The 57,671-nt window shown below is 46.2% G+C and carries 28 protein-coding genes and 4 tRNA genes (1 of these 32 running past the window's edge); 14 read left to right on the forward strand and 18 right to left on the reverse strand.

Annotated elements, in window-relative coordinates; translation table 11 throughout:
- Together yihG and PQR79_RS18240 are read right to left on the reverse strand one after the other, a co-directional pair.
- A partial coding sequence (gene yihG / locus PQR79_RS18235) for a 1-acylglycerol-3-phosphate O-acyltransferase, YihG family (RefSeq protein WP_274408601.1) occupies window positions 1-622 on the reverse strand: 622 nt, incomplete at its 3' end.
- Between the two features lie 79 nt (window positions 623-701).
- The gene (locus PQR79_RS18240) at window positions 702-2,225 is read right to left on the reverse strand and encodes a YifB family Mg chelatase-like AAA ATPase (RefSeq protein ID WP_238104476.1); all 1,524 of its coding nucleotides are present in this window, start codon (window positions 2,223-2,225) and stop codon (window positions 702-704) included.
- Between the two features lie 453 nt (window positions 2,226-2,678).
- Between PQR79_RS18240 and paeA the strand changes: the two genes are divergently transcribed.
- On the forward strand, window positions 2,679-3,986 hold the full coding sequence (gene paeA, locus PQR79_RS18245) for a polyamine export protein PaeA (protein ID WP_238104473.1): 1,308 nt from the start codon (window positions 2,679-2,681) through the stop codon (window positions 3,984-3,986).
- A gap of 48 nt (window positions 3,987-4,034) precedes the next feature.
- Here the strand turns inward: paeA and ilvY are convergent, their stop codons facing one another.
- On the reverse strand, window positions 4,035-4,907 hold the full coding sequence (gene ilvY, locus PQR79_RS18250; protein ID WP_238104471.1) for an HTH-type transcriptional activator IlvY: 873 nt from the start codon (window positions 4,905-4,907) through the stop codon (window positions 4,035-4,037).
- A 188-nt stretch (window positions 4,908-5,095) separates the two neighbouring features.
- On the opposite strand from ilvY, the gene ilvC reads away from it, so the two are divergent.
- The 6 genes from ilvC to PQR79_RS18280 all read left to right on the forward strand — a co-directional run bounded on the left by ilvC (window position 5,096) and on the right by PQR79_RS18280 (window position 13,990).
- On the forward strand, window positions 5,096-6,577 hold the full coding sequence (gene ilvC, locus PQR79_RS18255; protein WP_238104469.1) for a ketol-acid reductoisomerase: 1,482 nt from the start codon (window positions 5,096-5,098) through the stop codon (window positions 6,575-6,577).
- Between the two features lie 557 nt (window positions 6,578-7,134).
- Window positions 7,135-8,820, forward strand: a complete 1,686-nt coding sequence (gene ilvG, locus PQR79_RS18260) for an acetolactate synthase 2 catalytic subunit (RefSeq protein ID WP_238104467.1) — start codon at window positions 7,135-7,137, stop codon at window positions 8,818-8,820.
- A complete protein-coding gene (gene ilvM / locus PQR79_RS18265) occupies window positions 8,817-9,074 on the forward strand; it encodes an acetolactate synthase 2 small subunit (RefSeq protein ID WP_188922183.1) in 258 nt (85 codons plus the stop codon). Before ilvG ends, ilvM begins: the two co-directional genes overlap by 4 nt.
- A gap of 78 nt (window positions 9,075-9,152) precedes the next feature.
- The gene (gene ilvD, locus PQR79_RS18270; protein ID WP_238104465.1) at window positions 9,153-11,012 is read left to right on the forward strand and encodes a dihydroxy-acid dehydratase; all 1,860 of its coding nucleotides are present in this window, start codon (window positions 9,153-9,155) and stop codon (window positions 11,010-11,012) included.
- 1 nt (window position 11,013) lies between these two features.
- Complete coding sequence (gene ilvA, locus PQR79_RS18275) at window positions 11,014-12,582, forward strand: threonine ammonia-lyase, biosynthetic (protein ID WP_238104463.1); 1,569 nt, start codon at window positions 11,014-11,016, stop codon at window positions 12,580-12,582.
- 271 nt (window positions 12,583-12,853) lie between these two features.
- On the forward strand, window positions 12,854-13,990 hold the full coding sequence (locus PQR79_RS18280; RefSeq protein ID WP_238104462.1) for a pyridoxal-phosphate-dependent aminotransferase family protein: 1,137 nt from the start codon (window positions 12,854-12,856) through the stop codon (window positions 13,988-13,990).
- A 91-nt stretch (window positions 13,991-14,081) separates the two neighbouring features.
- Here PQR79_RS18280 and ubiK read toward each other — a convergent pair whose 3' ends face one another.
- The gene (gene ubiK / locus PQR79_RS18285; RefSeq protein WP_160052183.1) at window positions 14,082-14,330 is read right to left on the reverse strand and encodes a ubiquinone biosynthesis accessory factor UbiK; all 249 of its coding nucleotides are present in this window, start codon (window positions 14,328-14,330) and stop codon (window positions 14,082-14,084) included.
- Window positions 14,331-14,471: 141 nt separating this feature from the next.
- Between ubiK and rep the strand changes: the two genes are divergently transcribed.
- A complete protein-coding gene (rep, locus tag PQR79_RS18290) occupies window positions 14,472-16,484 on the forward strand; it encodes a DNA helicase Rep (protein WP_238104460.1) in 2,013 nt (670 codons plus the stop codon).
- A gap of 19 nt (window positions 16,485-16,503) precedes the next feature.
- Here rep and PQR79_RS18295 read toward each other — a convergent pair whose 3' ends face one another.
- Window positions 16,504-19,128: a sensor domain-containing diguanylate cyclase gene (locus PQR79_RS18295; RefSeq protein WP_238104458.1), complete on the reverse strand. Its 2,625-nt coding sequence runs from the start codon at window positions 19,126-19,128 to the stop codon at window positions 16,504-16,506.
- A gap of 241 nt (window positions 19,129-19,369) precedes the next feature.
- Here PQR79_RS18295 and PQR79_RS18300 point away from each other — a divergent pair.
- The 4 genes from PQR79_RS18300 (at window position 19,370) to PQR79_RS18315 (ending at window position 19,811) form a co-directional block, all read left to right on the forward strand.
- Window positions 19,370-19,446, forward strand: a tRNA-Arg gene (locus tag PQR79_RS18300).
- Between the two features lie 50 nt (window positions 19,447-19,496).
- Window positions 19,497-19,572: transfer RNA gene (locus PQR79_RS18305), tRNA-His, on the forward strand.
- A 26-nt stretch (window positions 19,573-19,598) separates the two neighbouring features.
- A tRNA-Pro gene (locus PQR79_RS18310) sits at window positions 19,599-19,675 on the forward strand.
- A gap of 59 nt (window positions 19,676-19,734) precedes the next feature.
- A tRNA-Pro gene (locus PQR79_RS18315) sits at window positions 19,735-19,811 on the forward strand.
- 219 nt (window positions 19,812-20,030) lie between these two features.
- On the opposite strand, the gene PQR79_RS18320 is transcribed toward PQR79_RS18315, so the two are convergent.
- The 12 genes from PQR79_RS18320 to hemC all read right to left on the reverse strand — a co-directional run bounded on the left by PQR79_RS18320 (window position 20,031) and on the right by hemC (window position 54,313).
- The gene (locus tag PQR79_RS18320) at window positions 20,031-21,953 is read right to left on the reverse strand and encodes a bifunctional diguanylate cyclase/phosphodiesterase (RefSeq protein ID WP_238104456.1); all 1,923 of its coding nucleotides are present in this window, start codon (window positions 21,951-21,953) and stop codon (window positions 20,031-20,033) included.
- Between the two features lie 7 nt (window positions 21,954-21,960).
- A complete protein-coding gene (locus PQR79_RS18325) occupies window positions 21,961-22,611 on the reverse strand; it encodes a transglutaminase-like cysteine peptidase (protein WP_372942882.1) in 651 nt (216 codons plus the stop codon).
- 85 nt (window positions 22,612-22,696) lie between these two features.
- Window positions 22,697-23,302 carry an OmpA family protein gene (locus tag PQR79_RS18330; protein WP_238104455.1) on the reverse strand — a complete coding sequence of 202 codons (606 nt, stop codon included), beginning with the start codon at window positions 23,300-23,302 and terminating at the stop codon, window positions 22,697-22,699.
- Window positions 23,302-24,711, reverse strand: a complete 1,410-nt coding sequence (locus PQR79_RS18335; protein ID WP_238104453.1) for a TolC family outer membrane protein — start codon at window positions 24,709-24,711, stop codon at window positions 23,302-23,304. The genes PQR79_RS18330 and PQR79_RS18335 overlap by 1 nt, the downstream gene beginning before the upstream one ends.
- Before the next feature lie 21 nt (window positions 24,712-24,732).
- The gene (locus PQR79_RS18340; RefSeq protein ID WP_238104451.1) at window positions 24,733-26,115 is read right to left on the reverse strand and encodes an HlyD family type I secretion periplasmic adaptor subunit; all 1,383 of its coding nucleotides are present in this window, start codon (window positions 26,113-26,115) and stop codon (window positions 24,733-24,735) included.
- The gene (locus tag PQR79_RS18345) at window positions 26,112-28,289 is read right to left on the reverse strand and encodes a type I secretion system permease/ATPase (protein WP_238104449.1); all 2,178 of its coding nucleotides are present in this window, start codon (window positions 28,287-28,289) and stop codon (window positions 26,112-26,114) included. The genes PQR79_RS18340 and PQR79_RS18345 overlap by 4 nt, the downstream gene beginning before the upstream one ends.
- A gap of 98 nt (window positions 28,290-28,387) precedes the next feature.
- Window positions 28,388-37,987, reverse strand: a complete 9,600-nt coding sequence (locus PQR79_RS18350; RefSeq protein ID WP_274408602.1) for a cadherin domain-containing protein — start codon at window positions 37,985-37,987, stop codon at window positions 28,388-28,390.
- Window positions 37,988-38,067: 80 nt separating this feature from the next.
- Window positions 38,068-49,800, reverse strand: coding sequence for a cadherin-like domain-containing protein (locus tag PQR79_RS18355; protein WP_274408603.1), 11,733 nt, complete (start codon window positions 49,798-49,800; stop codon window positions 38,068-38,070).
- A 346-nt stretch (window positions 49,801-50,146) separates the two neighbouring features.
- Entirely contained in the window at window positions 50,147-51,316 is a 1,170-nt protein-coding gene (locus PQR79_RS18360) for a heme biosynthesis HemY N-terminal domain-containing protein (protein WP_238103085.1), read from the reverse strand.
- The gene (locus tag PQR79_RS18365; protein WP_238103084.1) at window positions 51,313-52,554 is read right to left on the reverse strand and encodes a uroporphyrinogen-III C-methyltransferase; all 1,242 of its coding nucleotides are present in this window, start codon (window positions 52,552-52,554) and stop codon (window positions 51,313-51,315) included. The genes PQR79_RS18360 and PQR79_RS18365 overlap by 4 nt, the downstream gene beginning before the upstream one ends.
- Before the next feature lie 75 nt (window positions 52,555-52,629).
- Entirely contained in the window at window positions 52,630-53,358 is a 729-nt protein-coding gene (locus tag PQR79_RS18370) for a uroporphyrinogen-III synthase (protein ID WP_238103083.1), read from the reverse strand.
- Between the two features lie 25 nt (window positions 53,359-53,383).
- A complete protein-coding gene (hemC, locus tag PQR79_RS18375) occupies window positions 53,384-54,313 on the reverse strand; it encodes a hydroxymethylbilane synthase (RefSeq protein WP_238103082.1) in 930 nt (309 codons plus the stop codon).
- Window positions 54,314-54,593: 280 nt separating this feature from the next.
- On the opposite strand from hemC, the gene PQR79_RS18380 reads away from it, so the two are divergent.
- Complete coding sequence (locus tag PQR79_RS18380) at window positions 54,594-57,065, forward strand: class I adenylate cyclase (RefSeq protein ID WP_238103081.1); 2,472 nt, start codon at window positions 54,594-54,596, stop codon at window positions 57,063-57,065.
- Window positions 57,066-57,090: 25 nt separating this feature from the next.
- On the opposite strand, the gene cyaY is transcribed toward PQR79_RS18380, so the two are convergent.
- Window positions 57,091-57,426, reverse strand: a complete 336-nt coding sequence (cyaY, locus tag PQR79_RS18385) for an iron donor protein CyaY (RefSeq protein WP_238103080.1) — start codon at window positions 57,424-57,426, stop codon at window positions 57,091-57,093.
- Window positions 57,427-57,505: 79 nt separating this feature from the next.
- Here cyaY and lptM point away from each other — a divergent pair, with 79 nt between their 5' ends.
- Window positions 57,506-57,671, forward strand: the 5' portion of a protein-coding gene (gene lptM, locus PQR79_RS18390; RefSeq protein ID WP_372941559.1) for an LPS translocon maturation chaperone LptM. The gene runs 17 nt beyond the window's last position; only the first 166 of its 183 coding nucleotides appear in the window; the start codon lies at window positions 57,506-57,508; its stop codon lies off the right edge, out of view.

Below are 57,671 nucleotides of genomic sequence, written 5' to 3' on the forward strand. Positions count from 1 at the left end.
AAGCCATGCCACCCGCTTTTGGTTTTAATAGGTGTTTAAATGTCGATTGTTGTTTGTCGTGCTTGGCCTGGGTAAAACGCGTGCCTTCAACAAAGTTCATGATACTCACTGGCTTAGTTTTAAACTTTTCACAAGCTTTACGAGTGATTTCAATATCTTTTCCTTTTAATTTTGGATTTTTACGCAATTCAGCGGAGCTATAACGGCGCATAAAAGGAAAGTCTAGCGCCCACCAAGCTAATCCAAGTACAGGCACAAAAATCAATTCTTGTTTGAGGAAGAACTTTAAAAATGGGATTTTACGATTGAAAACGCGCTGCAGGATTAAAATATCGACCCATGATTGGTGGTTAGCAATGACCATGTACCATTCTTGTTCAGAAAACTGCTGATCGCCTGTTATGTGAATACGCATTGGGTGAAAAATGCTTTCAACCACTGTATTTACGCTAATCCAGCCAGTGGCGCAGTTATCTAAAATATGGCTACAGCCTTTTTGAAAAAGACCAATGGGTATCAGCTTGACAATACTAAAGACGAGGATTGGAATTGTCCAAAAGACAGTATTCAATACATAAAAGATGAAAGCTAAACAGCCTTTGATTTTCGAAAACAGCGACATTTTTCTCTCCTATTAAACGGAGAGCTATGTTACTCGTAGTCGAGGTATTGCTCAATAAATACAACAGTTAAAATCGACTTTATTGTTGATTAAGTTTGGCGAGTAAGCGATCCATCGCCCGATAACCAAGCGCTTGGGCAATATGTTCACGCTCGGTCGTGGTTGATTGTTGTAGATCTGCAATGGTGCGTGCGACCCGTTGAATGCGGTGAAAACTGCGTACTGATAGCCCTAAACTCACCACACTTTGCTCTAAAAACACTAAGTCTTGCTGACTAATATTACTGTCTTGTTTTAACTGTTTCGGAGTTAATTCGCTGTTGAGTACGCCCGCGCGAGCCAATTGACACTCTCGCGCAAGTTTAACGCGCTTGGCGATATCGACACTGGTTTCTCCGGGTTGATGTTTTTGGGTTAGGGTACCTGAGGGCAATTTGGGTACATCAACCGTTAAATCAAATCTGTCTAAAAACGGCCCTGACAAACGTGAGAGGTAGCGCTGAATTTGGTCTGGGGTCGAACGAGCACGTTCGGTATCACCACAAGGACTTGGGTTCATGGCCGCAATGAGTTGAAATCGGCTTGAAAAAGTCAATTTTGCCGCTGCACGCGAGATTTCAACTCGGCCGGTTTCAAGGGGCTCGCGTAAACAGTCGAGTACTTTACGGGGAAACTCAGCGATTTCATCTAAAAATAATATCCCCCGATGAGCCAATGAAATCTCTCCCGGTTTAGGGTGGCTACCACCACCAATTAATGCGATAGATGAGCAAGTATGATGTGGAGAACGAAAGGGACGATTTAAAAAATCTTGTGGCTTAATATGCAAGCCTGCTACCGAATGAATGGCTGCAACTTCAATGGCTTCATCGTACGATAACGCAGGTAACAGCGGGATAATTCGATTGGCAAGCATACTTTTTCCTGTTCCTGGTGGTCCAAGAAACAGCATGTTGTGCGAGCCGGCCGCGGCAATTTCTAATCCTTGCTTTGCTTGATATTGGCCAATGACATCACTCATGCATAATAAGTTGTCAGCAACTGGCGATTCGTCTATCCATTCTGGTTGGGTGTCGAGTAATGGCAGTTGTGCTTGACCATGTAAAAATGCGGCCAGATTTTGTAAATGTGCCACAAAGTAGCTGTGGTGATACCCCACGAGCTCCGCTTCGTGACGATTATCGATAGGCATAAAAAAATGGTGTTGATCATTACGCGCCGCAATAATGGCAGGTAACAAACCTGTGCAAGGTCTGACTTGCCCAGACAAGGCTAACTCACCGACAAATTCACATTGGTGTAAGGCTTTGGTTGGCACCTGATTGGATGCGGCTAAAATACCGATGGCGATGGGCAGATCGTAACGGCCGCCCTGTTTGGGCAAATCTGCTGGCGCGAGGTTGACAGTAATGCGTCGCTGGGGAAATTCAAAACCTGCATTGATTAATGCTGACCTAACACGTTCTTTGGCTTCTTTGACCGAAGCCTCTGGTAGGCCCACTAAATTAAATGCGGGTAAACCATTACTTAAATGCACTTCAACAGTCACTTTAGGGGCTTCAACACCACAACTCGCTCGAGTAAACACACAGGCAATTGCCATTAACAAAATCCTTTTGTTTGAATAATATACAAATGAAGGGGTGCATACAGTCTAGCAGCGCTGGCTGTTTTTGCTGATTTTATGGTGAGTCTGTTGGTATAAGAAGACAAAATATAATCAATTATGTTAACTAAACCTTGGTTATCTTGTTGGCTTTTGAGTAGAATACGCGCGCGTTTAAATACAGCCATAACGTGATGATACAACGCCAGCATTGCGGCTCACTTTTCCAATAAAACAGCTATTTTACTGTAGAAAATAGCAAGCGATGATTGCCTTATTTTGATTGATAGCCTCGATGTCACCCTCCTGGCATTTTCGTCATGAAATCATCCCCAAATGGCCCAAACCGAATTTTTGTCCCTTTGTTATTCAACAAAGTTAACTGCTTTATGAGCGAAAATCGCTACCCCATTATGACTTAGTGCTCAGTGCCTAAGCTAAAGAGAATGTATGACTATTACAGATAGTTTTTTAATTATATTGTGCCTCATTGGCATTAGCTGTTTTTTTTCGATGTCAGAAATTGCCTTGGCGGCATCACGTAAAATCCGCTTGCAAACCATGGCTGATGAAGGTGATTTACGTGCCACTAAGGTGTTAAAGCTACAAGCTCATCCGGGCAGTTTTTTCACTGTCGTGCAGATTGGCTTAAACGCGGTTGCCATTATGGGCGGTATTGTCGGTGAGTCGGCATTTCGCCCTTACTTTGAGGAAATCCTATTACCGCTGCTAGGGAATGAATGGGGCTTACAACTGAGCTTTGTTTTTTCATTCGTCACGGTGACGTCATTATTTATTTTGTTTGCTGATTTAATGCCAAAACGCATTGCGATGGTGATCCCAGAACAGGTGGCGGTCACCTTTGTGATGCCCATTGCGTTTTGTATTACCATTTTAAAACCATTTGTATGGATTTTTAATGGTTTGGCTAATGCTATTTTTAAATTATTGCAGGTGCCAACGGCACGAAATGATCAAGTAACGCACGATGACATTTACGCCATGATGACCGCCGGAACGGAAGCGGGTGTGATGGACAAAGGTGAGCAACAAATGATGGAAAACGTGTTTGAAATGCAGTCGGTGTCTGTGACATCGGCCATGACAGCACGTGAAAGCCTCGTGTATTTTTTACTGCAAGACACCGAAGAAGACATTAAACAAAAGATTGCCAATAATCCCCATAACAAGTTTTTGGTGTGTGATGGTCAGTTAGATATGATCAAAGGTTTTGTGGATGCAAAAGAGTTGCTTATCCGAGTCATTAATGGCGAAAAAATTACGCTCAAGGGCAGTACATTAGTTCACAACTGTTTGATTATTCCTGACACTTTAACCTTGTCAGAGTCGATGGAATATTTTAAAAATAATCGTGCCGACTTTGCCGTGGTAATGAACGAATACGCATTAGTGGTGGGGATTGTAACCACCAATGATTTGCAAAGTGCGGTAATGGGCGCCTGGTCATTACATGAAAGCGAAGAACAAATAGTGGCCCGTGATGGCAACTCTTGGTTAGTTGACGGGGTGACACCCATTACCGATGTAATGCGGGCATTTCATATTGAGGAATTTCCCCATAATCAAAATTACGAAACGATTGCCGGATTTATGATGTATATGCTGCGTAAGATCCCCAAGCGTACCGATTTTGTAAACTATGCAGGCTTTAAGTTTGAAGTCGTCGACATAGATGCCTATAAAGTCGACCAATTACTGGTAACGCGGATTGATGTCGAATCACCGCCATTGCCTTAACGAGTTGCGTGATTGACTGTAAGGCGCTGTGCGCCTTTGTTAACGTCACTAAATAATCTCAAGAAACGCGCTAATGATGGGGTCGTTAGCGCGTTTTTCTTTGCAACAACAGCCCAACTCAAAGGCTGGAATGTCAACCGGTGAAATCAAGGTTTGGATCCGCTCGCGTACCGGACTATTATGGATCACCGCATCTGGGCTTATCCCTACACCACAACCTAATGCCACCATCGACACAATCGCTTCCTGACCAGATACTTGTGCGTAAATATTGGGCTTTATACCCATTTGTTTAAACCATTGGTCGATTCGTTTTCGGCCTGGGCCGTGGTCCGGCACAATATAGGGCAATTTCTCCCAATCAATGTGGCTTTGATTTACCCATTGTTGCACTTGGCATTGCATCAATGGGGCGATGACAGAAATAGGCACTTTGTCTATGGGCGTAAAGTGCAAGGTACTTGGAAATACCTCAGGTAAGGCAATAATGGCGATATCGGTTCGATTTTTTTGGATTTGGCTCACGGCGTTAGCTGGGTCGCCGGTAGTGAGATGAATATCGACATGCGGGTGGTCGCGTCTAAAGCGCTCAAGCAAAGACGGTAAATGGCTGTATGCCGCGGTGACCGAACAATACAAATTCAGATTACCACGTAAATATTGCTGGCTAGGGTCAATACGGCTGCGCAGTTGGCTCCAGTCTGCCAAGGTCTGTTCGGCAAAGCGTTTAAACTCTAATCCTGCATGAGTAATGGTCACGCTGCGGTTATCGCGTTCAAATAATTTACTGCCGACTTCATCTTCTAAGCGCTGTAACGCTCGGCTTAGTGTTGATGGGCTGACATGAGATTGCTCAGCTGTTTTGGCAAAATGCAGGCTATCACATAAGTGCAAATACAATTTTAGAGAGCGAATATCCATAAATAGCGTTTCCATAAAGAGGATTAAATTCATCAGAATAGTGACGTTGCATATTATGCAACGTCACATGCCGAATATATCATTTTAAGCAATGCTGTGGATAGGTTATAGTCAACTCAATCGCAAAGTTTGAGTTTGCATCAAACATAAATTGCGTCCCAAATTTTACATTTTAAAGGTGGTATCAGATGGCTAACTATTTTAACTCTCTGAATTTACGTCAACAATTAGCTCAATTAGCACAATGCCGCTTCATGGACCGTACTGAATTCAGTGACGGCTGCGAATATATCAAAGATTGGAACATTGTTATTTTAGGTTGTGGTGCACAAGGCCTTAACCAAGGTTTGAACATGCGTGATTCTGGCCTAAACATTTCTTTTGCACTTCGTCCAGAAGCCATTACAGAAAAGCGTGCATCTTGGCAAAAAGCGACCGATAACGGCTTTAAAGTGGGTACATTTGAAGAGCTTGTACCCGCGGCGGATTTAGTGCTTAACCTTACGCCAGACAAGCAACATACCCATGTTGTTAATGCCGTTATGCCATTAATGAAGCAAGGTTCTACTCTAGCGTATTCGCACGGTTTCAACATTGTTGAAGAAGGCATGCAAGTGCGTTCAGACATTACTGTCATTATGGTAGCGCCTAAGTGCCCAGCCACAGAAGTACGTGAAGAATATAAGCGTGGTTTTGGTGTACCAACACTGATTGCCGTTCACCCTGAAAATGATCCAAACGGTGATGGCTTAGCGATTGCTAAAGCGTATGCAAGTGCAACCGGTGGTGACCGTGCAGGTGTATTGATGTCATCTTTTGTTGCTGAAGTTAAGTCTGACTTAATGGGCGAGCAAACAATCCTATGTGGTATGTTGCAAACCGGTGCCATTTTAGGGTATGAGAAAATGGTTGCTGACGGTGTTGAGCCTGGTTATGCCGGCAAACTTATTCAGCAAGGTTGGGAAACGGTTACCGAAGCACTTAAGCACGGCGGCATCACTAACATGATGGACCGTTTATCAAACCCTGCAAAAATTAAAGCGTTTGATATGGCTGAAGAGTTAAAAGACATCCTTAAGCCGCTATTTGAAAAGCACATGGATGACATCATCAGCGGTGAGTTCTCTCGCACCATGATGGAAGACTGGGCTAATGATGACGCTAACTTATTGCGTTGGAGAGCAGAAACCAACGAAACCGCGTTTGAAAATGCACCAACAACGTCTGAGCATATTGATGAGCAAACGTATTTCGACAAAGGCATTTTCCTCGTGGCGATGATCAAAGCCGGTGTTGAATTAGCATTTGATACTATGGTTGCAGCAGGTATTGTTGAAGAGTCGGCTTATTATGAGTCACTACATGAAACCCCGTTAATTGCTAACACGATTGCTCGTAAGCGTTTATATGAAATGAACGTGGTGATTTCAGACACCGCTGAATACGGTTGTTACCTATTCAACCACGCTGCGGTACCCATGCTACGTGACTACGTGAATGCTATGTCTTCAGAGTACTTAGGTGCTGGTCTTGCTGACACTTCAAATGGTGTTGATAACCAACGTTTAATTGAAGTCAATGAGCAAATTCGTCATACAGATGTTGAGTTTATCGGTGCTGAATTACGCGGTTACATGACAGACATGAAGCGTATTGTTGAAGCGGGCTAAGCGTTAAAAAACTGATGTAGTACCTGTTCAGAGATTGGTTGTAAAAAATGTGTAGTCGGACAGGCATCAATAGAAGCAACCCAATAACCATTATTGGGTAGTGGAAAAACAAATTGTTAGATTGAGTTTAATAATATTTTTAGCGAACTCATTGGTTAAGTTTTTGTTGTTGTTTGCATTGTCTCGGCAGGGAAGCTGAATTTTTTTTACAAAGACGATTTTTTAGTTGTGTTTGATAAATCTTTTATGGTACTTGTTAGTCATACCGTAACGTTTATTGAACATAAGCGAACGAAATAATGTTAAAAACTTAGGATACAGTCTAAAACATGTTAAACCGCGCAGCCATGCTCATTCTCGTGATTATTACCGTAGTGATTATTAAGTCACAGCGGGGGTGGCGTTTGACAACTAGACTGACCTAAGAGTCACAAAGATTGCAAAACCCCCGCTCCGAAAGGACCGGGGGTTTTTAGTTTCTAGGCTTAAGTAAAAAATCAGCACCCAGATATCACATCAGTAGAGCAAGCAAACATTGACGAAGTAGAGATAAAAATATGGAAGCAGGACAAAAAATGCGCGGCGCGGATGCAGTCATCAAAGTGCTAGCAGCGCACGGTGTTACCACAGTGTTTGGTTATCCTGGCGGAGCCATTATGCCCATTTACGATGCGCTTTATGGTAGCCCTGTTGAGCATCTACTCAGCCGCCACGAGCAAGGTGCGGCATTTGCTGCTGTAGGTTATGCTCGAGCCAGTGGTAAAACCGGTGTTTGTTTTGCAACATCAGGGCCTGGGGCAACCAATTTAGTCACCTCGTTAGCCGATGCCTTGCTTGATTCTGTTCCCTTAGTTGCCATCACTGGCCAGGTGTCTACAGCGGTGATTGGCACTGATGCCTTTCAAGAAATTGATGTACTTGGTATGTCACTGTCCTGTACTAAACACAGTTTTATGGTTACCGACATCAATGAGTTAATCCCAACATTGTATCGCGCTTTTGAAGTTGCCGCAGAAGGAAGACCAGGTCCTGTATTGGTTGATATCCCCAAAGATATTCAAATCGCTGAGCTTGAGTACAAAACCCCATTGCAAAGTGTCGCAGATGAACCTCACGCAACACAAACCGAGCTAGACGCTGCCATCGAGTTGCTTACTCAGGCGGCAAAGCCGATGTTATATGTTGGCGGTGGTGTCGGTATGGCGGGCGCGGTATCTCATTTACGTGAGTTTATTGATGTCACAGGTATTCCGTCAGTTGCCACGTTAAAGGGCTTAGGCAGTATTTCCCATGGCACTAAAGGCTATTTAGGCATGTTGGGTATGCACGGCGGTAAAGGGGCTAATCTCGCTGTGCAAGAGTGTGATTTATTAATCGTCGTCGGAGCACGTTTTGATGACCGAGTCACTGGGCGGTTAGCCAGCTTTGCCAGTAACGCCAAAGTGTTACATCTAGATATCGATGCTGCTGAGTTAGGTAAGTTACGCCAAGCCGAAGTGGCTATCGCCGCGGATTTACGCCAAGTTTTACCGGCATTAACGGCTGCGGTAAAAGGGAAAGTCGCCATTAATCAATGGCAGGCAGAAGTTGACGCATTAGCGCGTCAACACCAATGGAATTATCAACATCCAGGTGAGCTGATATACGCGCCAGCCATGTTACGTCGTTTAGCCAACAAATTACCAGAAGACAGTGTTGTTGCATGCGATGTGGGGCAGCACCAAATGTGGGTGGCCCAGCATATGTGGTTTCGTCGCCCTGAAGATCATTTGTCTAGTGCTGGCCTTGGCACTATGGGGTTTGGTTTACCCGCAGCCATTGGTGCTCAAGTGGCTCGCCCAGATGCCACAGTGGTCACAGTCTCTGGCGATGGGTCATTTATGATGAATGTCCAAGAGTTGACGACCATTAAACGCCGTAAACTGCCAGTTAAAATTTTACTCATAGACAATCAAAAGCTCGGCATGGTCAAGCAATGGCAGCAACTGTTTTTTGAAGAGCGCTACAGCGAGACTGATTTGTCTGATAACCCTAACTTTGTATTAATGGCGTCGGCTTTTGATATTCCAGGCCGCACTATTAATCATGCTGATCAAGTAGAGCAAGCATTAGATGAAATGCTTAACAGCAGCGGCCCTTACATGCTGCACGTCGCGATTGATGACGCCTTTAATGTATGGCCGTTAGTCCCACCCGGAGCCAGTAACAGCGACATGATGGATCAAATGGAGAAGCAAACATGATGCATAATCTTGAAATAACCGTTCAACAACGTCCAGAAGTGCTAGAGCGTGTATTGCGTGTTACTCGCCACCGTGGATTTAAAGTCACCCAAATGCAGATGCGCATCAATGACGATGCTAGTATGGCTGTAGAGTTATGGGTTGAGGCTGAACGTGCAATCGAACTGTTAAGCAACCAGCTCACTAAATTAATTGATGTCACCCAATGTAAAGTGATGCCAGCGGTGTCTCTTGGGCAAGCAGCAAACAGTTAAGCCTATATTATTACCAATTAAATGCGTGACTTGTGATAACACAGGTAACCCGCACCACATTACACAAGGATATTTGCAATGCCAAAATTACGTTCAGCAACCAGTACCGAAGGCCGCAACATGGCAGGTGCCCGCGCACTATGGCGTGCGACGGGGGTAAAAGAAACCGATTTTGGTAAGCCAATTATTGCGATTGCCAACTCATTTACTCAATTTGTACCAGGGCATGTGCATTTAAAAGACATGGGTGCACTTGTTGCTAGCGCGATTGAAGAAGTCGGCGGTATTGCCAAAGAATTTAACACCATTGCAGTAGACGACGGCATTGCCATGGGGCATGGCGGTATGTTGTATAGCTTGCCATCGCGTGAGCTGATTGCAGACAGTGTCGAATACATGGTCAATGCGCATTGTGCTGATGCATTAGTGTGTATTTCAAATTGCGACAAAATCACCCCTGGCATGTTAATGGCCGCACTGCGATTAAATATTCCGGTCATTTTTGTGTCTGGCGGACCAATGGAAGCTGGTAAAACCAAGCTGTCTGACAAGTTAATTAAACTTGATTTAGTGGATGCTATGGTGGCGGGCGCTGATACTAATGTTAGCGATGAAGACAGCAAACAAATTGAACGAAGCGCTTGTCCAACGTGTGGCTCTTGTTCTGGTATGTTTACTGCTAACTCGATGAACTGTTTAACAGAAGCCTTAGGATTGTCATTACCCGGTAATGGGTCAATGTTGGCGACTCACGCCGATCGCCGCGAATTGTTTTTAGAAGCTGGTCGTCGCGTCATGAAGTTGGCTGAGCGCTATTATAAGTACGATGACGAAAATGTATTACCGCGTAATATTGCATCATTTAAAGCATTTGAAAATGCCACCGCTTTAGATATCGCCATGGGCGGCTCGTCTAACACGGTATTACATTTATTAGCCGCAGCCCAAGAAGCTGAATTAGCCTTTGATATGACTGATATTGATCGTATGTCGCGTCTTGTTCCGCACCTATGTAAGGTTGCACCATCAACCCCTAAATACCATATGGAAGATGTACACCGTGCTGGTGGTGTGATGGGTATTTTGGGTGAGTTAGACAGAGCAGGCTTATTGCATAACGACGTACCACACGTGGCAGCAGATAACGGCGGCGACTTGAAATCTGTGTTAGCTAAGTACGATCTAAAGCAAACCAACGACCCAGAAGTGATTCGTTTTTATAGTGCAGGCCCAGCAGGGATTCCGACCACTAAAGCTTTTAGTCAAGATTGCCGTTGGGACAGTGTTGATGATGACCGTGAAAATGGCTGTATCCGCGCACGTGAATTTGCGTTTAGTCAAGAAGGCGGCTTGGCAGTACTTGCGGGTAATGTGGCAACGGATGGTTGTATTGTTAAAACCGCTGGTGTTGACGAGTCAAACTTAATGTTTGTCGGGAGCGCTCGGGTTTATGAAAGCCAGGATGATGCCGTAGCCGGTATTCTTGGTGGTGAAGTTGTTGCGGGTGACGTGGTGGTGATTCGTTACGAAGGTCCTAAAGGCGGCCCAGGTATGCAAGAAATGTTATACCCGACCACATACCTTAAATCACGTGGCTTAGGCACTCAGTGTGCGCTGATCACTGATGGCCGTTTCTCTGGTGGTACATCGGGTTTATCAATTGGCCATATTTCACCAGAAGCCGCATCCGGTGGTGCCATAGCATTGATTGAAAATGGTGACCAAATTGCCATTGATATTCCAAAGCGAAGCATTCAATTGAATGTGAGTGACGATGAATTAACTCGTCGCCGTGACGCAATGAACGCTAAAGGCCCATTGGGTTGGAAGCCTGTAGCTCGTGAGCGTTATGTCTCTTTAGCGTTAAAAGCTTACGCGCTGTTAGCGACCAGTGCAGATAAAGGTGCAGTACGCGATCGCACCAAACTGGAGGGGTAGCATGTTGGCTTTGGCGTCTCAAACTCAATTAGATCTAGCGCATTATTATTTGCAGAAAATTTTGCTGTCATCTGTATACGATGTCGCTAAAGTGACGCCACTGTCGAGCATGAATAAGTTATCAGCTCGCTTTGGTTGTCAGGTGTACTTAAAGCGTGAAGATATGCAGCCTGTGCATTCATTTAAGTTACGTGGTGCTTACAACCGTATTGCTGCGCTAACTCAAGATGAATGTGATAAAGGCGTGGTGTGTGCCTCGGCGGGTAACCATGCACAGGGCGTCGCTATGTCGGCGGCAAGTCGTGGCATTAATGCAGTGATTGTCATGCCTAGTACCACACCAGACATTAAAATTGATGCGGTGCGTCGACTTGGCGGCAACGTGGTGTTGCATGGCCAAGCATTTGATCAAGCAAATGACTATGCGAAAAACTTATCGGCAACTGAAGGGCGTGTGTATATCGCGCCATTTGATGACGAGGCCGTTATCGCCGGTCAAGGCACCATTGCTCAAGAAATGGTACAGCAACAGCGTGATATTGAAGTGGTCTTTGTGCCCGTGGGCGGTGGCGGTTTAATTGCGGGGATAGCTGCGTATTACAAAGCCGTTATGCCACAAGTCAAAATTATTGGTGTTGAACCAGAAGATGCTGCGTGTTTAAAAGCCGCATTAGAAGCCGATGAACCTGTAACGTTAGCTCAAGTCGGTTTATTTGCCGACGGCGTCGCGGTTAAGCGTATCGGCACAGAACCTTTTAGGCTGGCACGTGAATACGTTGACCATGTGGTTACAGTGACCTCGGATGAAATTTGCGCTGCAGTTAAAGATATTTTCGAAGACACCCGTGCTATTGCTGAGCCTGCTGGCGCATTATCAATTGCGGGTCTTAAAAAGTATATGGCATTACAGGGCGACAGTAGCGACGCGCCTAAAAAAGCCGCAGCCATATTAAGTGGAGCCAATGTTAACTTTCATAGTCTTCGCTATGTGTCAGAGCGTTGTGAACTTGGCGAGCAGAAAGAAGCGGTATTAGCGGTTAAAGTACCTGAAAAACCTGGCAGCTTTTTACGCTTTTGTGAGCTACTTGAAAAACGGCCAATGACCGAATTTAACTACCGTTTTAGCAGTCGAGAAGTGGCGGTGGTGTTTGCCGGCATTCGTTTAACGGGTGGTCAAGCAGAGCTTGCAGAGATTATTGCTAACCTCGAGTTAGAAGGTTTTGACGTTCAAGATTTATCTCAAGATGAAACCGCTAAGCTGCATGTACGCTATATGGTCGGTGGTCATCCTCTTGAGCCGTTAGAAGAACGCTTATTTAGCTTTGAGTTTCCTGAACATCCTGGCGCTTTATTGAAGTTTTTAACGACCTTACAAAGTAAATGGAATATCAGTTTGTTCCATTATCGTAACCATGGGGCTGCGTTCGGTCGTGTATTAGCTGGGTTTGAAGTGCCAGCAAACGATGATGATGCTTTTGCACAGTTTTTAACGGATTTAGGGTTTGTCTATCAAGAAGAAACTCACAGCCCTGCTTACCAGTTATTTTTGAACAGTCCTAAAGCGGAGTAAGAACAATAAGTTCAAAGCCAATAAAGCGTGAACGGCCAATATATTGTTGAACTTTAAATATTTATCACATTGAGGTGATTTAACACCTCAATGTGATATTGTCTGTGCACCAAAAACGAAAATATATTCGTAGGTGATTACCAATACCACCAAGGTGTGATGCCGTAGTGGCGTTATATCATTGTGATGGATTGCTTATATGTAGGGTAAATTTTTCCATGCGCTTGTTGCAATGCACAGGCGCATACGACCTCATTTTAAGGAGACATTGATGTTACCCGTGCCAACTATTCCAGCTTTTATGCCACCGCGCCGTACCCTAATGGGCCCTGGCCCATCTGATGTTTATCCAGAAGTGCTTGCCGCGCAATCTCGTCCTACCATTGGTCATTTAGACCCGCTGTTTGTTGGCATGATGGATGAGCTAAAAAGCCTGATTCAATACGCCTTTCAAACCAAAAATGAAATGACCTTAGCAGTATCCGCACCCGGTAGTGCCGGTATGGAAACCTGTTTTGTTAATTTGGTTGAGCCTGGCGAAAAGGTTATTGTGTGCCGCAACGGTGTGTTCGGTGAACGTATGCGCCAAAATGTTGAACGTGTTGGTGGTGTTGCCGTAGTGGTCGACAATGAATGGGGCGAGCCTGTGTGCCCTGATAAAGTTGAAGCTGCACTTGTGGCAAACCCCGATGCCAAGTTTTTAGCGTTTGTGCATGCAGAAACCTCTACCGGGGCCTTATCTGATGCCAAAACCTTATGTACGTTAGCGCAACTTCACGACTGTATTAGCATTGTTGATGCGGTGACGTCATTAGGTGGTGTTGAGCTACTGGTAGATGAGTGGGGTATTGATGCGATTTATTCTGGTAGCCAAAAATGCCTTTCATGCGTGCCGGGTTTATCGCCAGTGTCTTTCTCGCCAAAAGCTGTTGCTAAGCTTAAAGCGCGTACCACGCCGGTACAAAGCTGGTTTTTAGATCAAACGTTGGTGATGGGCTATTGGGGTAATCAAAGTGGTGCTAAACGTAGTTATCACCATACAGCTCCGGTTAATGCACTTTATGCACTGCATGAATCATTGCGGTTACTGGCCAATGAAGGTTTAGAAAATGCCTGGGCAAGACACCGTAAAATGCACTTATTATTACGTGATGGCTTAACCCAGCTAGGGCTTACATTTGTGGTAGACGAAGCGTCAAGATTGCCACAATTAAATGCTGTGTATATTCCTCAAGGTGTTGATGATGCTGCAGTGCGTAAACATTTGCTAGAAGAGTATAACCTTGAGATAGGTGCTGGCTTAGGAGCATTAGCTGGTAAAGCATGGCGTATCGGCTTAATGGGCTTTGGTGCTCGCCGTGAAAACGTGGCTTTGTGCTTGCGGGCTTTACAAGAGTCGCTAAGTTAATTCGTTATAATAGTGGTTTACCGATTCAAAAAATGACGCTACTGGCTACTGAGCGTCATTTTTTATTGAATAATGGGTTTGTTGAACGCGATTATTCAGCGAGCTTTTTTTCAATCTCGTTAACTTGTGCTTGCAATGCTTCGAGCTTTTCACGGGTTTTAAGCAACACATGTTGCTGCACTTCAAATTCTTCGCGCGATACCACGTCAAGTTTCATCAGTTGGTTTTGTAATACTTGCTTACTGCGCTCTTCAAACTCGCCAGCAAATTGCTTTACACCGCTTGGTAAGTTGTCACTCAGTTGTTTTGCCAGTTCTTCAATTTTCTTTGGATTTATCATCATGATCCCCTACTGATATATTGATCTAATTGTAACCGAGGTGAACGTTTTTCCAAAACCTAACTGTAATTTTTCGTTAATTGTCATCGGTGATTCTGCTATGATCCGCCTTCGTTTACGTTTAGTAAGGTAGTGTGATTAATGAAACTCAATCCAGGGCAAAATGAAGCCGTACATTATGTCTCGGGTCCGTGCTTAGTACTTGCGGGTGCTGGCAGTGGTAAAACGCGTGTGATCATTAATAAAATTGCTTACTTGGTCGAAAAGTGTGGTTACAAAGCACGTAATATTGCAGCGGTAACCTTTACCAATAAAGCCGCTCGTGAAATGAAAGAGCGTGTGGCGCAGTCTATGGGGCGTAAAGAAGCGCGAGGGTTGTGGATTTCGACTTTCCATACATTGGGGTTAGAAATTATTAAGCGTGAGCATAAAGTCTTAGGCCTTAAAGCAGGCTTTTCATTATTTGATGACCAGGATACCTTTGCGTTATTAAAAGAGCTGACTCAAGATGAGTTAGACGAAGACAAAGACCTCATTAAAGCCCTAGCCTCGGCGATTTCAAATTGGAAAGGCGGCTTGGTTATTCCTCAGCAAGCACGCAGTTTAGCAAAAGATGAGCAAGGGCAATTATTTGCTATGCTATATCAGCGTTACGCGCAGCACATGAAAGCCTACAACGCGCTTGATTTTGACGATCTTATTTTAATACCGACCTTATTACTACGCATGAACGAGGAAGTGCGCACCCGTTGGCAAACCCGTATCCAATATTTACTGGTGGACGAATATCAAGACACCAACACCAGCCAGTATGAGTTAGTCAAACTGTTAGTGGGCGAACGCGCTCGGTTTACCGTGGTGGGCGATGACGATCAGTCAATTTATTCGTGGCGTGGCGCCAAACCGCAAAACTTAGTGTTATTGGGCACCGACTTCCCGAAATTAAAACTGATTAAATTGGAACAGAATTATCGTTCTAGCCAACGTATTTTACGTGCTGCCAATATATTGATTGCCAACAATCCGCATGTGTACGACAAGTCGTTGTTTAGTGAGCTTGCTTATGGTGAGCCACTTCGCGTATTGATTGCCGCTAACGAAGAGCAAGAGGCGGAACGAGTGGTGGCTGAAATTATTCGCCACAAGTTTGTTGGCCGCACCCAATTTGGCGACTATGCCATTTTGTATCGAGGTAATCATCAGTCGCGCTTATTAGAACGTGCCCTAATGACGAACCGTATACCTTATAAATTAAGTGGCGGAACATCGTTTTTTGCCCGTGCAGAAATTAAAGACATTATGGCGTACCTGCGTTTGGTGGTGAATCCTGACGACGATAATGCATTCTTGCGAGTGGTTAATTTACCTAAACGTGGTATTGGCCCTGCCACCTTGGAGCGATTAGGCAATTTTGCCAATCAAAAGCATATTTCATTGTTTGAGGCTATTTTTGATGTCGAGCTTAATCATCATTTAGCACCTGCTGCGGTGAATTCTCTTTATCAATTTGGCAAATTTATTGTTGATACCGGTGAGCTCGCCACTCGAGGGGAGCCAGTCGAAGCCATTAAGCAGCTTATTCGTAAAATTAATTACGAAGATTATTTATACGAAACCAGCACCAGTGCAAAAGCGGCTGAAATGCGCATGAAGAATATCTCTGAGCTTTATCGCTGGGTGACTGAAATGCTTGAAGGCGATGAGCTTGACGAAGCCATGTCATTGCCAGAGGTGGTGACTCGCCTAACCCTGCGCGACATGATGGAACGTAATAGTGAAGATGAGGGCGGCGACCAGGTGCAGTTAATGACCTTGCATGCATCTAAAGGGCTTGAGTACCCATTTGTGTTCATGGTGGGGGTTGAAGAGCGCATTTTGCCGCATCAATCGAGTATTGATGAAGATAATGTCGATGAAGAGAGGCGTTTAGCTTATGTTGGTATTACCCGTGCACAGCGTGAGTTGTGGTTTGTCATTTGCCGTGAACGCCGTCAATTTGGTGAAACCATGCGCTGCGAGCCAAGTCGCTTTTTACTTGAGTTACCCCAAGATGATTTAATTTGGGAAAACCGTAAACCGGTGCAAACAGAAGCACAACGGGTTGAAACGGGTAAGAGTCATATTGCTAATCTACGAGATATGTTTAAAAAGTAGGTTTAGTGACGGTTATTATTTAGGCGCAGGATTTAGTTGGCTTTTTTTTTTCGTTAAATAATTTGCTGATAGCCCGACCTTGGCCACGAATGTAACCAAGCTCTAGAAACTGCCGCACTTGTTGTTGTGTGTCGACAGTGGTGGCATACATGTCAAAGTTAAGGGTTTCTGCAGTAAGTTGATAGGCTTTAACCAGTTGCAGTTGTTTGTCATTGAGTAAGTGTTTACTAATGTCGTTATCTAGCTTTAATGCTGTTATGGGTAAAAAGCTTAGGCAACTTAATGAGCTGTAACCTGTGCCATAGCCATCAATACCAATCTTAACGCCTAATTGGCTAATCATATCGAAACCATTGATGTGGTTTTCGGTGTCTTGCACTAGCGCTTTCTCGTTAAAAAATAACATTAACTTATTGGCGTCGATATTACTGGCTTTGATAGAGTTTTTTAAGTTGCGTAGCACAAACTTATTTTTAATGTGTTGGCTGCTAATTGATAAGTGCAAGGTAATATCTTGGTGATATTGCTGTTTGAGTAAATGATATTGCTGGCTTAGGTGAGCAAATATATACCCGTCTAAATTAAGTGTGAGTTGATATTGGGCCGCAAGATGCTTGAGTTTAGTGTGTTCAATGCGTCCGTGCTCTGGATGATGCCACTCTATTTGGGGCTCAATTGCGATAATTTCGCCGCTGGTGAAATCAACCACTTCAACGTAGTGAATATCAAACTCTTGTTTATCTAGTGCCTGCTTAAAGTCAGCTTCCAATTCATGTTGTTGTTTAGATTGGTTACTGAGCTTGTCGTCAAATATAACATAGCAACCTTTGCCATTGGCTTTAGCTTGGTACATGGCAGCATCAGCATCACGAAGCAAAGACTCGCTAGTCACTAACTTATTACGGCCACTAAAAGCGACACCGATACTGGCACCGGCTATAAACTCTTGTTTACCGAGCTCATAAGGCATAGATAACGCTTGTAAGATGCGTTCGCAGACTTCAATAGCATCATCTGTTGTGCTGATTGAGTCGAGTAATATCACAAACTCATCACCGCCCATTCTTGCTAGGGTGTCATTATCGCGTACGCATGATTTAATCCGTTGTGCAGTTTCTATTAAGAAGCGATCACCTTCTAAATGACCAAAAGAGTCGTTAATAAGTTTAAAACGGTCTAAATCGATAAATAATAGGGCAAACTGGTCTAAACCATGGCGGCGCAAATGTTTAAGAGCGTGTGATAGGCGCTCCATTAAATAACTTCTGTTGGGCAACCCTGTTAGCCCGTCGTGTTGAGCATCGTGTACCAGTTGATCTTCAATTTTACGGCGTTGATTAATTTCTTGTTGTAAGTTGTTATTGAGCTCGGCTAGTGCTCGTGTTCGCTCTATGACTTTATCTTCTAAAAGCTCATGGCTATTTTTGAGTGATTCAACGGCTTGTTTGCGCTCGATTGCGTTGGCAATGTGTTGCGATACAAAAGTCAGTAATTCTAAGTCTTTTAATTGATAGATATGTTCGTCATCAAGACTGTAAATGGTTAACGCTCCGGCAATATCGCCGTTAATAATTAGCGGTATACCAATCCACTGATGCATTCGTTGAGTTTTGTTTAGCTCTGGAGATTTTGAGTAGACTTCACCATTGGCGACCATTTGGGCAATGTCTTTGGCAGACAATAATCGAGGTAACTTATGTTGTAAAATGTACTCGGTTAAGCCATCTTGCATTGGGCGTGACGATGGATATTGGGCTGTCATTTGCGATACATAGAATGGAAATGACAACATATTGTGATCGTCTATCAATGAGATAAAACAATTATGCGCAGGAATTAACTGACTGATAATAGTGTGAATACGCAGATAAAAGTCTTGCTGTAACACATTTGATGCTGATAAATCTGCAATTTCGAATAAGGTTTTTTGTAGTTTTTCGGCTTTTACTCGCTCTTGAACTTCAATTTTGACTTTATCATAAGCTTGACTAAGCTCTTTGGTCCGCTCAGTAATGGCTTGTTCTAGTTGTTCATGATGTTCAAGTCGCTCCATTACGCCAGAGATATGGTGGCAAATAAACCCCATTAACTCTAGCTCTAACTCACCGTATGTATTGGCTTCGTTATAACTTTGAACAACTAAAACGCCACTCACCACATCTTGATTTTTAATCGGTACACCGAGCCATTGATGGCTTGGAGAGCCCAAACTTTTAATATCGCCGCTGGCGATGAGTTCATTAAACTTTTTGTCATCACACAGTAATGGCTCGCCGTTTCGTAATACGTATCCGGTTAAGCCGCTATTGAGTAATGACGAAATCTCCTGGTCGGGATACAAATCTGTGGGGTGAGAGTCTTGTAAATCAGCAAAAAAGGGCAGGCTGGTTAAGCCGGTTTTAAGATCTCTTGAGGCTATAAAGAAGTTTTCAGCTGGAATAAGTTGTTGAAGATGTAAGTGTACCCGCTGATAGAAGTCTTCAAGTGATTTTACTTGGGTAGCAATATTAGAAATACCAAGTAGGGCATTTTGAATAATTTCGGAACGTTTATATTTTTTAGCCAAACGCTTTAAACGAGTCACTCTTTTTTGTAAGTGCTCGACTCTTGGCGATGTTGTTGAGTGGCTAATTTCCTTATTCATATCCCAGACTGCGACTATCCTACTAATTATGCAATAAATATTTTTGAACAATCATTATAATTACCATAAATATAAATGTGATCCAAGCGAAATAAATGTAAGTATATAGTTAATAATTGACTGGATTGCGCATTTTACTTTCTAAAATGAGTCAAAACTTAATCAGTCAGTTAAAAAAAGTAAATCAGGGCTAGACGTGAGGGCGTTTTATCCCTACTATATGCGTCGCTAACCAAGGCGAGCGCCCATAGCTCAGCTGGATAGAGCGTACCCCTCCGGAGGGTAAGGCCGAAGGTTCGAATCCTTCTGGGCGCACCATTCCGTAAGCAGTGGTTATGTTGTATTGGTTAGTAGATTGAAAGTCAGTGGTGATTGTAGCTCAGTTGGTAGAGTCCCGGATTGTGATTCCGGTTGTCGTGGGTTCGAGCCCCATCAGTCACCCCATTCAATTTGTTGTTTTATGTATATTTCGGTGATTAGCGCAGCCCGGTAGCGCATCTCGTTTGGGACGAGAGGGTCAGAGGTTCGAATCCTCTATCACCGACCACATTTAAGTGAACAGGTTAATTTGATTAATTGGTTTACTGCACAGTTTAAAATAGATTTCGGTGATTAGCGCAGCCCGGTAGCGCATCTCGTTTGGGACGAGAGGGTCAGAGGTTCGAATCCTCTATCACCGACCAATTTAACAAAAAAGCCACTCATTTGAGTGGCTTTTTTGTTTTCGTTTTGGATTTAATGCTCAGGTAGCCTACGCTTCTTGTAAACTCTCTTATTAATGCGAAGCGGTATAACCTAATGCTAGTTTACACTGCTAGGTTTTTGCGCCATCTAAGCGAGGTTGTATCCTCAAAAAAAACCACTCCGAAAAGTGGTTTGTATCTTGAACATGTGGTTCAGCGTTAAAGTTTTATATTGACGGGTGGTGAGATAAAGCCTTGGTAGGCATCTACTCTGAGCTCAGTAAAGCGACTGAGTTGTTGTTTTTCTTGAATACCCGTAACAATCACTTGAATGTCTAACCCTTTCGCTACGTTCACTAAGGCTCTGCACAACTCACTGTTGTGTTGATTGTCTTCAATATAAGCAAATGATTGGTCCAGTTTGACGTAGTGTGGTCTTAAGCTTTGTAAGTAAGCCATTGAACCAAATTGACGGCCAAAATGATCTATACCAAAATGCGCACCACAATCGCGGATTACCTTACATAAGCTCTCACAAGCTTCTAAATCACTGTATACGCTGGCTTCTGGTATTTCGAAACAGATACGTTCAGGGAATTTATTTGCGCGTAAAAATTGCTTGAGCCAACCATGGAACTCGGTATCACTAATACTTTGATTCGTTAAATTTATGGCGACCCGTTCATAATTACGTTCGAGTAATTTGTGTTGGTTAACGGTTTCGATAAGGCATCTGTCGAGTAGGGTGCCAAGTGATAACAGTTCCACGTAAGGCATAAATTGCCCTGCATGAAGGGTGGTATCTTCAATATTTAATTGGCAGTAAAGCTCACGTTGGCAGACTTCATTTTTAGCACTTAGTTGAATTGGCTGCCAACGGAATTGGAATTTTTTATTTTGAATGGCACTACCTAAATTATTGCGCCATTCTTCTCGAGTGAAAAGCTGTTTCTGGGTATTTTCAAACCAGTGAAACACTTTAGCTTCTTTAATTGATTGTTGTAGCGCATTATCTGCTTGAGCCATCATGTCAGATACCGTCATTTGACCTAAACGTTCTGCTACCCCAATATTAAATTGCTCGTTTGGTTTGCTTCCTGCTTTAGATATTTCTTTATTGACGGTGCGTATAAGACTTTGCAAGTATTTCGTTAATTGATCGTGTTCGCAGTCTTCGACTAAAAATGCAAATTCATATGCTGCAATACGAGCAATAACCGAATGTGCGATTTCATCTTGATGTTGTTGTAGTTTTTCCGACAGAATGCGAATGGTTTCGTCACGAACTTGGAAACCATACTTGCTATGAACGTCTTCTAACCAATCCATTTTAACTAAGTATAATGCCCCAGTGCTGGGTTCGCTTAACCATCCATTAATTCGGCTGACGATATATTGTCTGTTAGGTAAACCTGATACCTGATCGACTAGATTTTTTTTGCGTAAGGCTGATACTTCTTCGTCGAGTGAGCTAAAAACTTGTTTTAATTGGGCTGACATACTATTGAATGCGTCGACCAACTCTTTGAGTTCTTTGGTTTTAGGTGTTGGCATATCTGGGCCAAATTGGCGTTCAGCGATTTGTTTTGCATGTAAAGAAAGGGTATTTAGTGGCTTTAATATCCAACTTAAACCGACTCGAGCAAACGCGATTGCGATTAAAAATAGGATAGAAAATAAAATGATAATATCGCTGATAATGCGCCACAACTCTTGGTAACCAAACCCAGGATGCGCGGTGATCTCTAACGTTGCTAGCTGTAACCAGCCAGAGGTAATCGTGGTTTGTTTATTAATGTTTGCAAATAGATCAAGATCAATAAACCATTGTGGTACGGAATCGACTTTAACTGTGTTATTCCACACTTGTTGTTTGCCATCGACTAGCCAGGTGAGTTTAATTTGTTGGTAGTATCCACCCTCAAAAATAACATTGACTAGGGTTTCTGCCCCTGCGGTGTCACCAGCTTCAAGTACCGGTGTTAGCATTAATCCTAATGAATGGCTGGCATTATTAAGATCAGATTCCATTTGTTTGGTAAGAAAACCTTGGGTTTCTGAGAATTGTACATAGGCCACGCTTGCTATGGTTAATAAGAAAAGCGCAAAAAGTAACGCATAGATCTGCCTGAACAAGGTCATGTTGTTACTACTCCATGTTGAGTTTGGGTAAGCGTAAACGATCTACACCTAATCTAAGTTTAAGGTCAGTCCATTTCTCAAGGCGCGAAGATGAACCCGCTAAGACACCACGACCTTTTTCTTTGTTTAACCATAATTGTTTACCATTAAAACTGTATACAGGTAGAAGGTCTCTTCTTTGTGTTGCTGGTTTTATGGTTTTATCTAAGTTATCGAGTACCAAAGGTATTGAGTTTGGTTGTTCGTAATATGCTAATACCATATGGTATTGATTAAGCGTTGTGGCTTTTACCATGGTTATCCGCAGCTTGTCTTCTGCGACACCAAGTTGCAGTAACGTGAAGTATTTTGCGATTGAAAAGTCTTCGCAATCACCGCCGTTCACGCCAATAAACTCCATTGGTGATGCCCAATAATTTGAGTCCCCCCAAAGAATGCTGTCATCAACAAATCTAAACAGATTAAAGAAGTGATTTACCTTCTCTAATTTTTCGATATCGCTCAACTGTTGTGCATCATTGAGTATTTTAAACCAAGCATTGGCGCGCAGTGCTGCTCTATCACCGTAACGCTTGGCTAATGCTGACACAATATGTTGTTGATTTAGCTCTTGAGTCGGTGCTGCAAATAGCAACGAAACTAAAAGGGCCGATGTCACAATAATACTGTGGCAGACCCTTTTAGAAAACGTAGCGATGGCATGTGCGTCTTTACGACTCAATGACTAATACCTTTTTTGACGATTACTCTTCTAGTTCGTCAACAGTATAGATATTCCATCTCATGTCTGACATGGTATTTTCACCGGCTACAGATGCAATGACACGACGATTGCGCTCTTCAGCTTCTGGTGTGCCACTGGTATCAACAGGTCTATCAAAACTGTAACCTACTGCAGACATTCGATTAGCATCGATATCAAAACTGGTTTCTAATAGATTTGTTACCGCTTTAGCGCGTTTTTGAGAAAGCGCTAAGTTGAGCTCATAACTGCCTCTAATACTGCAATGGCCTTCAATTACCACCTTTGTATTTGGGTGCTTTTTCATCAGCCTGGCAATTTTTTCAACTTGGTCATAATACTGAGGTTCGATAACATCAGAGTTATTCGCAAATAAAATTTTAAGCTCTTCGCTGTGGTTAATATCAACGACTTTGCCACAACCATAGTTGTCTATACTTGCGCCTAGGATTGTACCTGCACAGCGTTCACGTGCGGTGATAACACCATCGCTGTCCATATCGGTGAGATCAAAGTTTTGTTTTGTTGGCTTATCGAGCTCAACGATGTCATTCATTGAGCAGGCCGTTGTGGTGAGTATCGCCACTAGGATCACTAAATATTTCATTATTTAACGCCTCCATCATAGGCATATTCACCGCGCCATTCTTCTGGACGGGTGACTCTTAGAGAATCTAATAAGCTACCTGCGGCATTTAGAACTCGATAACGCGCGGCAATTTCATCATATTCAGTTTGTAGATAGTCTTTTCGTGCTTCAAATAACTCGTTTTCAGTATCGAGTAAATCAAGCAGCGATCGCTGACCTAGATTAAATTGTTGCACATAAGCAACCTGGGTTTGTTTAGCTGCAATGACGTGCTCGCGAATAAATTGCTTTTGCGGTGCAAGCATTTCATAGGCATTCCAAGCCAGCGACATTCCTTCAACAACTTGGCGATATGCACGTTGTTGGATTTCTTTCGCTTCGTTAATCTTGTAGGCGGTTTCTCTATCTCGCGCAATATCTTTACCGCCTGAAAACAAGTTATATTTAACTCGAACCATGGCGACTAAGTCGTTGCTGTGACCATTGACGTTTTGGCTGCTAAGTGAGCTGTACCCGTCTTCGCCATCAACATCATTATTCCAGTTGCCGTTTAGTTCTAAACTCAGCTGTGGAAAGTAATTGGCTTGGGCTGAACTACGTTCATTTTTAGCCGCGTTGATGTCTCCTTCAGCAGACTTAAGGATTGGATGATCATTTTTAGCTTTCATCAAACCTTGATTTAAGTTTTCAGGTAGCATGTCTGCATCAGGTACAGGTAATACTAAATTTTCTGGTTCAGATTCAACAATACGCACAAAGGCTGCCTTGGCATCTTCTAAGTTATTTTTTGCTGAGATGACATTTGCATGCGCTCGGGCTAAACGACCAGTGATTTGTGATAAGTCAGCCACTGAGCCCAAACCTGAATCTGTACGTTCTTTGATTTGATCGTAAATGGCTTTATGACTTTCTAGGTTTTTTTCTGACAGCGTTAGCACTTGTTGATTGCGTATATAGTCCAGATATACCTCAGTAACCGTTAATGCCATGTCTTCAGCTGCAGCAAACAATGCCCATTGATCGGCACTGGCTTCATATGAATAACGGTCAACTTCGCTGCTAGTATAAAAACCATCAAATAACATTTGTTTAATACTAAATCCTGCTTCGCCACGGTTTAAGTCAATAACACCATCATCGTCGACATCGCCTTGACCCGCTTTGCGACGTGTTGAAGGGCTGTTGGTTTGTTCCCAACCGTAGCCTGCAGATAAATCAACGGTAGGCAAGTAGCCTGCAGAGGCCTGGTTTACCTGTTCTTCGCGTGCTTTAAATTGGTTAAAAGCAATGCGTAAATCTGGATTGGTGTCTAGTGTATGTGCTACAGCTTGTTCAAGCGATTGGCTTGATGCAGTAGGCGCAATCAGCATAGACAAAGCAAGTGCAACAGCACTGACTTTAGTTCGCTGATTTTTTAAAGTGCTCATTTAAAACCCTCCTGGTTCTTCTTAGCGCTCTCTAAGAGCAGTATCTTTTGCTCTTAAAATTGGATTTAAAATGTACTCAAGTATTGATTTTTTCCCAGTGATTACGTCCACTGAAGTGAGCATCCCTGGAATTATTGGCATCTCTGTGCCATCGTCTTTTAGTAAACTCGATTGTTCAGTTCTTACTTTGATTATGTAAAAACTATTGCCTTCTTCATCTTGTGAAGTATCGGCACTGATATGTTCAACGGTACCTTTGAGACCGCCGTAGCGAGTAAAGTCATATGCTGTGACTTTCACTATAGCAGGAAGTCCAGGATGTAAAAATGCAATGTCTTTAGGTGTAATTTTAGTTTCTATCAATAGTTTATCTTCTGACGGCACAATCTCAATGATTTGTTCACCTGGCTGAACAACTCCACCTAAAGTATTAAAATAAATTTTCTTAATCGTACCGATGACAGGTGACGTAATCACCGCTCGACTGACTTTGTCAAAAGCGCCAATTTGCGCCTGATTCATGCGAGATAATTTAGTTTGTAATTCGTTCAGTTGTGCACGTAAATCAGTGGTGTACACAAATACAGCATCACGACGTTTTAAGATGGCTTCATCCATCGTGGCTTTCACTTTTGGGCGTAGTATACGCAGTGATTGCAATTCGCCTTGAATGTCGTTTACTGTTCGCTCAAGCTTTAGTAGTTCGACTTCTGGCACTATACCTTTGCGGGCGAGTGGCCTGGTTAATTCGAGTTCGCGAGTCACTAACTGGTAACTGGTTGTTAAAGTATTAATTTTTGAGGCTAGCTCTTCAATTTCTTGTTGTCGCTGCTGAATTTGACGAACTAAAATCTCTAGCTGGTTGCTGAGGTTATCTAAACGCAACGAGTACTCTTGTTGTTGTCTTTTAACTAATTCTGGTTCAGCTTCAATTATTGAGCCAGGAAATATTAGCGCTTGCTTAGTAATTTTTACTTGCTCACGCCAATCTGCAGACATGTCGGAAATGACAATGCTGTCGAGCTCTGCCCGCATACGGATAATGTTAGTTTGTAAGCCGTAGACTTCTTGTTCTTGTTGGCCAAAATCAGATCGAAAACGTGTATCATCGATACGAGCTAATGGTTGACCTTTGGTGACCATGACACCTTCCTGAACAAATATCTCTTGCAATATCCCGCCGTCCAAACTTTGAATCACTTGCAATTGTGATGATGGAATGACTTTGCCTTCACCCGTGGTGACTTGGTCTAATTCAGAAAAATAAGCCCAAATAACAAAACAAAGCATCATGGCAGCGAGTGACCATATGATCAGCCTGTGGCCTGTGGGCGCATCTGTCATCATTGCCCCATATACGTCATCAACCATTTCTAAATCTTCGGCGGTTAAGTGTTTGCTCATGCGTTTTGATCTCCCGCCATTGCGCCGGAGTTAAGTTTGGCAAGCACTTCATCTTTAGGGCCGTCGGCCAGTACATGACCACGTTCAAGTACAATAATTCTGTCAACCAAGTTAAGTAAGTGCATTTTATGTGTGATTAATAATAGTGTTCTATTTTTACTCACTTGTGCCATAGAACGCATAAATTGTTTCTCTGCTCTGGCGTCTAAACTTGCTGTGGGTTCATCCATTAATAATACTGGTGGGTCGTTTAATGTTGCTCTGGCAAGGGCTACAGTTTGTCGTTGGCCACGGCTCAAAGAAAGCCCTCCTTCGCCCACCTGCATGTCTAATCCTTCTGATTCTAAATGAGTAAATTGACTCACTCCTGACAATTGTACCGCCCTAATTAACTGGTGTTCACTTACTTGGCGTGTACCAAAAAGAATGTTGTCTCGAATACTGCCATGAAACAAGGTGACATCTTGTGGTAAATAACCAAAGTTACGCCGTAAATCACTAGGGTGGATTTGTCCTGCGTCTATTCCGTCATATCTCAAACTGCCTTGGCTTGGGCTGTATAAACCGAGAAGTAGTTTTGCTAGGGTGCTTTTTCCTGAGCCATTACGGCCGATAATAGCGATTCTCTCTCCAGGTTCTATGTGGATTGACATAGGGTGTAGTATTGGTTTTTCGGCCTCAGGAAAACTAAAGCTGATGTTATCTGCTGTAATTTTTCCGTTTAATCTTTCTTTACTGACTAAGTTTCCTTTGTTTTCAAATTCACTTTCTTTTGCCATTATTTCATCAAGTTGGCGAAGTGAACTTCGGGTGTAATTACCGCGAGTAATGAGTGACGCAAGCTGAGCCATAGGCGTTACGGCGCGGCTTGTAAGCATGACTGCCGCGATTATGCCTCCCATAGATAATTCATTATCTGCAAGTCGGTAAACACCTAATATAACAACAGCAACTACGCTGGTTTGTACGGCAAAATTGGCAAAGTTTGCAAGGAAATTAGTGATTTTTTTGGTTTTTAACTCCCAGTTAGCTGTATGGCCAATCATTTGCTGCCAACTCTTTTGAACGATGCCTTCAGCACCATTGGCTTTAATGGCTTCAATGGCTGTTAAACTTTCAATTAAATGACCATGTTTTAGGCTGGCGAAGCGATTACTTTCTTCGATTGATGCTTTCAGTCTTGGCTGGGCATATATTGTAACGCCGATAATGAATAAGCCTGAAATAACGGGAATGGCTGCTAAATCACCGGCAACGATATAAATCACAATGATGAATAAGATAGCGAAGGGCAAATCCACTAAGGAAGTGATTGTCGCTGAGGTTAAGAACTCACGAATACTGTCGAATTCGCCTAATTGCCTTGCCATACCACCGACACTCGGTGAGCGCTCTGATAGGGGGATACCAATGGCTTTTGCAAATAATTTAGAAGAGACAATAATGTCGACTTTTTTACCCGCGACATCAATTAAGTAACTGCGAAGTTGACGCATAACAAAGTCAAATAAATAGGCAATGCTTGCACCGATGGCAAGGACCCAAAGAGAGTCAAATGCCAAGTTTGGTACGACTTTATCATAGACATTCATGATAAACAGTGGGGAGACTAAGGCAAATATGTTAACTAAAATTGATGCGACTAAGGCATCTCGATATATGGGGGCTGCATCGATAATACTTTGTTTAAGCCAGTGTACTGAGTTGTCGTGAATGTGCACGTCAACACTTTTATCGCCTCTGTAGTGTTGCTTAACTAAGAATAAATAGCCTACGTAGAGTGTTTCTAGCTCTTCGACCGACATTGTTTCTTCGCCACCAGTTTCTGGTAACTGAATAATGACTTCGTCTTTCTCAATGTCGATACTGCGAAGAATACAGGCTTTTTGATTTTTAAGTAGCAGAATGCAAGGTAATAAAATCGCAGATAATTGATTGAGATCTTTTCGAGTTAATTTTGCCGATAAACCTGCACGCGCTGCCGCTTGTGGCAGTAAATCGGGAGATAGTACCGCACTCGTTAGGGGAAGCCCAGCCGCCAATGACTCACCAGAGCATGGGCTACCAAAATGCTCTGTTAAAAGGACAAGACTATCTAATAGTGGATCGACTGTCACACGTTGTGAGGCCGAAATGCTCCACTGTTCTTGAGTGTTGGCGGCACTAACAGACACGATGAAGATATCCTTATTGTTTTTATTATGAGTAATTTTAAAAGTGAGTATCTACTAAAGCACTCCATAAAGCTATGAAGTGCTTTAGTTTACTCTGCTTAAGGGATAACTTGGCCATCATCTTGGTTGGTTACAAATGGGCTCACTCCTTGCGCATCCGGTGTTGTCGTTGAAGCTGTATCAACAATTAGCGCACCGTCATCAAGTAACCCATTGATGATAACGCCATCTTCTGAGCTACCATAGATGCTTGATAAGTCCACACCATCAAGCGTAATGGTTTGTTCAAAAACACCATCGCCGTCAGCATCAATTTCTATCACACTAGAACCATTAGCGTCATGGTTGAAATTGAGTAAGTTTTCTAGATTATTGTATTCTTCATTAATCAGTAAATCACTCAAATCAATTTTATCTTCTGTATGGTTAAAGTCAGAAATGATGTCGTTACCAAATTCACCCAGTTGCCATTTAAAGGTGTCATTACCAGCATCACCTCGTAATACATCATCACCCAAGCCACCGATTAATGTGTCGTTCCCTGCTCCACCACGTAAACCGTCATTATGACTTCCGCCGTCGATATAGTCATTACCGGTATGGCCGTAGAGTATATCAGAGCCTGATTGACCATATATATAATCGTTACCGCTACCACTGTTAACAACGTCAGCTTGCTGAGAAGCAACATCAGTGGCAAGTAATAAGCCATCTGTATCAATAATGCTGTCGGTACCTGATAATGTGCCAGTCATGATATGGTGATTAGCGATTGTGTCGATTGATAATTCTAACTCGTCGTCAGATTGGTAACCAAATGCACCAGTTTCACCAGCATAAATAATATCTCCGCCACGACCTGTTTCTATGTGGTCGCTGCCAGAACCACCACTGATAACTTGTGTTGTGTCAGTACTATAGCTTGTTAGATTGCTTCCATTTGTTGTTACAGAGTTACCATTAACATCGGTTATCTCGCCGTATAGGTCACCACCAAAACTCACGTTAACTTGTTTCTGATTCAACCCATTCTCGCCACCTACAACGATAATCGTGTCGTTGAGGCTACCGCCAGTGGTGGTGATATTGTTTGCATCTTCCACGGGTACATCTTGCGCATTGACTACATTAACATCTACTGTAAGCGTAGCACTTGAAATATCACCATCGGCATCACTTATGGTATAGGTAAATACATCTACCGCACCTGATGGGATAGCATCAGTTGTTGTCGTTAATTCGTAGGTGTAACTACCGTCGTTGTTAATGATAACAGTGCCATATTGCCCTGTTATTGACACACCAACATTTCCTGTTACGTTAGTACTAACTTGATCACCTGCAGCAACACCAATGACATAACTGGTATCTGCTCCGGTAATATCATTGTCCAAGACATCACCTTCAACAGAAGGAAGGCTATAACCACTGCCAGCAACCATCCTTATGACTAATTCATAGCTAGTAGATGCGTTTTCATCAGTATAAATCGATGTAATAACATCTCCGTTATCATCCTTGAATCCAATTACTTGAATTGTGTATAGATCACCTTCGTAATTAAAGGTAACGTTAGTGTTACCTACGGTAACGATATCGCGAGGGTCGGCTCCGCTGTTAGGCGTTTCATTGTGTGAGAAGTTAAGCGTTAGTGTTACAGGTGTCACGTTGCCAAACGAGTCAATGATATTAAATACAACATCCATGGTCGCGGCAGTGATTGAAGAGCCACTGCTGATTGGATAGTTATAGTGTGTAAAGGTTCCTAATACGATATCTTGGTTTAGTGTAACTTCGCCATTTAGGACGTCGTCATTATCGATAAAACCATAACCTGACTTAGAGCCATTGGTCTGGCCCCAACGCACTTGGTCTAATGCATCGTCATTGTCTTCACCACCCGAGCCAACGTCACCATCAAATTTGCTAACGTTTCTACCTCCGGTAATCGTTTTCCACTCTGCTTCAACCCCACCGATAATTGCAAAAGAGTCTTGCGTGACAGTGAGCGTGGCAGTGTTATTTACCGCGATTGGTTCATCGTCATGTACTATTGCATTTAGGGTCGTCGATGCATAGTCGCCATCAACATCAAATGCTGTTATTTGGAAGGCGTCGGTCAATGTTTCGCTATTAGAGCCTGTATGGTCTTGAGCACTCGTTAGAGTATAAGTGTATTCTAATGAACCGTCGTTATATCCGGTAATAGATAGTTCACCAAATTCACCCGCTATAATAATTGGTGACGTTAATGATGCTGCCATCAGTACCGCTAAAGTTAATGTAGTGTTGTTTCCATCAACTTGGACAGTAATACGGTCTAATCCATCTTTGACGTTAATGACCATACTGCCTGTTGTCTCTGTTGCAGCATTAATATTAGTGCCGTTAATTAGACCAGCTTCAAAGACTTCTAATGAGTCTGGAGTGTCTATGGACACAAGGTCATTCGTACCGACAATGTTCACTGTTACAGTCGCTGTATCAGTTGCACCATATTCGTCAGTGACTGTGTAAGTAAATGTATCCGTAGTTAACTCACCTGATGCAAGGCCGTCAAATACACCGTTAGGGTTGTAAGTGTATGTCCCATCACTGTAAATCGTTAACAATGCGCCACTGGCTAAAGTAACGGTTTGTCCTGAAGTGACATCCTCACCGTTAATCGCGGTAAGTGCGAAGTCATGGCCTTGAGCATCGACATCATTGGCTAATAGGCCTTCCGTAGCGGTATCGACGTAAAGTATTTCAGATTCGCTGGTTATTATCGTACCAACAAGGGCTGGTCCTGTAACATCAATAGATGTTAAGTAGTAATCAGAAGAATCAGCTAATGCTGGGCCTCCATTTTGCTCACTTATCGTAGGTAATGCTTCAAACACAAGTTGGTCGAACACTAAATTACCAGTGTTAATTGTAAATGTTCCAGTTGTATTGCCAGCGCCTGTAGTGAAGGTTTGGGTGTCAACCAGTTCACCGTTGTAATACGCTTTCCAGACACCTTGCTCGCCAGAATTTTCATCACCAAACAAGTTAGCCACACTAAATGTTGCTTGATTCACTAATCCATTGAAATCAATGACAATTGCTTCAGAGGTTCCTGTGGCCGAATCATATTCAATTTGTTCAGATATTTGCCCTGAGGTTCGAGGTGATCCATCAACGCCAAGTTTATTGTTATCACTAGATATATTTACTTCACCTGTGGTGCCATCAGCATTTCGTGCACTAATAGTGAATTTAGGCTCTCCATTCTCATCAAGTGGAATTGTCCATACATCAGTGCTGCTTGAAGACGCGCTATAGATTGTGCCTGGAGTATCATCAATAGCGTCAACATTATTTAAGTTGAATGTGACCAGTGCTGTATCAGACAAACTACCGTCAGTTGTATTAACTGTTAATTGAATTTGGCTGCCATTTTCATAATCAATTTGCGTGGTGTCATAGACTGAAATCACACCGGTTTGAGCATTAATAATAAACGCACCATCTTCACTGATTAAGCTATTCGAACCATCTGAATGCATAAACGAGTAAGTCAGAGTATCACCATCAACATCTGTGTCATTTTCTGTATTAGCATCATTGACGTTATAAACAGCAGTTCCATTAGCAATAGTGTCATTAATGGTATCTGTGTAATCGTTGATGACTGGGCCTTCATTGACATCGAGCTCAGTCAGTTTGACGTCGATGTTGGTGGTGTTCACGCCATCTGAGGCGCCGACCACAAGGTTATGCACGTTGGCTAAGGCTTCAAAATCGTTGGCTACTGCCGCAACGCCCGCTGGGGTCAAGGTGATGACACCGGTGTTGGCATCAATCTCAAACCAGCCTTGGTCATTGCCGCTGACGATRCTGTACGTCACTGGCGTGCCTTCAGGATCGGTGGCCGTAACCGTGCCAATCACCGTGGTGTCAGTGCTGTTTTCAAGGTAGGTGAAGCTGTAGCTGTCCTCGCCCACCGGTGGGGTGAACTCAGGGCCTTCATTGACATCGAGCTCAGTCAGTTTGACGTCGATGTTGGTGGTGTTCACGCCATCTGAGGCGCCGACCACAAGGTTATGCACGTTGGCTAAGGCTTCAAAATCGTTGGCTACTGCCGCAACGCCCGCTGGGGTCAAGGTGATGACACCGGTGTTGGCATCAATCTCAAACCAGCCTTGGTCATTGCCGCTGACGATGCTGTACGTCACTGGCGTGCCTTCAGGATCGGTGGCCGTAACCGTGCCAATCACCGTGGTGTCAGTGCTGTTTTCAAGGTAGGTGAAGCTGTAGCTGTCCTCGCCCACCGGTGGGGTGAACTCAGGGCCTTCATTGACATCGAGCTCAGTCAGTTTGACGTCGATGTTGGTGGTGTTCACGCCATCTGAGGCGCCGACCACAAGGTTATGCACGTTGGCTAAGGCTTCAAAATCGTTGGCTACTGCCGCAACGCCCGCTGGGGTCAAGGTGATGACACCGGTGTTGGCATCAATCTCAAACCAGCCTTGGTCATTGCCGCTGACGATACTGTACGTCACTGGCGTGCCTTCAGGATCGGTGGCCGTAACCGTGCCAATCACCGTGGTGTCAGTGCTGTTTTCGTTATAACTAAAGCTGTAGCTGTCCTCGCCCACCGGTGGGGTGAACTCAGGGCCTTCATTGACATCGAGCTCAGTCAGTTTGACGTCGATGTTGGTGGTGTTCACGCCATCTGAGGCGCCGACCACAAGGTTATGCACGTTGGCTAAGGCTTCAAAATCGTTGGCTACTGCCGCAACGCCCGCTGGGGTCAAGGTGATGACACCAGTGTTGGCATCAATCTCAAACCAGCCTTGGTCATTGCCGCTGACGATACTGTACGTCACTGGCGTGCCTTCAGGATCGGTGGCCGTAACCGTGCCAATCACCGTGGTGTCAGTGCTGTTTTCAAGGTAGGTGAAGCTGTAGCTGTCCTCGCCCACCGGTGGGGTGAACTCAGGGCCTTCATTGACATCGAGCTCAGTCAGTTTGACGTCGATGTTGGTGGTGTTCACGCCATCTGAGGCGCCGACCACAAGGTTATGCACGTTGGCTAAGGCTTCAAAATCGTTGGCCACTGCCGCAACGCCCGCTGGGGTCAAGGTGATGACGCCGGTGTTGGCATCAATCTCAAACCAGCCTTGGTCATTGCCGCTGACGATGCTGTACGTCACTGGTGTGCCTTCAGGATCGGTGGCCGTAACCGTGCCAATCACCGTAGTGTCAGTGCTGTTTTCAAGGTAGGTGAAGCTGTAGCTGTCCTCGCCCACCGGTGGGGTGAACTCAGGGCCTTCATTGACATCGAGCTCAGTCAGTTTGACGTCGATGTTGGTGGTGTTCACGCCATCTGAGGCGCCGACCACAAGGTTATGCACGTTGGCTAAGGCTTCAAAATCGTTGGCCACTGCCGCAACGCCCGCTGGGGTCAAGGTGATGACGCCGGTGTTGGCATCAATCTCAAACCAGCCTTGGTCATTGCCGCTGACGATGCTGTACGTCACTGGCGTGCCTTCAGGATCGGTGGCCGTAACCGTGCCAATCACCGTAGTGTCAGTGCTGTTTTCAAGGTAGGTGAAGCTGTAGCTGTCCTCGCCCACCGGTGGGGTGAACTCAGGGCCTTCATTGACATCGAGCTCAGTCAGTTTGACGTCGATGTTGGTGGTGTTCACGCCATCTGAGGCGCCGACCACAAGGTTATGCACGTTGGCTAAGGCTTCAAAATCGTTGGCCACTGCCGCAACGCCCGCTGGGGTCAAGGTGATGACGCCGGTGTTGGCATCAATCTCAAACCAGCCTTGGTCATTGCCGCTGACGATGCTGTACGTCACTGGCGTGCCTTCAGGATCGGTGGCCGTAACCGTGCCAATCACCGTGGTGTCAGTGCTGTTTTCAAGGTAGGTGAAGCTGTAGCTGTCCTCGCCCACCGGTGGGGTGAACTCAGGGCCTTCATTGACATCGAGCTCAGTCAGTTTGACGTCGATGTTGGTGGTGTTCACGCCATCTGAGGCGCCGACCACAAGGTTATGCACGTTGGCTAAGGCTTCAAAATCGTTGGCTACTGCCGCAACGCCAGCTGGGGTCAAGGTGATGACGCCGGTGTTGGCATCAATCTCAAACCAGCCTTGGTCATTGCCGCTGACGATACTGTACGTCACTGGCGTGCCTTCAGGATCGGTGGCCGTAACCGTGCCAATCACCGTGGTGTCAGTGCTGTTTTCAAGGTAGGTGAAGCTGTAGCTGTCCTCGCCCACCGGTGGGGTGAACTCAGGGCCTTCATTGACATCGAGCTCAGTCAGTTTGACGTCGATGTTGGTGGTGTTCACGCCATCTGAGGCGCCGACCACAAGGTTATGCACGTTGGCTAAGGCTTCAAAATCGTTGGCTACTGCCGCAACGCCCGCTGGGGTCAAGGTGATGACGCCGGTGTTGGCATCAATCTCAAACCAGCCTTGGTCATTGCCGCTGACGATACTGTACGTCACTGGCGTGCCTTCAGGATCGGTGGCCGTAACCGTGCCAATCACCGTGGTGTCAGTGCTGTTTTCGTTATAACTAAAGCTGTAGCTGTCCTCGCCCACCGGTGGGGTGAACTCAGGGCCTTCATTGACATCGAGCTCAGTCAGTTTGACGTCGATGTTGGTGGTGTTCACGCCATCTGAGGCGCCGACCACAAGGTTATGCACGTTGGCTAAGGCTTCAAAATCGTTGGCCACTGCCGCAACGCCAGCTGGGGTCAAGGTGATGACACCAGTGTTGGCATCAATCTCAAACCAGCCTTGGTCATTGCCGCTGACGATACTGTACGTCACTGGCGTGCCTTCAGGATCGGTGGCCGTAACCGTGCCAATCACCGTGGTGTCAGTGCTGTTTTCAAGGTAGGTGAAGCTGTAGCTGTCCTCGCCCACCGGTGGGGTGAACTCAGGGCCTTCATTGACATCGAGCTCAGTCAGTTTGACGTCGATGTTGGTGGTGTTCACGCCATCTGAGGCGCCGACCACAAGGTTATGCACGTTGGCTAAGGCTTCAAAATCGTTGGCTACTGCCGCAACGCCAGCTGGGGTCAAGGTGATGACGCCGGTGTTGGCATCAATCTCAAACCAGCCTTGGTCATTGCCGCTGACGAAGCTGTACGTCACTGGCGTGCCTTCAGGATCGGTGGCCGTAACCGTGCCAATCACCGTGGTGTCAGTGCTGTTTTCGTTATAACTAAAGCTGTAGCTGTCCTCGCCCACCGGTGGGGTGAACTCAGGGCCTTCATTGACATCGAGCTCAGTCAGTTTGACGTCGATGTTGGTGGTGTTCACGCCATCTGAGGCGCCGACCACAAGGTTATGCACGTTGGCTAAGGCTTCAAAATCGTTGGCTACTGCCGCAACGCCCGCTGGGGTCAAGGTGATGACACCGGTGTTGGCATCAATCTCAAACCAGCCTTGGTCATTGCCGCTGACGATACTGTACGTCACTGGCGTGCCTTCAGGATCGGTGGCCGTAACCGTGCCAATCACCGTGGTGTCAGTGCTGTTTTCAAGGTAGGTGAAGCTGTAGCTGTCCTCGCCCACCGGTGGGGTGAACTCAGGGCCTTCATTGACATCAAGCTCAGTCAGTTTGACGTCGATGTTGGTGGTGTTCACGCCATCTGAGGCGCCGACCACAATGTTATGCACGTTGGCTAAGGCTTCAAAATCGTTGGCTACTGCCGCAACGCCCGCTGGGGTCAAGGTGATGACACCGGTGTTGGCATCAATCTCAAACCAGCCTTGGTCATTGCCGCTGACGATACTGTACGTCACTGGCGTGCCTTCAGGATCGGTGGCCGTAACCGTGCCAATCACCGTGGTGTCAGTGCTGTTTTCGTTATAACTAAAGCTGTAGCTGTCAGATTCAGGAGCATCATTTACTAATGTGATCACCGGTGTGTCACTGTCTTGACCGGTTAAGCTGCCATCCGAGACGGTTAAGTCGACCGCAGGCAGGGTGCCGCCGTTGTTGACTAAGTCCGCACCGGCTTGGGTTAATACCACTTCGCCGTTCACTAACGCATAGTAGCCGTCGTCATTGCTGCCTGGGGTGAAGTCCACGGTCAGTGCATCACCGTCTTCATCAAAGGTGGTGTAGGTTGCGGCCACATCGCCTTCAGCGGCGCYGTTTTCAGTAAAGTCATTGGCCACCACATCAATGGTTGGCGCGTCATTTTGACCCGCAATACCCGGTGTGTCACTGTCTTGACCGGTTAAGCTGCCATCCGAGACGGTTAAGTCGACCGCTGGGAGCGTGCCGCCGTTGTTAACGAGATCTGCACCGGCTTGGGTTAATACCACTTCGCCGTTGACTAACGCATAGTAGCCGTCGTCATTGSTGCCTGGGGTGAAGTCCACGGTCAGTGCATCACCGTCTTCATCAAAGGTGGTGTAGGTTGCGGCCACATCGCCTTCAGCGGCGACGTTTTCAGTAAAGTCATTGGCCACCACATCAATGGTTGGCGCGTCATTGGTTGGCGTGATCACCGGTGTGTCACTGTCTTGACCGGTTAAGCTGCCATCCGAGACGGTTAAGTCGACCGCGGGCAGGGTGCCGCCGTTGTTGACTAAATCTGCACCGGCTTGGGTTAATACCACTTCGCCGTTCACTAACGCATAGTAGCCGTCGTCATTGGTGCCTGGGGTGAAGTCCACGGTCAGTGCATCACCGTCTTCATCAAAGGTGGTGTAGGTTGCGGCCACATCGCCTTCAGCGGCGCCGTTTTCAGTAAAGTCATTGGCCACCACATCAATGGTTGGCGCGTCATTGGTTGGCGTGATCACCGGTGTGTCACTGTCTTGACCGGTTAAGCTGCCATCCGAGACGGTTAAGTCGACCGCGGGCAGGGTGCCGCCGTTGTTGACTAAATCTGCACCGGCTTGGGTTAATACCACTTCGCCGTTGACTAACGCATAGTAGCCGTCGTCATTGGTGCCTGGGGTGAAGTCCACGGTCAGTGCATCACCGTCTTCATCAAAGGTGGTGTAGGTTGCGGCCACATCGCCTTCAACGGCGCTGTTTTCAGTAAAGTCATTGGCCACCACATCAATGGTTGGCGCGTCATTGGTTGGCGTGATCACCGGTGTGTCACTGTCTTGACCGGTTAAGCTGCCATCCGAGACGGTTAAGTCGACCGCGGGCAGGGTGCCGCCGTTGTTAACGAGATCTGCACCGGCTTGGGTTAATACCACTTCGCCGTTGACTAACGCATAGTAGCCGTCGTCATTGGTGCCTGGGGTGAAGTCCACGGTCAGTGCATCACCGTCTTCATCAAAGGTGGTGTAGGTTGCGGCCACATCGCCTTCAGCGGCGCCGTTTTCAGTAAAGTCATTGGCCACCACATCAATGGTTGGCGCGTCATTGGTTGGCGTGATCACCGGTGTGTCACTGTCTTGACCGGTTAAGCTGCCATCCGAGACGGTTAAGTCGACCGCTGGGAGCGTGCCGCCGTTGTTGACTAAGTCCGCACCGGCTTGGGTTAATACCACTTCGCCGTTGACTAACGCATAGTAGCCGTCGTCATTGCTGCCTGGGGTGAAGTCCACGGTCAGTGCATCACCGTCTTCATCAAAGGTGGTGTAGGTTGCGGCCACATCGCCTTCAACGGCGCCGTTTTCAGTAAAGTCATTGGCCACCACATCAATGGTTGGCGCGTCATTGGTTGGCGTGATCACCGGTGTGTCACTGTCTTGACCGGTTAAGCTGCCATCCGAGACGGTTAAGTCGACCGCAGGCAGGGTGCCGCCGTTGTTGACTAAGTCCGCACCGGCAGGGTTAATACCACTTCGCCGTTCACTAACGCATAGTAGCCGTCGTCATTGGTGCCTGGGGTGAAGTCCACGGTCAGTGCATCACCGTCTTCATCAAAGGTGGTGTAGGTTGCGGCCACATCGCCTTCAGCGGCGCTGTTTTCAGTAAAGTCATTGGCCACCACATCAATGGTTGGCGCGTCATTGGTTGGCGTGATCACCGGTGTGTCACTGTCTTGACCGGTTAAGCTGCCATCCGAGACGGTTAAGTCGACCGCGGGCAGGGTGCCGCCGTTGTTGACTAAATCTGCACCGGCTTGGGTTAATACCACTTCGCCGTTCACTAACGCATAGTAGCCGTCGTCATTGGTGCCTGGGGTGAAGTCCACGGTCAGTGCATCACCGTCTTCATCAAAGGTGGTGTAGGTTGCGGCCACATCGCCTTCAGCGGCGCTGTTTTCAGTAAAGTCATTGGCCACCACATCAATGGTTGGCGCGTCGTTTTGACCCGCAATACCCGGTGTGTCACTGTCTTGACCGGTTAAGCTGCCATCCGAGACGGTTAAGTCGACCGCGGGCAGGGTGCCGCCGTTGTTGACTAAGTCTGCACCGGCTTGGGTTAATACCACTTCGCCGTTCACTAACGCATAGTAGCCGTCGTCATTGCTGCCTGGGGTGAAGTCCACGGTCAGTGCATCACCGTCTTCATCAAAGGTGGTGTAGGTTGCGGCCACATCGCCTTCAGCGGCGCCGTTTTCAGTAAAGTCATTGGCCACCACATCAATGGTTGGCGCGTCATTGGTTGGCGTGATCACCGGTGTGTCACTGTCTTGACCGGTTAAGCTGCCATCCGAGACGGTTAAGTCGACCGCTGGGAGCGTGCCGCCGTTGTTGACTAAGTCCGCACCGGCTTGGGTTAATACCACTTCGCCGTTGACTAACGCATAGTAGCCGTCGTCATTGCTGCCTGGGGTGAAGTCCACGGTCAGTGCATCACCGTCTTCATCAAAGGTGGTGTAGGTTGCGGCCACATCGCCTTCAACGGCGCCGTTTTCAGTAAAGTCATTGGCCACCACATCAATGGTTGGCGCGTCATTGGTTGGCGTGATCACCGGTGTGTCACTGTCTTGACCGGTTAAGCTGCCATCCGAGACGGTTAAGTCGACCGCAGGCAGGGTGCCGCCGTTGTTGACTAAGTCCGCACCGGCTTGGGTTAATACCACTTCGCCGTTCACTAACGCATAGTAGCCGTCGTCATTGCTGCCTGGGGTGAAGTCCACGGTCAGTGCATCACCGTCTTCATCAAAGGTGGTGTAGGTTGCGGCCACATCGCCTTCAGCGGCGCYGTTTTCAGTAAAGTCATTGGCCACCACATCAATGGTTGGCGCGTCATTTTGACCCGCAATACCCGGTGTGTCACTGTCTTGACCGGTTAAGCTGCCATCCGAGACGGTTAAGTCGACCGCTGGGAGCGTGCCGCCGTTGTTAACGAGATCTGCACCGGCTTGGGTTAATACCACTTCGCCGTTGACTAACGCATAGTAGCCGTCGTCATTGSTGCCTGGGGTGAAGTCCACGGTCAGTGCATCACCGTCTTCATCAAAGGTGGTGTAGGTTGCGGCCACATCGCCTTCAGCGGCGACGTTTTCAGTAAAGTCATTGGCCACCACATCAATGGTTGGCGCGTCATTGGTTGGCGTGATCACCGGTGTGTCACTGTCTTGACCGGTTAAGCTGCCATCCGAGACGGTTAAGTCGACCGCGGGCAGGGTGCCGCCGTTGTTGACTAAATCTGCACCGGCTTGGGTTAATACCACTTCGCCGTTCACTAACGCATAGTAGCCGTCGTCATTGGTGCCTGGGGTGAAGTCCACGGTCAGTGCATCACCGTCTTCATCAAAGGTGGTGTAGGTTGCGGCCACATCGCCTTCAGCGGCGACGTTTTCAGTAAAGTCATTGGCCACCACATCAATGGTTGGCGCGTCATTGGTTGGCGTGATCACCGGTGTGTCACTGTCTTGACCGGTTAAGCTGCCATCCGAGACGGTTAAGTCGACCGCGGGCAGGGTGCCGCCGTTGTTGACTAAATCTGCACCGGCTTGGGTTAATACCACTTCGCCGTTCACTAACGCATAGTAGCCGTCGTCATTGGTGCCTGGGGTGAAGTCCACGGTCAGTGCATCACCGTCTTCATCAAAGGTGGTGTAGGTTGCGGCCACATCGCCTTCAGCGGCGCTGTTTTCAGTAAAGTCATTGGCCACCACATCAATGGTTGGCGCGTCGTTTTGACCCGCAATACCCGGTGTGTCACTGTCTTGACCGGTTAAGCTGCCATCCGAGACGGTTAAGTCGACCGCGGGCAGGGTGCCGCCGTTGTTGACTAAGTCTGCACCGGCTTGGGTTAATACCACTTCGCCGTTCACTAACGCATAGTAGCCGTCGTCATTGCTGCCTGGGGTGAAGTCCACGGTCAGTGCATCACCGTCTTCATCAAAGGTGGTGTAGGTTGCGGCCACATCGCCTTCAGCGGCGCCGTTTTCAGTAAAGTCATTGGCCACCACATCAATGGTTGGCGCGTCATTGGTTGGCGTGATCACCGGTGTGTCACTGTCTTGACCGGTTAAGCTGCCATCCGAGACGGTTAAGTCGACCGCGGGCAGGGTGCCGCCGTTGTTGACTAAATCTGCACCGGCTTGGGTTAATACCACTTCGCCGTTGACTAACGCATAGTAGCCGTCGTCATTGGTGCCTGGGGTGAAGTCCACGGTCAGTGCATCACCGTCTTCATCAAAGGTGGTGTAGGTTGCGGCCACATCGCCTTCAACGGCGCTGTTTTCAGTAAAGTCATTGGCCACCACATCAATGGTTGGCGCGTCATTGGTTGGCGTGATCACCGGTGTGTCACTGTCTTGACCGGTTAAGCTGCCATCCGAGACGGTTAAGTCGACCGCAGGCAGGGTGCCGCCGTTGTTGACTAAGTCCGCACCGGCTTGGGTTAATACCACTTCGCCGTTGACTAACGCATAGTAGCCGTCGTCATTGCTGCCTGGGGTGAAGTCCACGGTCAGTGCATCACCGTCTTCATCAAAGGTGGTGTAGGTTGCGGCCACATCGCCTTCAGCGGCGCCGTTTTCAGTAAAGTCATTGGCCACCACATCAATGGTTGGCGCGTCATTGGTTGGCGTGATCACCGGTGTGTCACTGTCTTGACCGGTTAAGCTGCCATCCGAGACGGTTAAGTCGACCGCGGGCAGGGTGCCGCCGTTGTTGACTAAATCTGCACCGGCTTGGGTTAATACCACTTCGCCGTTGACTAACGCATAGTAGCCGTCGTCATTGGTGCCTGGGGTGAAGTCCACGGTCAGTGCATCACCGTCTTCATCAAAGGTGGTGTAGGTTGCGGCCACATCGCCTTCAGCGGCGCTGTTTTCAGTAAAGTCATTGGCCACCACATCAATGGTTGGCGCGTCATTTTGACCCGCAATACCCGGTGTGTCACTGTCTTGACCGGTTAAGCTGCCATCCGAGACGGTTAAGTCGACCGCTGGGAGCGTGCCGCCGTTGTTAACGAGATCTGCACCGGCTTGGGTTAATACCACTTCGCCGTTGACTAACGCATAGTAGCCGTCGTCATTGGTGCCTGGGGTGAAGTCCACGGTCAGTGCATCACCGTCTTCATCAAAGGTGGTGTAGGTTGCGGCCACATCGCCTTCAGCGGCGCTGTTTTCAGTAAAGTCATTGGCCACCACATCAATGGTTGGCGCGTCGTTTTGACCCGCAATACCCGGTGTGTCACTGTCTTGACCGGTTAAGCTGCCATCCGAGACGGTTAAGTCGACCGCGGGCAGGGTGCCGCCGTTGTTGACTAAGTCTGCACCGGCTTGGGTTAATACCACTTCGCCGTTCACTAACGCATAGTAGCCGTCGTCATTGCTGCCTGGGGTGAAGTCCACGGTCAGTGCATCACCGTCTTCATCAAAGGTGGTGTAGGTTGCGGCCACATCGCCTTCAGCGGCGCCGTTTTCAGTAAAGTCATTGGCCACCACATCAATGGTTGGCGCGTCATTGGTTGGCGTGATCACCGGTGTGTCACTGTCTTGACCGGTTAAGCTGCCATCCGAGACGGTTAAGTCGACCGCGGGCAGGGTGCCGCCGTTGTTGACTAAATCTGCACCGGCTTGGGTTAATACCACTTCGCCGTTCACTAACGCATAGTAGCCGTCGTCATTGCTGCCTGGGGTGAAGTCCACGGTCAGTGCATCACCGTCTTCATCAAAGGTGGTGTAGGTTGCGGCCACATCGCCTTCAACGGCGCTGTTTTCAGTAAAGTCATTGGCCACCACATCAATGGTTGGCGCGTCATTGGTTGGCGTGATCACCGGTGTGTCACTGTCTTGACCGGTTAAGCTGCCATCCGAGACGGTTAAGTCGACCGCAGGCAGGGTGCCGCCGTTGTTGACTAAGTCCGCACCGGCTTGGGTTAATACCACTTCGCCGTTGACTAACGCATAGTAGCCGTCGTCATTGGTGCCTGGGGTGAAGTCCACGGTCAGTGCATCACCGTCTTCATCAAAGGTGGTGTAGGTTGCGGCCACATCGCCTTCAGCGGCGCTGTTTTCAGTAAAGTCATTGGCCACCACATCAATGGTTGGCGCGTCATTTTGACCCGCAATACCCGGTGTGTCACTGTCTTGACCGGTTAAGCTGCCATCCGAGACGGTTAAGTCGACCGCTGGGAGCGTGCCGCCGTTGTTAACGAGATCTGCACCGGCTTGGGTTAATACCACTTCGCCGTTGACTAACGCATAGTAGCCGTCGTCATTGGTGCCTGGGGTGAAGTCCACGGTCAGTGCATCACCGTCTTCATCAAAGGTGGTGTAGGTTGCGGCCACATCGCCTTCAGCGGCGCCGTTTTCAGTAAAGTCATTGGCCACCACATCAATGGTTGGCGCGTCATTGGTTGGCGTGATCACCGGTGTGTCACTGTCTTGACCGGTTAAGCTGCCATCCGAGACGGTTAAGTCGACCGCAGGCAGGGTGCCGCCGTTGTTGACTAAGTCCGCACCGGCTTGGGTTAATACCACTTCGCCGTTGACTAACGCATAGTAGCCGTCGTCATTGGTGCCTGGGGTGAAGTCCACGGTCAGTGCATCACCGTCTTCATCAAAGGTGGTGTAGGTTGCGGCCACATCGCCTTCAGCGGCGCTGTTTTCAGTAAAGTCATTGGCCACCACATCAATGGTTGGCGCGTCATTTTGACCCGCAATACCCGGTGTGTCACTGTCTTGACCGGTTAAGCTGCCATCCGAGACGGTTAAGTCGACCGCTGGCAGGGTGCCGCCGTTGTTGACTAAGTCCGCACCGGCTTGGGTTAATACCACTTCGCCGTTGACTAACGCATAGTAGCCGTCGTCATTGGTGCCTGGGGTGAAGTCCACGGTCAGTGCATCACCGTCTTCATCAAAGGTGGTGTAGGTTGCGGCCACATCGCCTTCAGCGGCGACGTTTTCAGTAAAGTCATTGGCCACCACATCAATGGTTGGCGCGTCATTTTGACCCGCAATACCCGGTGTGTCACTGTCTTGACCGGTTAAGCTGCCATCCGAGACGGTTAAGTCGACCGCTGGGAGCGTGCCGCCGTTGTTAACGAGATCTGCACCGGCTTGGGTTAATACCACTTCGCCGTTGACTAACGCATAGTAGCCGTCGTCATTGGTGCCTGGGGTGAAGTCCACGGTCAGTGCATCACCGTCTTCATCAAAGGTGGTGTAGGTTGCGGCCACATCGCCTTCAGCGGCGACGTTTTCAGTAAAGTCATTGGCCACCACATCAATGGTTGGCGCGTCATTGGTTGGCGTGATCACCGGTGTGTCACTGTCTTGACCGGTTAAGCTGCCATCCGAGACGGTTAAGTCGACCGCGGGCAGGGTGCCGCCGTTGTTGACTAAATCTGCACCGGCTTGGGTTAATACCACTTCGCCGTTCACTAACGCATAGTAGCCGTCGTCATTGCTGCCTGGGGTGAAGTCCACGGTCAGTGCATCACCGTCTTCATCAAAGGTGGTGTAGGTTGCGGCCACATCGCCTTCAGCGGCGCCGTTTTCAGTAAAGTCATTGGCCACCACATCAATGGTTGGCGCGTCATTGGTTGGCGTGATCACCGGTGTGTCACTGTCTTGACCGGTTAAGCTGCCATCCGAGACGGTTAAGTCGACCGCTGGGAGCGTGCCGCCGTTGTTGACTAAGTCCGCACCGGCTTGGGTTAATACCACTTCGCCGTTGACTAACGCATAGTAGCCGTCGTCATTGCTGCCTGGGGTGAAGTCCACGGTCAGTGCATCACCGTCTTCATCAAAGGTGGTGTAGGTTGCGGCCACATCGCCTTCAACGGCGCCGTTTTCAGTAAAGTCATTGGCCACCACATCAATGGTTGGCGCGTCATTGGTTGGCGTGATCACCGGTGTGTCACTGTCTTGACCGGTTAAGCTGCCATCCGAGACGGTTAAGTCGACCGCAGGCAGGGTGCCGCCGTTGTTGACTAAGTCCGCACCGGCTTGGGTTAATACCACTTCGCCGTTCACTAACGCATAGTAGCCGTCGTCATTGCTGCCTGGGGTGAAGTCCACGGTCAGTGCATCACCGTCTTCATCAAAGGTGGTGTAGGTTGCGGCCACATCGCCTTCAGCGGCGCCGTTTTCAGTAAAGTCATTGGCCACCACATCAATGGTTGGCGCGTCATTGGTTGGCGTGATCACCGGTGTGTCACTGTCTTGACCGGTTAAGCTGCCATCCGAGACGGTTAAGTCGACCGCGGGCAGGGTGCCGCCGTTGTTGACTAAATCTGCACCGGCTTGGGTTAATACCACTTCGCCGTTGACTAACGCATAGTAGCCGTCGTCATTGGTGCCTGGGGTGAAGTCCACGGTCAGTGCATCACCGTCTTCATCAAAGGTGGTGTAGGTTGCGGCCACATCGCCTTCAGCGGCGACGTTTTCAGTAAAGTCATTGGCCACCACATCAATGGTTGGCGCGTCATTGGTTGGCGTGATCACCGGTGTGTCACTGTCTTGACCGGTTAAGCTGCCATCCGAGACGGTTAAGTCGACCGCGGGCAGGGTGCCGCCGTTGTTGACTAAATCTGCACCGGCTTGGGTTAATACCACTTCGCCGTTCACTAACGCATAGTAGCCGTCGTCATTGGTGCCTGGGGTGAAGTCCACGGTCAGTGCATCACCGTCTTCATCAAAGGTGGTGTAGGTTGCGGCCACATCGCCTTCAGCGGCGCCGTTTTCAGTAAAGTCATTGGCCACCACATCAATGGTTGGCGCGTCATTGGTTGGCGTGATCACCGGTGTGTCACTGTCTTGACCGGTTAAGCTGCCATCCGAGACGGTTAAGTCGACCGCGGGCAGGGTGCCGCCGTTGTTGACTAAATCTGCACCGGCTTGGGTTAATACCACTTCGCCGTTGACTAACGCATAGTAGCCGTCGTCATTGGTGCCTGGGGTGAAGTCCACGGTCAGTGCATCACCGTCTTCATCAAAGGTGGTGTAGGTTGCGGCCACATCGCCTTCAACGGCGCTGTTTTCAGTAAAGTCATTGGCCACCACATCAATGGTTGGCGCGTCATTGGTTGGCGTGATCACCGGTGTGTCACTGTCTTGACCGGTTAAGCTGCCATCCGAGACGGTTAAGTCGACCGCKGGCAGGGTGCCGCCGTTGTTAACGAGATCTGCACCGGCTTGGGTTAATACCACTTCGCCGTTGACTAACGCATAGTAGCCGTCGTCATTGGTGCCTGGGGTGAAGTCCACGGTCAGTGCATCACCGTCTTCATCAAAGGTGGTGTAGGTTGCGGCCACATCGCCTTCAGCGGCGCCGTTTTCAGTAAAGTCATTGGCCACCACATCAATGGTTGGCGCGTCATTGGTTGGCGTGATCACCGGTGTGTCACTGTCTTGACCGGTTAAGCTGCCATCCGAGACGGTTAAGTCGACCGCGGGCAGGGTGCCGCCGTTGTTGACTAAATCTGCACCGGCTTGGGTTAATACCACTTCGCCGTTCACTAACGCATAGTAGCCGTCGTCATTGCTGCCTGGGGTGAAGTCCACGGTCAGTGCATCACCGTCTTCATCAAAGGTGGTGTAGGTTGCGGCCACATCGCCTTCAGCGGCGCCGTTTTCAGTAAAGTCATTGGCCACCACATCAATGGTTGGCGCGTCATTGGTTGGCGTGATCACCGGTGTGTCACTGTCTTGACCGGTTAAGCTGCCATCCGAGACGGTTAAGTCGACCGCTGGGAGCGTGCCGCCGTTGTTGACTAAGTCCGCACCGGCTTGGGTTAATACCACTTCGCCGTTCACTAACGCATAGTAGCCGTCGTCATTGCTGCCTGGGGTGAAGTCCACGGTCAGTGCATCACCGTCTTCATCAAAGGTGGTGTAGGTTGCGGCCACATCGCCTTCAGCGGCGCCGTTTTCAGTAAAGTCATTGGCCACCACATCAATGGTTGGCGCGTCATTGGTTGGCGTGATCACCGGTGTGTCACTGTCTTGACCGGTTAAGCTGCCATCCGAGACGGTTAAGTCGACCGCAGGCAGGGTGCCGCCGTTGTTGACTAAGTCCGCACCGGCTTGGGTTAATACCACTTCGCCGTTGACTAACGCATAGTAGCCGTCGTCATTGCTGCCTGGGGTGAAGTCCACGGTCAGTGCATCACCGTCTTCATCAAAGGTGGTGTAGGTTGCGGCCACATCGCCTTCAACGGCGCTGTTTTCAGTAAAGTCATTGGCCACCACATCAATGGTTGGCGCGTAGTCAACAGGGCTGACTTCAATCGTCAGTGTCGCCGTTTCACCTGTGTTGGTGGTGTAGGTGATCACCGGAACTGTGCCGTTCCAATTATCGTTAGGCGTAAAGGTGTAAGAACCATCGTCGTTGATGATCAATACGCCGCCGTCGAGGATAACTTCACTACCTGGTTGGTACGTTTGGCCTTCAACTTCGAAGCTGACGACACTCAAATCAGAATCTGGATCGCTGTCGTTATCTAATACGTTGCCTGTCGCAGGGGTATCTTCAGATACGGTAACAACGTCATCAACAGTAACCGTTGGATCGTCAACAGGGCTGACTTCAATCGTCAGTGTCGCCGTTTCACCTGTGTTGGTGGTGTAGGTGATCACCGGAACTGTGCCGTTCCAATTATCGTTAGGCGTAAAGGTGTAAGAACCATCGTCATTGATGATCAATACGCCGCCGTCGAGGATAACTTCACTACCTGGTTGGTACGTTTGGCCTTCAACTTCGAAGCTGACGACACTTAAATCAGAATCTGGATCGCTGTCGTTATCTAATACGTTGCCTGTTGCAGGGGTATCTTCAGATACGGTAACAACGTCATCAACAGTAACCGTTGGATCGTCAACAGGGCTGACTTCAATCGTCAGTGTCGCCGTTTCACCTGTGTTGGTGGTGTAGGTGATCACCGGAACTGTGCCGTTCCAATTATCGTTAGGCGTGAAGGTGTAAGAACCATCGTCATTGATGATCAATACGCCGCCGTCGAGGATAACTTCAGTACCCGGTTGGTACGTTTGGCCTTCAACTTCGAAGCTGACGACACTTAAATCAGAATCTGGATCGCTGTCGTTATCTAATACGTTGCCTGTTGCAGGGGTATCTTCAGATACGGTAACAACGTCATCAACAGTAACCGTTGGATCGTCAACAGGGCTGACTTCAATCGTCAGTGTCGCCGTTTCACCTGTGTTGGTGGTGTAGGTGATCACAGGAACTGTGCCGTTCCAGTTTTCATTTGGCGTGAAGGTGTAAGAACCATCGTCATTGATGAACAATACGCCGCCGTCGAGGATAACTTCAGTACCCGGTTGGTACGTTTGGCCTTCAACTTCGAAGCTGACGACACTTAAATCAGAATCTGGATCGCTGTCGTTATCTAATACGTTGCCTGTCGCAGGGGTATCTTCAGATACGGTAACAACGTCATCAACAGTAACCGTTGGATCGTCAACAGGGCTGACTTCAATGATTAAGGTTGCAGTAATGCCTGTGTTGGTGGTGTAGGTGATGACCGGAACGCTGCCGTTCCAGTTTTCATTTGGTGTGAAGGTGTAAGAACCGTCTGCATTCAGGACTAGCACGCCATTATCTAAAGTGACTTCAGTCCCAGCAGCGTAGGTTTCACCATCAACTTCAAAGCTGACAACGCTTAGATCAGAATCCACATCGCTGTCGTTATCTAATACGTTGCCTGTGGCTACCGTATCTTCAACAATGATATTGCTGTCATTAACCAATACTGAGTCGTCATCAAGCGGCGTGACTTCAATGGTTAAGGTTGCAGTAATACCGGTGTTGGTGGTGTAGGTAATCACCGGAACGCTGCCGTTCCAGTTTTCATTTGGCGTGAAGGTGTAAGAACCGTCTGCATTCAGGACTAGCACGCCATTTTCTAAAGTGACTTCAGTCCCAGCAGCGTAGGTTTCACCATCAACTTCAAAGCTGACAACGCTTAGATCAGAATCCACATCGCTGTCGTTATCTAATACGTTGCCTGTGGCTACCGTATCTTCAACAATGATATTGCTGTCATTAACCAATACTGAGTCGTCATCAAGCGGCGTGACTTCAATGGTTAAGGTTGCAGTAATACCGGTGTTGGTGGTGTAGGTAATCACCGGAACGCTGCCGTTCCAGTTTTCATTTGGCGTGAAGGTGTAAGAACCGTCTGCATTCAGGACTAGCACGCCATTTTCTAAAGTGACTTCAGTCCCAGCAGCGTAGGTTTCACCATCAACTTCAAAGCTGACAACGCTTAGATCAGAATCCACATCGCTGTCGTTATCTAATACGTTGCCTGTGGCTACCGTATCTTCAACAATGATATTGCTGTCATTAACCAATACTGAGTCGTCATCAAGCGGCGTGACTTCAATGGTTAAGGTTGCAGTAATACCGGTGTTGGTGGTGTAGGTAATGACCGGAACGCTGCCGTTCCAGTTTTCATTTGGTGTGAAGGTGTAAGAACCGTCTGCATTCAGTACGAGCACGCCATTTTCTAAAGTGACTTCAGTCCCAGCAGCGTAGGTTTCGCCATCAACTTCAAAGCTGACAACGCTTAATGCGGTATCTGCATCGGTGTCATTACTTAGTACATTACCTGAAGCAACTTGGTCTTCCGCTATGGTATTTGCATCGTTAACTAAAACTGATGGGGAATCATTTTCGCCTAGACCTTCTTCCTGGATTTCAGCTGTTGGGGTAGCTAGAGCTCCAGTTGTATCATAACCATTAGACGCTAGTGTTTCGTTAGCATCTCTTGATACTGAGATATATCCAAATTCACCCTGATTGGCAGTTGGGGTGCCAGCAGCGGTTTCAGGTAACTCTTCCGTAGGGTCTTCACCAGCTGCAATTAAATCTTGCAGGGCTTCAATTTCGTCTAATGTTGCTTGGTCAACAACTTGCTCCGCTGAGACAGCAGGGGCTTTTATGGTATTTGCAATCGATTCATCTGCAGGCGTTTCAGCGCTGTTAAAAATGGTGCCATCATCAAAAGTGATAACGAAGCTGATATCGTCGTTACTTGTTACTGACGCTCCAGCTGGCACCATTTGTCCCAACTGAAGCTCTGTCGTTTCATTATTGATGAGCATGGTTACTTTGCCATTTGAGGCAGAAAGTATCCCATTTAGTGATGTTTTAATCGATTCCATGTGAAGCTCCCAACAGCTTTGATATATCAGATAATTTATACGTAAGTATGTGTTATTTTGGTCAAATTATTCTCAAAAATTAAATTAAAAATAATTTAACTACAATCTAACAATTCTATCATTTGCCATCTAGGCAGTCAATTTTTTGACATTGCGTTAATATTAAATTAAGTAATTGAAAAACTGATAATTTACATTAAAGGATTATGTAAAAAATATAGATGTTATAAGGGGTGTAAGACGTGTAGTCGGTAAATTTATATCGGCATAAATGAAAGTTAGTTGAATAAAAAACCCGCAAAAAGCGGGTTATTTAATTAAGTGAAGAGAAATTAATACTAAAGCCTTACATGGTGTTGGCCGCTTTGCGATAGTTTTGGGCTGCAGCGGTATTTTCCCCTAATTGTTCTTGAATTTGGGCAAGTGATAGCCACGATTGACGTGATGGAGCTATTCGACAAACATTTTGCCAATGAACTTTAGCTTGTTTAGCATCGCGCTGTTGCATTGCGAGTTTGGCTAGACATATTTGATAATCGGCGTCATTTTCATGAGTTGATTCTAAACGTGCTAATAAATTGCGAATGTCGGTATCGTCAGCACTAATGAGTTGTGGTAAGGCTGAAAATAGGGTTGTAGATGGTGCGGTTTTAAGCTGTTTACTTAATAACTTTAACGCTTGAGCATGGCGATTAAATCCATTTAAACCATGGGCATAAGCCACAAGTAATGTATCTTGTTTACGATCGTTTTTACTTAGCCATTGCCAGCACTTTTCTAATTCTGCTTCAGATATTTTCGCTGCTTCAGCGAGTAAAATGGTATTCGTTTTGATGCTGAGAGTTTGTAATTCTTCATCACTTAGTAACTTGCGTTTAACTATGATGGGTAATAATAGTTTTAGTGCCTGCCAGTCTTGTTGTTGTTGATACAAATCGATTGCTAGTTTGAGTACAGGTTCACTGCTTTTACTTGTCGGTTCAAGCTTGTCTACAATCGCTCTTGCTTGTGATAACTCACCTTGCTTAATGAAATAGCGTGCTCGAGAGGTGTTCACCGCGGTTTTAGCGACAGGACTTTTTTCAGCTTGGGTTAAGTAATGATCGCGGGCTGTTGTTTTACCTTGGTGGTGTGCGGCACGGGCTGCCGCAAATAGATTCAACAAAGGTATTTCACCCTGTTGTGCGCCTTTTGCCATCGCTGTTTCTGCTGCTGGCCAATTTTCTTCAGCAATAGCTAAGGCACCGGCTAAGGTATGTTTTTTTGCCGCTTTTTGGCGCCATTTAGTGGGTAAGTAGCGGCTATTAAGTACTAGGTTGAGCAACAACATGATTGCCCATTCAAGTAGTTGTAGCGCAAAGTAAAATACAATTAACCCTACAACGGCAGCAACCAGGCTTGTTTCTATTTGATACTCACCGACAGCAATATAAACATAACCGCTTTGGCCAATAATCAATGGGCTAAGACACAAGCCGATTAATATAAGTAATACATACACTAAGACTTTGATCATTGTGCAAGCTCCTCCATTGGCATAATCTCACCGTAGGTGACCAATTGTTGCAATAATGGAGTGGCTTGGAATTTATTCAACGTTACTTTTTCAATTTTGACCCGGGATAATTTATCTAGCGCTTCGATAGTGTTTTTCGTTTTTGGGTCTGACACATCAAAATATTGTTGTAACCATTTGTCGGCTAACTCAATAGATTTTTTGTAGTTTATTTGGTCAAAACGATACAGCGACAATTGTGCCTGCAGCAATTTATTACGAATATTTTCAACTAAATACCACTGTTGTTCAGGTGATAATAGCGGTTCTAAATCTGTTGTGCGCTTGCGGATAGTTACGAAGCCGTCAGTCAAATCATGCCAAGTACGTGCTAGATTTTGTTGCCAATCATCAACAGAGTCACTTATTGGTTGGTGCTCAGATTTTTCTGCAAAGTCTTCATTCACACGATTAAGCGGTAAGGTGGTTAACTGGCTAATCACAGTATCTAATTCAAAAATAGTATTGGTGATGTCAGTGGTTTTTAATGCTTTCACGCTGGAGATATCGTTAGCTAGTGCTTTACGCAAATGAGTTAAAGCAGGGTCTTTCATGGCACTGATACGCTCATCAGCTGATTTTAATAAACCCATTGCCGTTTGTGGATCATTCTCTAACCATAGCTTTCTGCCAGCCATGCGGACTAAGTATTCAGCTTCAGATGCCATCCAATGATTAGGACTGCGCTGAGCAATTACAGCAACTCTCTCTTGTAGTAGCTTACTTGATTGTTGCAGTTCTGCTAATTTTGAGTAGGCTTTAGTGTCGTTTAATTGTTGCTTTTCTAGGGCAGTAATACGTTTGTTACTGTCCATCGAGATTTGTTGTAATTCGTATTTTAAAGACTGGTTTTGTTTGGCTTGTTCAGAGATGTTTTTACCGAATTGCCCCTGATTAGCACCTTGCTTATCCAATTGTAAATAAAGCCAATAACATGCAGCAATGGCAATAATTGCGATAATTAAACTAAATAATACCCCAAGACGGATCCACCAAGAACTTTTTTTGGCTTGGCGATGGTTGTTATTAATTGGGGCGCTTTTAGCTTCAGTGTTTTTAGTCTGAGTGTCTTTGGCTGGCTTGTTGACCGTACTTTCTTCTTGGTTATCAGCCGGCTTTTCTGTTGGTGCTGTTGTTGGAGAAATGACTTTCTCATCCTTGTCTGCTGGCGAGTGTGGATCTTTTTTATTGTTTTCCATGAACAGTCCTTGAAAGCAAAAATACAACCAATAAAAGCTATGTTATTTCATGCGCGTCAACGCTAATTAACAACATTATAACAAATTAATGCCCAGACTTGTTAATGTTGCTTGAGTATTTGCTCCATTCGCATTGGTAATATGGTTCAAACCCAACGCGTTAGCTTGTATTTCGACACGGCTACTTGGGACTATGATATGACATGAACGTAGCCATGCAAATAATTCTTTTGGTACAAGGGCAACTAAGTTGGATAATATTTCGCCACTAGTAACCACAATGGTGTCAATACCGAAAGATTGCCATTGGTGACAAATATCGTATCCATCTAGCTTCGGAGTGGTGCGTTGATATACCTGCCAGTAGCTCACTTTGGCACCGCGTTGGGTTAATTGCTCTGCTAATGTTTCACGTCCACCGACGCCGCGCACAATAATAAAGGTTTGATTTTCTACGTGTTGCAATTCGGGTAAGGACAACAGACCTTCACTGTCTTGACTGCTGTCAGGTGATGTTAGCGCATTAATACTGTGCTTCGCTAAGCTATCGGCGGTCGCTTGCCCTACAGCAAAGTAACGGCAATGGGGAGGGAACGTGTGTGGTAATTTCTTTGCTGCAAAATCAACCGCGTTAGTACTAATAAATAATAAATTGTCAGTACAATTGAGACGAGACTGCGAGAGTTGTTCAGTCGTTTCTACAACGGCTAGAAGAGGAGTAACAAAATAAGCAACGCCAGATTTTGACAGTTGCTCTTCCATTGCTTGATTGCGCCCTTGCGGGCGCGTTAACAAGACTTTCATAGTCTATTATCTTGACGACAAAAGATTAATTAGCATATACGGCATCTAAAATCGTTTTGGCGCCGCGGCTTAATAAGTCATCTGCCAATGCTTGTCCTAAGCTTACCGCATCGGTTTTTGCACCCGATACCGTACCGTGGATTACTTCGCTGCCATCTGGGTTGCCGACCAAGCCGCGAAGCGTTAACTCTTCACCGTTAATTTCAGCAAAAGCCCCAATAGGTACTTGGCAACCGCCTTCCAAGCGAGTGTTCATGGCACGCTCTGCCAATACTCTGTAACGCGTTTCTTTGTGCTCTAATGGCGCCAGTAATGCTTTAACACGTTCATCATTTGTACGGCATTCAATACCAACAGCGCCTTGACCGTTGGCTGGTAATGATTCTTCAGCAGAAATAAAGCTTGCGATACGCTCATTGAGTTTTAAACGAATAAGTCCTGCCGCAGCAAGGATAATTGCGTCATAGTCACCGCTGTCTAACTTTGCTAAACGAGTGCCAACATTACCGCGTAAGTCTTTGATGACTAAATCTGGGCGGGCAGCACGAATTTGACATTGGCGGCGTAAACTAGAAGTACCAACAACAGCACCTTGTGGAAGCTCACTAATTGTTTTGTAGGTATTAGATACAAATGCATCACGAGGGTCTTCACGTTCACAAATCACTTCTAAACCTAAACCTTCAGGAAAATCTACTGGCACATCTTTCATAGAGTGCACAGCAATATCTGCACGATTTTCAAGCATTGCGACTTCAAGTTCTTTAACAAACAGACCTTTACCACCGACTTTTGCTAAAGGCGTATCTAAAATGACATCGCCTTTAGTGCTCATCGGCAAAAGCTCGACGCGTAAACCAGGATGAATACGTTCAAGTTCTGCTTGAACAAATTCTGCTTGCCACATAGCCAGTGGACTTTTGCGTGTTGCAATACGAATTACATTTTCAGACATGTTAATAGATCCAATCAGATAGCCTTATTTAGCTAATGCTATCATTGCCAAAGCCTTGATGTAACATATCGATGTTAATTGTTTGAAGTCTGTAGCGCTTATTTGCCTAAAAGCTTTGATTTAAAGTACTAGCGAAATGAATAATTAGTGCTACGATGATCACATAATTGGTAAATTTGTGATGTTCAATTGACTTCTGAAAGTGATAAATTCAAATTCTAAAAATTAAAATTGTATCCGGCTTTTGTATATATCGCATGAAGAAATAAGGAAATAGGCTTTGGCGACCCTCTCTACAGGTTATCAACAAGGATTAGCGCAACACCTCAATAGCATTCGTTTGGCTCGAGTATTGAGTGTGTTACCCCGCACTCAACAACACCTGTTTAATGTTATTCCTTTGATGCTTAGCTGTCATCATCAAGATTTACCCGGCGTAATCAATTCAAAAACACCTTGTGGTATTGATGGGTTTTCGCTTTCAGACAACATCACAAAAGCGTGTGCAGAATTATCACTCACCTTGCCTCAAGACGATGATCTTCAATATATAGATACAGATGTTGCCTTTGAAGGTGTGTACGCTATGGGCAGCACAGCCAGTTTTGGCCAACATTCCAAAAGCGACGTTGATGTGTGGTTAGTGTATAAGCCTCATCTAACTCAAACCGAACTAAATTTAATTAGCCACAAAAATACGTTGCTAACCCAATGGTTTGCAGAGTTTGACTTTGAAGTTAATTTTTACCTTGTTCATCCGCAACAATTTATACAATCTAACACATTTGATAGTAATCAATCTCTTGGGCTTGAGCACAGCGGCACGAGTCAACATTGGTTACTGCTGGAAGAGTTTTATCGTTCACATATTTGTTTAGCAGGAAAAACAGTTGCATGGTGGCCAAATGCTCATTGTGATGGCATCACTCGAGATCCGCAATTACTGTATTTAGGCGATGTTGAGTCACTGCCCGCGGCAGAATATTTTGGTGCATCATTATGGCAACTCTATAAAGGATTAAATAAGCCTCACAAAGCATTGTTAAAAGTATTGTTACTTGAAACTTATGCATCTGAATATCCGCAGACTAGGTTGATAACTCAACAAATTTGGCAGTTGTGTGAGCAAAGTAATTTTAGTAGTGATAATGATGCATATTTAATGTTATATCAGAGAATTGAGGCGTACTTGCTGGGGCAAAGTGACACGGGACGCTTAGAGATTGTCAGACGGTGTTTTTATTTAAAATCGGGCGTGATGCTGTCGCAAAAATCTGTTAAAAGTGGTACAGATTGGCGCTTAGCCAAAATATCTCATCTCGTGCAAGAGTGGGGGTGGAGTACTGATTTAATTACGACATTAGATAATAGTCCACACTGGCACGCCGGCCAATTAAAATGGTTTAACCAACAATTGAGTGAATTATTGCTCGTCAGTTATAAAAACTTACTTCAATTTGCTTCAAAACAGGCTTTAAGTGACCGAATGCGAGTTGAAGAGCTTGGTTTGTTAGCAAGAAAGTTACACGGTTATTTTAGCGATGATGACCATATATTGCAGCCCCTTAATCGGTTGTGGAGTCTCACGACTACCGAGAATGAACTCACAGTGCGTTATTGTGAGTCTACGGCTCGATTTTACCTTTACCGTCAGCCCCAATCTGAAATTGCAACGTCTGTAACTCCAAACGAACTATTGAAAGAGGTTAATGATGGACACGTTATTCACCAAGCAGACAATGTTTGCAGTTTAGTTGCCTGGTCGGTAATGAATGGGCTTGCTACCGCTGATACTACCTGGTCACAAATTGGTAGAGGCCATCGCCGAGCAAGTAAGCTGGCTTATTTAACGCGTAAATTAATACCGGTTTTACATAACGTACCGATGGTATCTAAACGGCATTTGTGTGAACCCTGGTATTACCAAAAAGTCGTATTAGTGGTGAATGTTGATCATGACCCAACGGGGCAATGGCAAGGTCAGGAGTTGATGTTTGATTATCTTGACCTAAATATTTTGTCGTTTGGCCGCGATAAAACCAATATGTTGTCGTCAGTAGCTGTTGTGTGTTTAAACAGTTGGGGTGAGTGGCAAAGCCACCGTTTTAACGGGGATACAGCATTATTAGAAGCCATTTCGTTTGTGATTTTAGGCCTTAAACGCTCAGATGATAAAGTCGATTTATCGATTATTAGTTGTTCTGAAAAATTAAAGCAGCCGATTTTCAACCAGCTTAAATCGTTATTGTTACGTTGTTATGGTTTAATGAAAAAGGTAAGCCAAACCAATACATTAATGCATCAAGTAACCATTGGTGAGTGTCGGTATGGCATGTATTTTAACTCCCTAGGAATGATGTATCGTAAAATTGATGCCGCGGTGAAAAGAGATTTAGTAGAAAACCTAGTGTTAGCCAGACCAGAACTGGTGGATGATCCTTATGCGAGTGTTCCATCGATTATTCTGCAGTTTGTCGCGTTGGGGTCCAAGCAATATTTTCTGCGTGAGCGCGCTAATACGTTAGATGTGTTTATCGTTGATGAACATAACCGCTTAACTCAATTAGAGTATCAAAATACCAATATGAAAAATTTTGTTGAAAAAGAAAGTCACTCATACGTATTTGATGGTCAAAAACAGCGTTTGTCGGTGTTTAACATGCCGCAGTTTTTCTTTTTGTCACGAATTGAGGGTGAGTTAACTGTGATCCCGTTTGGATTGTCTAATGACGAAATGGGGGCGGCTTTCTAACCGCCCCATTCAGATAAGATGTGTATTAAGGCTGAATATCTAGCACTATACCGCTTTGCTTTTTAATAGAATCAATAACAAAAGGCATAAACTCTAGGCTGTTACGTGTATCAAGCCATTTACCATCACTATAATTAAAATGAAAACCACCAAACTTAGTCGCGATCCAAATTTCATGAAGCGGCTCTTGTTTGTTAATCACAATTTGCGAGCCATCTTCAAATGACAATTGCAGCACGTTACCGCTTGCATCAATATCAACATCAGCGTCTTGGTCGTCAATTGCTCGTTCAACCGCGTTGTCAATCTCGCTAAACATTTCATCCGCTAACCGGTGAAACTCAGTATCTGTCATAGCCATGCATTTCTATCCTTTGCTTTCTGCGTTATGAATGCGATTATAAGACCATTATTCATTAGATGCACAGATGTTGAGAAAAATGAGACTGCTTTTATTTATTATGCTTGCTAGCCTATTCGTAACCGCATGTGGTCAAAAAGGGGATTTATACAAATCTCCCGAGCCTGTGGACAATAAAGTTGCCCCGCAACCAGTCAGTAGCAATGTGGCTGATAAAACGCTAGCAACCGACGAACAAACCTCAA

It is taken from the genome of Shewanella metallivivens, from assembly GCF_028750675.1.
Lineage (GTDB): Bacteria > Pseudomonadota > Gammaproteobacteria > Enterobacterales > Shewanellaceae > Shewanella > Shewanella metallivivens.

What these genes read in the sequence shown, in the direction of transcription:
- PQR79_RS18240 (WP_238104476.1), bottom strand. Translation starts at nt 2,225, where the DNA reads ATGGCAATTGCCTGTGTGTTTACTCGAGCGAGTTGTGGTGTTGAAGCC.
- paeA (WP_238104473.1), top strand. Translation starts at nt 2,679, where the DNA reads ATGACTATTACAGATAGTTTTTTAATTATATTGTGCCTCATTGGCATT.
- ilvY (WP_238104471.1), bottom strand. Translation starts at nt 4,907, where the DNA reads ATGGATATTCGCTCTCTAAAATTGTATTTGCACTTATGTGATAGCCTG.
- ilvC (WP_238104469.1), top strand. Translation starts at nt 5,096, where the DNA reads ATGGCTAACTATTTTAACTCTCTGAATTTACGTCAACAATTAGCTCAA.
- ilvG (WP_238104467.1), top strand. Translation starts at nt 7,135, where the DNA reads ATGGAAGCAGGACAAAAAATGCGCGGCGCGGATGCAGTCATCAAAGTG.
- ilvM (WP_188922183.1), top strand. Translation starts at nt 8,817, where the DNA reads ATGATGCATAATCTTGAAATAACCGTTCAACAACGTCCAGAAGTGCTA.
- ilvD (WP_238104465.1), top strand. Translation starts at nt 9,153, where the DNA reads ATGCCAAAATTACGTTCAGCAACCAGTACCGAAGGCCGCAACATGGCA.
- ilvA (WP_238104463.1), top strand. Translation starts at nt 11,014, where the DNA reads ATGTTGGCTTTGGCGTCTCAAACTCAATTAGATCTAGCGCATTATTAT.
- PQR79_RS18280 (WP_238104462.1), top strand. Translation starts at nt 12,854, where the DNA reads ATGTTACCCGTGCCAACTATTCCAGCTTTTATGCCACCGCGCCGTACC.
- ubiK (WP_160052183.1), bottom strand. Translation starts at nt 14,330, where the DNA reads ATGATAAATCCAAAGAAAATTGAAGAACTGGCAAAACAACTGAGTGAC.
- rep (WP_238104460.1), top strand. Translation starts at nt 14,472, where the DNA reads ATGAAACTCAATCCAGGGCAAAATGAAGCCGTACATTATGTCTCGGGT.
- PQR79_RS18295 (WP_238104458.1), bottom strand. Translation starts at nt 19,128, where the DNA reads ATGAATAAGGAAATTAGCCACTCAACAACATCGCCAAGAGTCGAGCAC.
- PQR79_RS18320 (WP_238104456.1), bottom strand. Translation starts at nt 21,953, where the DNA reads ATGACCTTGTTCAGGCAGATCTATGCGTTACTTTTTGCGCTTTTCTTA.
- PQR79_RS18330 (WP_238104455.1), bottom strand. Translation starts at nt 23,302, where the DNA reads ATGAAATATTTAGTGATCCTAGTGGCGATACTCACCACAACGGCCTGC.
- PQR79_RS18335 (WP_238104453.1), bottom strand. Translation starts at nt 24,711, where the DNA reads ATGAGCACTTTAAAAAATCAGCGAACTAAAGTCAGTGCTGTTGCACTT.
- PQR79_RS18340 (WP_238104451.1), bottom strand. Translation starts at nt 26,115, where the DNA reads ATGAGCAAACACTTAACCGCCGAAGATTTAGAAATGGTTGATGACGTA.
- PQR79_RS18360 (WP_238103085.1), bottom strand. Translation starts at nt 51,316, where the DNA reads ATGATCAAAGTCTTAGTGTATGTATTACTTATATTAATCGGCTTGTGT.
- PQR79_RS18365 (WP_238103084.1), bottom strand. Translation starts at nt 52,554, where the DNA reads ATGGAAAACAATAAAAAAGATCCACACTCGCCAGCAGACAAGGATGAG.
- PQR79_RS18370 (WP_238103083.1), bottom strand. Translation starts at nt 53,358, where the DNA reads ATGAAAGTCTTGTTAACGCGCCCGCAAGGGCGCAATCAAGCAATGGAA.
- hemC (WP_238103082.1), bottom strand. Translation starts at nt 54,313, where the DNA reads ATGTCTGAAAATGTAATTCGTATTGCAACACGCAAAAGTCCACTGGCT.
- cyaY (WP_238103080.1), bottom strand. Translation starts at nt 57,426, where the DNA reads ATGGCTATGACAGATACTGAGTTTCACCGGTTAGCGGATGAAATGTTT.